This is a genomic window from Murimonas intestini (genome assembly GCF_024622195.1).
In the GTDB taxonomy this organism is placed as follows: domain Bacteria; phylum Bacillota; class Clostridia; order Lachnospirales; family Lachnospiraceae; genus Murimonas; species Murimonas intestini.
In genome coordinates this window covers 115,343-173,013 of record NZ_JANKBI010000009.1, presented here as the reverse complement: position 1 = coordinate 173,013, position 57,671 = coordinate 115,343, and the positions used below count along the sequence as shown (strand labels likewise).

The following is a 57,671-nucleotide window of genomic DNA, read 5'->3' as shown; positions in this document are numbered from 1 at the left end:
ATACCTGGGTACACTGGAGCCTGTTTGGACAGATAGTCATTCTGGTCATGATACAGATCGGAGGACTGGGATTTATGACAGTTTCAGTGCTTTTTGCACTGATGATGCACAGGAAGATAGGCCTCAAGGAGAGAAGCCTTATCTCCGAAAGTGTAAATGCGATACAGCTGGGTGGGATTGTGGGACTGGTAAGAAAGATCCTGATAGGGACGCTCATAGTGGAAGGCACAGGGGCAATCCTGCTGTCTGTCCGCTTCTGCGGCCAGCTTGGCCTGGCGAGAGGCATTTACTACGGGATCTTCCACTCTATCTCAGCATTTTGTAATGCGGGTTTTGATCTTATGGGGTATCAGGGGGAGTATTCCTCCATGGTCAATTACTCCGGGGACTGGCTGGTAAATATCACACTGATCTCTCTGATCGTAATCGGCGGGATTGGTTTTATCGTCTGGGATGATATTACGAAAAAGAAATGGCATTTCAAACAGTACAGGGTACATTCGAAGATAGTTCTTATAACAACTGCAGTGCTGCTGTTTGGAGGAGCGTTTTTATTCTATCTCTTTGAGAAAGATAATATACTGGCAGGCATGGGACCAGGGGAAACATTTTTAAGTTCCATGTTTGCATCCACGACAACCAGGACGGCGGGCTTTAACACAACGGACATAGCTGCCTACACAGATGCGGGCAAGCTCCTTTCAACGATTCTGATGTTTATAGGAGGAAGCCCGGGGTCTACAGCCGGAGGAATCAAGACAACAACCTTTGTGATATTTCTTTTGTACATGAGGTCAAACATGTTAAAGACAAAGGGTGTGAATATATTCCACAGAAGGATACATGAAGATTCAGTTAAAAAGGCAAGTGCGGTAGTCTGCACAAACCTGCTGCTGGCTCTGAGTGTCACGCTGCTGATATGCGGAACACAGGGGATGGGACTCTCAGATGTGCTGCTGGAATCGGTGTCAGCTATGAGTACAGTCGGGATGTCATCAGGCATCACAAGAGGATTTACAGCAGTGTCAAAAATAGGGATCATGATACTGATGTACTGCGGCAGGGTGGGAAGCCTGTCATTTGCCCTCTCCTTTACTGACAAAAGGAAGACTTCCCCTGTGGAGTACCCGGAGGAAAAAATACTTATTGGCTGAGCCAGAAGCTGAAAGGGGATTTATTTTTGGAGATAAAAGTTAACAATAAAAAGACGGTAATGTTTATTATCGCATTTGCTATCCTGCTCTACTGGAGCCTGAACCACTTTCCGGTCATCCTGGATGGAGTATCGATCACTGTGGGCGTCCTGTCCCCATTTTTGCTGGGGGCTGCGATTGCATTTATTTTAAACGTGCCCATGCGTTTTTTTGAACGCCAGCTGTCCAGATTCTTAAAGGACAAAAAGAAAGTAGTAAGGGCAGCCAGCATTCTGCTTTCTCTGCTCCTGGCAGGCGGGATCATCATCTTTGTCCTGCTGACCGTGATACCTGAACTGGTAGATACCATCGTGGCGCTGAATAACGGGATCCCGGCATTTCTGGAAAAAATGGATACCTGGATACGCGGGGTTACGAAATCTTATCCTGAAGTTACCCAGTATCTGAGCACTGTAGAGATAAACTGGAGCAATGTGACTGATCTTGCAGTAAACTTCCTGAAAAACGGAGTTACGGATATACTCTCCTCTACCTGGGGGATTGCAACCTCAGTAGTGGGAGTCCTGACAAATCTGTGTATTGGCATTATCTTTTCGATTTATATACTGGCGCAGAAAGAGAAGCTGGGATTCCAGTTCCGCAAACTCATATATGCATATATTCCTTCTGCAAAGGCAGACAGGTTCTTTGCTATAGGCCGGCTTTCCCACAGGACTTTTTCAGGCTTTATATCAGGGCAGTGCATGGAAGCGATTATATTTGGGCTGCTGTGTTACGGAGGGATGCTGCTGTGCCGTTTTCCGTATTCTATGAGCGTATCTGTGCTGATTGGTTTTACAACTCTGATTCCGGTACTGGGGGCATTTCTTGGTACGGCGCTTGGGGCCCTGCTCATTTTTGTTACAAGTCCGCTGCAGGCATTCTGGTTCGTGGTAATGATCATTGTTCTGCAGCAGATAGATGAAAATCTGATTTACCCCAGAGTTGTGGGGAATTCAGTGGGTCTGGCAAGTATTTGGGTCATTGTGGCGGTAACAGTGGGCGGCAGTCTGATGGGAGTGCTTGGAATGCTGATCTTTGTCCCTCTGGCCAGTGTGCTTTATGCACTGCTGAGAGACAGTGTCAATGGGCACTTGTCAAAAAAACAGCTGTCGGATTCCAGAATAGAAGGTCCGCCAGAGGAAACGGCGTCCAGACACCGGAATTTTGTGAAAAAGCCTAAGGCCGCACAGGGTAAGAAAAAGCAGTAAGGCCTGTAAACAGTGACTTGTAAAAAGCCGCCGATTGATGTATTATTTCAAACAGAGACTGATGCGCCGGATGAATGAGTTAAAGACGGTGCACGATAACAGAAAAGTATTTTGGAGGAAGAAACATGTCAGAAAAAGAATGTAACAACACAAGCTGCAGTAAAGAGAGCTGCGAGGGATGTCCGAGCAGACAGCCCAAAAGTTTCCTTGTAGAGCCTAATATCTATACGGAAATCAAGCATGTAATCGGAGTAGTCAGCGGCAAAGGCGGCGTGGGCAAGTCCATGGTCACTGCCTCAGTGGCCAATCTCCTGGCAGAGAGAGGGTACAGGGTCGGTATCCTAGACGCTGATATCACAGGCCCCTCTATCCCGAAAATGTACGGGATACATGGACCGGCCCAGGCGGATGAGGAAGGAATACTTCCTATGCTGGCAGAAAATGATATAAAGATCATGTCCATCAATCTGCTTATGCCGGACGAGGAGGCGCCGGTGATCTGGAGAGGCCCTGTTATTTCCAACATGGTAAAACAGTTCTGGACAGATGTTATCTGGGGCGAGCTGGATTATCTTCTTGTGGACATGCCTCCGGGAACAGGCGATGTGCCGCTCACTGTATTCCAGTCCCTGCCGGTAGAAGGTATCCTTATCGTATCCTCACCGCAGGATCTTGTCAAAATGATCGTTAAGAAAGCATATAACATGGCAAAGCAGATGAATGTGGAAGTGCTGGGTATTGTAGAGAACTACAGCTACCTGAAATGTCCGGACTGCGGAAAAGTAATGAATGTATTTGGTGAGAGCCATATTGATGAGATCGCTGAAGAACTGGGTACGGAAGTGCTTGGCAAGCTTCCTATAGAGCCGCAGCTGGCCGCCATGGCAGATGAGGGCCGCTTTGCCGAAGTTAAGAGCACATATCTCGATAATGCGCTGCAGAAGCTTTGTAAATTATAAGGAAAGATAATATTCAGAGGGATTGTGTAACTGTTCAGTACCTTTACAGTTACGCGGGATTACAGATGAGGAGGAATTTAAGAAATGGAGAGTAGAAGAATTATTCAGGTAGAGGAAAAAGTGCCGTTTAAGCTGCTTTTTCCCCTGTCAGTGCAGCACATGTTTGCAATGTTCGGAGCTACGGTTCTGGTACCCTTTCTTTTTGGAATAAATCCGGCTATCGTACTTTTTATGAACGGCCTGGGAACATTACTTTTTATCCTGATAACGAAGGGTAAAGCCCCAGCGTATCTGGGGTCAAGCTTTGCATTTTTGGCGCCTGCGGGGATAGTCATAAGTGAGATGGGATATCAGTATGCGCTCGGCGGTTTTGTTGCAGTGGGATTTTTAGGATGTATACTGGCTGGAGTTATCTATAAATTTGGTTCAGACTGGATTGATGTGGTACTTCCACCGGCTGCCATGGGACCTGTAGTTGCCCTGATCGGACTGGAATTATCGGGCTCAGCGGCCAGCAATGCGGGGATGCTGGATGAAAATATCAGCTCCCAGAATGTTATAGTATTTCTTGTAACGCTTGGAGTCGCTGTATTTGGCTCTGTTGTGTTCAGAAAGTTTTTGTCAGTCATCCCAATTCTGATCGCGGTGATTGCAGGGTATGTGGCAGCTATCTGCTGCGGGATCGTAGACTTTACGGAAGTGGCAGCTGCGCCTATCCTGGCCCTGCCGAATTTCCAGACGCCAAAGTTCAGCGCCCAGGCGATCCTGATCATCCTTCCTGTTATACTTGTAATCACATCAGAGCATATTGGCCATCAGGTAGTTACAAGCAAGATAGTTGGCAGAGATCTTCTGAAGGATCCGGGGCTGCACCGCACATTATTTGGCGATAATTTTTCTACTATGCTGTCAGGCCTTATCGGATCAGTGCCTACAACCACATATGGTGAAAATATAGGTGTCATGGCTGTCACAAGGGTATACAGTGTCAGGGTGATCGGCGGAGCAGCAGTGCTCTCCATTATCTGTTCTTTTGTGGGCAAATTGTCCGCCCTGATCCAGACAATACCGGGACCTGTCATCGGCGGAATATCATTTCTGCTCTATGGAATGATCGGTGCATCAGGTATAAGGATACTGGTAGACTCCCAGGTAGATTACGGAAAATCAAAAAATCTGATCATGACATCCGTCATATTTGTTACAGGACTCTCCGGAATCACTGTAAAATTTGGAAATATACAGCTGACAGGTATGGTGCTGGCATGTGTTGTCGGCATGCTGCTTGGACTGATATTTTATCTGCTGGAGAAATTCCATCTGACAAACGATCAGGAATAGCAGGGGGGCAGTGATAGACAGGCTCTAGAATATCAACAAAATTGGTGAGGAATCCTCCGCCTCTATAGGTGGAGTGATGAATCGCCAAAAACAAGCTGAGCGGCAGTGTCGGAAAAATATCCCACATTGACATGAAGTCAAGACTTAAAAATACCGGCACACAGACTGTTTTTCCATGTACCGGTCGCTGATATCCCTGTCATTTTTGCAGTTTTTCTTCTGTAAATAGATAATGTTCTGCAAGCTTCAAAATCTTAGCAGCTGTCTCGATCTGCTGTGCAGTTATCTCTTTGGAAGCGATATAAAAGGTATCATAATCGCTTGCATGGCGTATTTCCTCTGCCTTTACAATCTTCCGCCCAAGTTCACGGGGAAAAATCTCAGACTGAACATAATCTAGGCGATGACGCACCACATCTATTTTGGTTCCAACATCCAGAGAATCAGGCTGCTTCATATAAAATCACCCCTTCTTTCTGTACATTGGTATAGAACGGATATGCTGTTACCCATTGCTTAAAATGCTGAAGATTTTTCACAACAGGCATCATCCAAATATCATTGTTTACATTAAATTCATATCCCAGTTCTGACAGAGCATCTGAATAAGCATCCATTTCTTCAGGAGACAAGTCCACTAATAACATGATATCTACATCTGAATCAGATGTATAATCACCTCTTGCATAGGAACCATATAAAATGGCGCTCTTAAGGTGTGCGCCGTAAATCTTTTGTACTTCTGATAAATACTGATTAAGCAGTATATAAATTGTCTGTGGCATACAACCGTTCCTCCTTTCTCATGATAGCTTAAGTATAATCCAAATCGCAAGATTTCGCAACCAGTGTACGTAGTACCGGTAATTACAAAGTGTTACTGTTTACACGCCACCATCCCGCGATAAGTAACAATAAAATCAGAGTTTGATCTATTATTTCACAAAACTCCTTGTTAAATTCGAACATATGTGCTAGAATAATAACAAACAAATGTTTGGAGAGATGATATGAGTCTAAGAATTCAGGAAGAAATGGATCTAATGGAAAAGCTGGAGATTTTAACTGATGCGGCAAAATATGATGTGGCGTGTACATCCAGCGGCGTGGACAGGAATGGTGACGGGAAAGGCATGGGCAACAGTGTAGCCAAAGGGATCTGCCACAGCTTTGCATCAGACGGCAGGTGCATATCCCTGTTAAAGATCCTGTTTACAAACGAATGTGTTTTTGACTGTAAATACTGTCTGAACAGGTGCTCTAACGATGTACCGAGAGCCTCTTTCACGCCGGAGGAGGTATGCAGGCTGACTATGGAATTTTACAGGCGCAATTATATAGAAGGCCTTTTTCTCAGCTCCGGTATATTAAAGAATCCTGATTTTACAATGGAACTGCTTTATCAGACCTTGTATAAGCTGCGCTGTGAATACAATTTTCAGGGGTATATCCACGTGAAGGCTATTCCGGGGGCAGACCAGGAGCTGATTGACAGGACAGGATTTCTGGCAGACCGAATGAGCGTCAATCTGGAACTGCCTACATCAGAAGGTCTGAAAAAGCTGGCGCCGCATAAGAGCAGGAAGACGATACTTGCCCCAATGCGCCAGATCCAGAACAGGATGACAGAAAATAAAGAAGAGCTGGCAGTTTTTAGAAATGCTCCTAAATTTGTGCCAGCAGGGCAGAGCACCCAGATGATCATTGGCGCCACACCGGAAAGTGATTATGCCATCGTATCAGTTGCCGAATCACTCTATAAGAAATTCAGGCTGAAAAGAGTCTTTTATTCTGCCTTTGTGAAGGTAAATGAGGATGCCAGTCTTCCGGCCCTTCCCGGGGGACCTCCGCTGCTGAGGGAGCACAGGCTGTATCAGGCTGACTGGCTGCTGAGATTCTATGGGTTTGAGGCGGATGAGCTGCTCTCCGAGAAGAGGCCTAATTTCAATGTATTCCTGGACCCAAAATGTGACTGGGCGCTGGGCCATCTGGAGCAGTTCCCTGTGGAGATCAACCGCGCAGATTATTATACGCTTCTGCGTGTGCCGGGGATAGGCACCAAGTCCGCACAGCACATCGTTCAGGCAAGGAGATTCGCCTGCCTCAGGTTTGAAGACCTGAAGAAGCTGGGAGTTGTACTGAAGCGGGCCCTGTACTTTATTACATGCAGCGGCAGGATGATGTATCCCACAAAGCTGGACGAGGACTATATACTCAGGAACCTGCTGAGTGAAAAGGAAAGAAAGCCGCTGGGGATAGACGGATACAGGCAGCTCACACTTTTTGATGATTTTAATATGCAGGCAGCGGATATAATAAGATCAGAGTGCGGAAGGGTGGTTTGATGGGAAAGGTAGTCTTTCAATGTGAGGACAGTACAGATGGTATTTTTACAGGCATTTATGATGCCTGGGACAGCAGAGTGGGGCACAGGAATGTGAAGCTGGAGGCTGGAAGAGAGTATGATATGGAGTTATTTTCCGAGTACAGGCGGGTGGAGACGGACGGTGTCAAAGCAGGGAAGGTGGCGGCCACGATCAGGAGGAAGCTGAAGGCGGATGTGTATGAACAGATATATAATGCCACATTGTCACGTGAGAAGGATAAGGCAGAGCATATCTACAGAACTGTCGTCATGGGGCTGTATATGCCTGACGGAGAGAATATCATGCAGAATCTGAGCAATTATTCTGTGCGGCGTGTATTTGAGTGCTCCAGGAGGGCAGGACATGAGGCTCATCAGTTTACAGGCTTCCTGCGTTTCTCTGAATTAAAAAACAAGGTGCTTTTTGCGCAGATAGAACCGGAGAATAAGGTGCTCCCGCTGATTGGTGATCATTTTTCAGACAGGTTTCCGCTGGAAGATTTCCTGATTTATGACAAGACCCATCAGATGTTTCTTGCACATGCGGCAAACAGGCCGTGGATGCTCATCTCAGGTGAGGTGCCTGACAAGGAAATGATAAATGATATTTCTGAAAATGAGTTGAGATACAGAAAGCTCTGGAAGGTATTCCACAGGACGATCGGTATCGAGGAGCGGAAAAACGCCAGACTTCAGCAGCAGCTTCTGCCGCTCAGATACAGGAAAGATATGACTGAGTGGGATGATAAAGAAGCCTGAGAGCAGAATGCGGCGAAAATATTTTTGAAAAACCTACCAAATATTTTTTCTTACAGTGCAATCTTTGTCAAGTATTCAGAAGCGGCTCAGTAAGCGGAAACGAAAATTTTTATAAAGAATGTATTTATAAAAATACAAAAATGTACAGAACGCATAAGAAAACACCCCTAAATGAAAAATATGGCGAAAAATGCAATATTTGACAAATGTATTTAGAAGTGGCATAATCGGAACAACATAAAATTATGGCTGAAACTAATTTAGAACAGAAGGGGTGATTAACATGTCAGAAAGGAAGATTAAACTCACAGAGATCAATGATGTGAAAGAGTTTGTTCAGACTGCCGGTCAGTGCGATTTCGATATCGACGTATTTTATAACCGGGTGATAATTGACGCAAAATCTATCCTGGGCGTATTGAGTTTAGATTTAACAAAAGTACTGACCGTAAAATATGGCGGCGATGATATGAAGTTTGAGAATATCTTAGACAAATATTCTGCGTCATGACTAAGTACGTAAGGAAGATAAGGGTAACAGATACGGAGCTGATGTTACTGTTCACTCCGTGACCAGTAACGAGTTGATAACTGCTCACAAAATGAGGGTGCTGTATTTTACAGCATCCTTTTTTTGTGTTATGATAGTGGCAGAACTTATGTTTTGAGAAGATATTGGGGACTATAGAAAAGCGGAAAAGGGAGACAGGCCGGAATGGAAGAGATTAGAATATCTGTGCGCAGTCTTGTGGAATTTATACTGCGTTCCGGAGATATAGATAACCGCAGGGGGACGATGGCGGATAAAGAGGCCATGCAGCTTGGAAGCCGGCTCCACCGGAAGATCCAGGGGCAGATGGGTTCGAATTACAGGGCCGAGGTTAGCCTGAGCCTGAAGTATCCATGCAGGGATATTGTAATTGTTGTAGAGGGAAGAGCGGACGGGATCCAGGAAGATGCGGACGGAACGATGATCGATGAGATAAAGGGGATATTCCGTGATCTGGCCTATCTGGAAGGACCGGTGGATGTGCATCTGGCCCAGGCAAAGTGTTATGCATACATTTATGCAAAAGAGAAGGAACTGGAAGAGATAGCTGTCCAGATGACATACTGCAACATGGAAACAGAAGACATCAGGCGTTTTAAACAGAAGTATACTTATGCAGAGTTAGAGCAGTGGTTTGAAAAGCTGATGCAGGAATATGAAAAGTGGTGCATGTTTTCGGCTGGCTGGAAGAAGATCAGACAGGAATCCATCACTCAGGTAGAATTTCCGTTTGAGTACAGAGAGGGGCAGAAGGAGCTGGCAGCAGCTGTCTACAGGACGATAGCGCGGAAAAAGAAACTTTTTATAGAGGCTCCTACCGGAGTAGGAAAAACAATCTCAACAATATTTCCGGCGGTAAAGGCAGTGGGGGAAGGACTGGGAGAGAAGATCTTCTACCTGACAGCCAAGACGATAACCAGAACAGTGGCGCAGGAGGCATTCGCCATGCTCAGGGAGCAGGGACTTAAGTATAAGGTGGCGACCCTGACAGCAAAAGAAAAGATCTGCCCCATGGAAGAGACAGAGTGTAATCCTGATGCATGTCCATACGCAAAAGGTCATTATGACAGGGTAAATGACGCAGTCTTTGAGATATTGGGAACGACTGATGATTTTACAAGAGAATCTCTTCTTGCCCAGAGCGAAAAGTGGCAGGTATGTCCGTTCGAGATGGGGCTGGATGTGTCACTCTGGACAGATGCGGTGATCTGTGATTATAACTATGTTTTTGACCCAAGGGCACATCTGAAAAGATTTTTTGGGGACGGTGTGAAAGGCGACTATCTGTTTTTGATAGATGAGGCACATAATCTGGTAGAGCGGGGCAGAGAGATGTACAGCGCTGTCATATATAAAGAAGATATACTGGAGGTGCGCAGAGCTGTCAAGCCTTACAGCAGGAAGCTGGAGAAATACCTCACCAAATGCAATGATTATCTGCTGGATTTAAAGAGAGAGTGTACGGCTTACAGCCTGCTTGATAATGTGGGGAATTTTGCACTCAGCCTGATGAATGTGGCGGGAGAGATGGAAAAATTTCTGGAGGAAGACCGGGGGGATGTACACGAACTGGTGCTGAACCTCTATTTTGCTGTGAGGACTTTTCTGGATATCCACGAAAGGCTGGATGAGAACTATGTGATATATTCGGAGATGGAGAACTCGGGCAGATTCAAGCTGAAGCTGTTCTGCGTAAATCCTGCTGTAAACCTGGCAGAATTTCTGGATAAAGGGAGGGGTACAGTATTTTTCTCCGCAACGCTTCTTCCCATACAATACTATATCAGGCTGCTGAGCACCAGGACGGATGATTACACGATTTATGCAAAATCACCATTTGACCCGTCACGCAAGCTGCTTTTGATTGGAAATGATATCAGCAGCAAGTACACGAGGCGGGGAAAAAGAGAATATGATAAAGCGGCGGCATATATCAAAAGGACAGTGGAATTAAAGAAGGGAAATTATCTGGCCTTCTTTCCTTCCTATAAGATGCTGGAGGATGTGGCGGAGAGCTTTGAGGAGATCAGGGGAGATGTGAGGGCTATCTGCCAGAACAGCAGGATGGATGAGAGGGAGAGAGAAGAATTTCTGGGGGCATTTGAGGAGGACAATCCGGAAGGCCTTGTGGGCTTTTGTGTGATGGGCGGCATTTTTGGCGAAGGGATAGATCTGAAAAAGGACCGGCTTATAGGAGCGATGGTAGTGGGGACAGGCCTCCCTCAGATATGCAATGAGAGAGAGATTCTGAAGAACTATTATGACTCAAGGGAGATGGACGGGTTTGACTATGCTTACAGGTATCCCGGAATGAACAAGGTGCTCCAGTCCGCGGGCAGGGTGATAAGGACCCAGGAGGATGAAGGGGTAATACTGCTGCTGGACGACAGATTCCTCCAGTGGGAATATCTGCAGATGTTTCCTGTAGAATGGTCTGATTATGATGTATGTACTTTAAGAAGCCTGGAGGATAAGCTGCAAAATTTCTGGAGTGCGAGAGAACAAGATTCTTGACCGGGGGGTTGAGAGTAGCTATACTGTATGTAATATGCAGCATGTCGCTGCGTATATACCACAGATGGGAGGAAGATATCATGGTATGCAAACAATGTGGTAAGGAACTGGCACCGGATGATGTATTTTGCGGCAGCTGCGGCTGGAGGGTCGAGTCAGAAGATTTAGGGACAGCCGGTGACGGGGAAAAGAGGTTCTGTATTAACTGCGGAAGGATATTAAGGGCGGACGCCCAGTTCTGCCCCAACTGCGGCAGGCCTGTTGACGGCGGGAACGAGGGCGAGCAGGAGATGGCATGCGGATATGACTGGGGGAATGCGTCAGGCGGCGGTGTGCCGAAGAAAAAGGCCAGGCAGGCTGGAATCCTTAAGGTGAAAAAACTGGGCCGGCACGGGAAGGACAGGGATGAGTCTCCTGAGGAGGATGTGCGGACGGAGCCGGGGATAGTGCCTGTGCCTGATGAGGGAATACTTCATGTGGATGACGAAAGTACTGTCAGGCCGCAAAAGATCTGGCAGGGAAAGAAGAAAAAAGCAATGATCGGTGCAGCAGCAGTTTTGCTGGCAGCGGGAGGCATTGCAGGCTGGATGCTGCTGAGCGATGGACCGTCAGCAGGAAGATACGGCCAGGTACTTTATACAAAGGGCGGCGAGGCATGGGCAATTGACGCCTCCCAAAAAGAGCCGGAAAAAGAATTTTATGATCTGGAAATGTCAAGCATTTCCTATGATGTGGGAGGCATCTCAGGATATCTTGTGAAAAACAGGATCAGATATTCAGAAGATCATTCATATATCTATTATCCTGATAAAAAATCTGACACGGTCGATTATTCATTTGAACTGTGCAGGCGCAGTCTTGATACAGGTGATGTGGAATATATTGCAGATGAAGTGACTGTGTATGAGCTGCTCCCGGACGGCAGGATCGTTTATACGGGGGGAGAAGACAAGGCCCTGTACCTGAAGGACGGAGAAGAAAAAGAAAAGCTTGCCGCCGGTGTATATGATTTCAAGGTAAACAAGAGCGGTACGATGGTGACATGGATACAGAATGTACATAATACGGATGCGGCAGTAGAGGGTGATCTGTATGTGAGGGCGCTGACGGAGAAAGAGGCTGAAAATGAAAAGATAGCTTCTGAGGCAACCCTGGCAGGATATTCTGAAGATATGAGAAGTTTTATCTACCTGAGGGATAAGGTTCTGTATCTTCAGAGGGGAGGACAGGAAAGAATCAAAGTTGATTCGGATGTACAAAGTGCCCGGCCCGGAGATGAAAATCTTGAGACATTTTATTATATGAAGGAGCCGTCTGATGACAACATGGACTGGACAGCCTTCGTTGATGATGACATGAAGGCGTCAGATGAGATTTTGAGCTATCCGGCCCAGGAAGATTTCCAGATACAGAAGACGGAGAAGTCAAGCGGAAGCAATAAGAAGGTTTACGTGCCTGATGAAGAGGCATATCAGAAGGCAGTGGAAGCTTATGAAGAGAAGACAGCCAGGGATAAGCTGAGAGAACAGCTGAACAGTTTAGATATAAGTATAGAGAAGAGGCAGCTCTGTTTTTATGGGGACGGAGAAGCGGGTGTTATTGAAGAGAATTTTAATGGCAGTCTTGATTATCCGGGCTGGAATAAGGGTATCATATATGAGAGCATAAAGCCGCCGTCAGAGAAGAAACTGAAGCTTTCAGATTTTCAGGATTTTGCGGAGGCTGAATCAGCTATAGAAACAGCTGTATTTGAAAATACTGCTGTCTGTGCGACAGCAGGCAGGGATGTAACTGCCATTGCGCCCGGATTTGGCATCTACCAGTCCAGCTTTGAGGAGGAGACAGGGATAGCCGGAGTATTGCTGCACAATGAGGAGAATATCATACCTAAGCTGGTCAGGATAGACATCCAGGAGGATGGGACATTAAATATTGCGGAAGTAGATCAGAATGTGACTTATCTTTCATGTATACTGAACGGGAGCATGTACTACATAAAGGATGAAAATAATTCCAAAGGAGATCTCTGGTGCGACGGGAAAAAGATAGATACAGATGTCTACAAATATTCCCCCAGACCTCTCTCTGAGGCACTGTCGGTGGTATATGCATCTGATTACAATGAAGAAAAGCAGCGCGGAGTAATGAAAAGCTATGACGGAACAGAGATAAAGACCATAGCTGAGGACGTACATATGTATCTGGAGCTGCCCGGCACAGGGTTAGCTGTATTGTCTGACTACAGCTCCAAAGATCTGGCAGGGGACCTTAAGCTCTATACGGAAGACGGAAACTTCAGCCTGCTGGATGAGAATGTAGAGAGTATCCTGCAGGGAGTATTATTTTAGAAGACATGTGAGCGCAGACGCGGGAGTGAGAAAGTGAGGGTTCAGTATGTTTTGCAAAAAATGCGGCACAAAGATAGAGGAGGGCGGTAAATTCTGTCCTAATTGCGGGGAACCGGTCCAGACACCTGTCAGGGGACCGGGATATGCCCAGAACGGCGGTCAGATGAATATACCAGAAGACCGCCCTGGAGGTCAGGCAAATACACCAGAAGGCCGCCCCGGAGGCCGGGTGAATGCACCAGGAAACCGTCCCGGAGGCCAGGCGTACAGAGGGCCTCAGGGAGACCGACCTTATAACGGACCGTCGGGAGGTCCATACGGAAATGTGCCTCCGGTCTACGGCGGAGGCCGTCCCGGAGGAAATGCAGGCGGAAGCCCAGGCGGGAGGCAGCAGGGAGGCCCCTCAGGGAAAGGGCCGGGAAAGAATACGGGGCTTGTGATAGTCTTAAGTATCCTTATCGTGCTTCTGATCGTCAGTATCGCGGCCGGAATCTTTTTAATAGTTAAGAATCAAAATGAATCTGCCCCGGCAGAAAAGCAGATAAGCGGACAGCTGGAGAGTGACGGAAAACAGTCAGAAAAAGAAACAGAGAGCAGGGGACAGACAGAGTCGGTGAAGCAGCAGGAGACGAAAAAGCAGGCGCAGACAGAGAAGCCCGCGCAGGCACAGACCCAGGCTGTAAAGCCGCCGCAGTCTGAAACACAGCAGACAGACCAGCAGAAACAGCCAGAGACACAGAAGCAGACGGAGGCACAGAAACAGACAGAGACAGCGGCCCAGACGGAAACGGAGAAAACTGTCCGCAGCTATACGCTTGTAAAGGGTGATTATACATGGTCAGAGGCGCTTAAATACTGCCAGGAGCATGGAGGATATCTGGCATCAGTAACGTCGGAGGAAGAGCAGAAAATGGCAGAGGCTGAGATCGCCAAAGATCCCACGGTCAAGGTAGTATGGCTGGGCGCAGAGAATCTGAGCACCGGCGGAACCTTTAAATGGTCAAACGGGGATGAATTTACGTACTCCAAATGGGCGCCGGGTGAGCCGAATAATGACCAGGGCCTGGAGCATTATCTTGTCATGTACTATGTGGATGACGAGTGGGTGTGGAATGATGCGCCTGATGATGTAAGCCAGTATTATGCCGGTAAGATAGGTTTTCTTATGGAAACAGAGCAGCCGGGGAATTGACTTTATCATTGAAGTGTGATAAGATTCGTTAAACAGTAAAAGGCATTGATAAGAGATAGTAGGATCCTGGAACATCCAGAGAGAAGCCGGCAGGTGCGAGGCTTTATGGGAAGGGAACTGAACCGGTCTTTGAGCCTCAGGCCGAACAGAGATAAGTAGGAGCTGACGGATTTCCACCGTTACAGGGAAAAGGTATCAGGCGCGTGCGCCCCGTACCCGCGAGAGCAGAGATAAGTCTCTGAATTTAGGTGGTAACACGGATATTGAGATATTCGCCCTAAACTGGTTTCATACCGGTTTAGGGCATTTTTTTTTACTGTTCACTCCGTGAATAGTAACCATTTTTTACCTGAAAAGAAAGGAGAATGTAAAAATGAAGATTGAGAAACTGGTAGGTGAACGTTTTAAGGAGAGGCCTTCAGACTGCAGTATTGACAGCCATGCACTCATGGTGAGAGGTGGATATATGAAGTATGTGGCGAATGGGATCTATTCTCAGTATACGCCTCTGAGAAGAGTATGCAGAAAAATTGAGGGCATTATCAGGGAGGAGATGGAAGCCATCGACGGACAGGAGGTACAGTTTCCTGTAGCTCTTCCGGCCTCTCTGTGGGAGGAGTCAGGCAGATATGACAGTGTGGGCAGTGAACTGCTGCGGTTTGAGGACAGAAACGAAAGCCGGATGGTTCTGGGGATGACCCATGAGGAGGCGGCTGTGCAGCTTGTCCGGGAGTATGGAAAAAGCTATGCAAAATATCCTTTTATGATATATCAGATCCAGACTAAGTTCAGAGATGAGGCCAGGCCAAGGGCGGGACTTATCCGTGTCAGAGAATTTACTATGAAGGATGCATATTCTTTCCACACCTCCCAGGAGGATATGGAGGAATATTATGAGAAATGCTTCAGGGCTTATGAAAGGATATTTGAAAGGGCAGGGATCCCTGAAACTATAGCAGTTGCCTCTGATTCAGGAATGATGGGAGGGAGCCTTTCACATGAATTCATGCTGCTCACTCCGGCAGGGGAGGATTCCATTGCAGTGTGTGAAGAATGCGGGTATAAGTCAAATGTGGAGAGCGCCGCAAGCATTATAAGGAACGAGAGCGAGCCATTTAAGGAACTTAGTCTTGTCTATACTCCTGACATCCATACGATAGAGGAGGTATGCGAATTTCTTAAGAGCAGCAGGGAGAAGTCATGCAAGGCAGTAGTCTATCAGAAATGCTCAGATGGCAGGCTCGTAGTCCTGTTCATAAGAGGGGACCTGGAAGTCAATGAGACAAAGGTGAGGAACTGGTTAGGGGATGAGATACGGCCAGCGGATATCACGGAGGACAGCGGTCTTCATCCGGGATATATCGGACCTTATCATTTAGACGGAGATTTTACAGTGCTGTATGATGACTCATTGAGGGGCGGCTGCAATCTGTCCTGCGGAGGGAATACAGAGGAGCATCATTACACAGGACTGTGTATGGAGCGGGACTGTCCTGATGCGGTGTACCATGATTTTGCAAAAATAAAAGAGAATGGTATCTGTCCGGAATGCAAAAAACACTCAATAAAAATATCCAGAGGGATAGAGGTTGGAAATATATTTCAGCTGGGTAAAAAATATACAGAAAGCATGGAAATGAAGTATCTGGATAAAGAAGGGAAAGAGCATTATCCTGTGATGGGCTGTTATGGCATCGGCATAGGGCGTCTGGCGGCATCTGTCTGCGAGGCACACCATGATGAATACGGACCTGTCTGGCCTGCGGCAATAGCGCCCTGGCAGGTCCATCTGTGCTGCGTAAGGCCTGACAACAGAGAGGTAAAGGAATATGCAGACAGGCTCTATGAAGAGATGACAAATGCCGGCATTGAGGTGATATATGATGACAGGAGCATCAGCGCAGGTGTGATGTTCTCAGAGGCTGACCTGCTGGGAGTGCCTGTGAGGGTCATAGTCAGCCCGCGGAATATGAAGGAAGGCTGCTGCGAAATTGTGACAAGAGATAAGAGGATACAGAAAAAAGCTGCACTCGATGAGGTGATGGCGGTAACTGAAGCTTTAGTGGCAGGGAACCATGCTTTCTAAAAATCTTGCAAGATACAGCATAGGGTGGTAAAATGATTACGAAGGGCGCCGGATTATGTCGAATCCGGCTCTCCGCAGTGGCGTGAATAACACAGAGTATGGAGGAAGCTATGAGTAGCGTAAGAAGAGTATATGTTGAGAAGAAGCCTGATTTTGCAGTACAGGCGAAGGATTTAAGGCATGAGATCAGAAGTTATCTGGGTGTGGAGGGGATGAGCGCAGTACATGTCCTGATCCGCTATGACGTGGAGAATATTTCTGATGAGGTCTTTAAAAGAGCCTGCAGGACAGTATTTTCAGAACCGCCTGTAGATACCCTGTATGAAGAAGAGTATCCGTTCCCTGAAGGTTCTAAGGTGTTTTCAGTGGAATTTCTGCCCGGACAGTTTGGTCAGAGGGCAGATTCAGCAGTACAATGTGTGAAATTTCTAAATGAAGATGAAGAACCTGTCATCCGCTCCGCAACTACTTATGTTATTGAAGGAAATATAAGCGATGAAGAATATCAGGCAATTAAGGCATACTGTATCAACCCGGTAGACTCTAGGGAAACAGGCCTTGAGAAACCGGACACGCTCATCACCAGGTTTGAAGAGCCTGCAGATGTGAAAATCTTTGACGGCTTTACCGGTATGGAAGAGGGAGCATTAGAAGAGCTTTACAGATCACTGAACCTGGCCATGACATTTAAAGACTTCCTCCATATCCAGAATTATTTTAAGAATGAAGAGAACAGAGATCCGTCCATGACAGAGATCCGCGTGCTGGATACATACTGGTCTGACCATTGCCGTCATACCACCTTTTCCACGGAACTGACAGATGTCAAATTTGATGACGGTTATTACAGAGCCCCCATTGAAGGCACATATCAGAAGTACCTGGCTGACAGGGAAGAGATATTCAGGGGCAGAAAAGATAAATTTGTCTGCCTGATGGATCTGGCGCTGATGGCGATGCGCAAATTGAAAAAAGAAGGAAAACTGGAAGACCAGGAAGAATCTGATGAAATCAATGCGTGCAGTATTGTAGTTCCGGTGGAGATTGACGGGGAGACGCAAGAGTGGCTTGTGAACTTTAAAAATGAGACGCACAACCATCCGACTGAGATCGAGCCTTTCGGAGGTGCGGCTACCTGCCTTGGCGGCGCTATCCGTGACCCGCTTTCAGGGCGTACTTATGTATATCAGGCTATGCGTGTGACAGGAGCAGCAGATCCCACAGCGTCTGTTCAGGATACTATGAAAGGCAAGCTGCCCCAGAAGAAGCTGGTCCGCGAAGCGGCACACGGCTACAGTTCATACGGAAACCAGATCGGACTTGCTACGGGATATGTGAAAGAGATTTATCATCCCAATTATGCAGCAAAGAGAATGGAGATAGGCGCTGTGATGGGCGCTGCCCCCAGAAAAGATGTAAAGAGGCTCACATCTGACCCGGGAGATATCATTATTCTTCTGGGCGGACGTACAGGAAGGGATGGCTGCGGCGGCGCCACAGGCTCTTCTAAGGTGCATACAGAGGAATCTATAGAGACCTGCGGTGCTGAGGTACAGAAGGGAAATGCGCCTACAGAGAGGAAGATACAGCGTATGTTCCGCCGTCCGGAGGTTAGCCGCCTCATTAAGAAATGCAACGACTTCGGTGCAGGCGGTGTGTCTGTGGCAATCGGCGAGCTGGCAGACGGACTCCATATCTACCTGGATAAGGTACCGAAAAAATATGCAGGCCTGGATGGGACAGAGATCGCTATTTCTGAGTCACAGGAGCGTATGGCAGTAGTAGTAGATCCCAAGGATGTGGAAGAGTTCCTGAAATATTCTGTTGAGGAGAACCTGGAGGCAGTTGAGGTGGCAGTAGTGACAGAGGCTCCGCGTCTGGTGCTTATCTGGAGAGACGAGGAGATCGTCAATATCTCCAGAGCCTTCCTGGATACAAACGGCGCACATCAGGAGACAGCTGTAGAGGTTGAGATGCCGCCTGAGACAGACAAGTATTTTGTCAGGGAAGAAGTGTCAGATGTAAAGGGAAAATGGCTGGATACGCTTAAGAGCCTGAATGCCTGCTCACAGAAGGGACTTGTGGAAATGTTTGACAGCTCCATCGGTGCAGGCAGCGTTCTTATGCCATATGGCGGAAAATACCAGCTTACAGAGACACAGGCCATGGTTGCCAAGCTTCCTGTATTAAAAGGCAAGACAGACACAGTGACAATGATGAGCTATGGATTTGATCCCTACCTGTCCAGCTGGAGTCCGTATCACGGCGCCGTGTATGCAGTTCTGGAGTCAGTAGCGAAGATCGTGGCAGCGGGCGGAGATTTCAGCAGCATCCGTTTTACCTTCCAGGAATACTTCAGGAGGATGACAGAGGACCCGAAGCGCTGGAGCCAGCCTTTTGCAGCCCTCTTAGGAGCTTATTCTGCGCAGCTGGGATTTGGTCTGCCTTCTATCGGAGGAAAGGACAGTATGTCCGGTACCTTCAACGAAATAGATGTGCCGCCGACTCTCGTTTCATTTGCAGTTAACGTGGCCAGTGAGAAGACTATGATCACACCTGAGCTCAAGAGTGCAGGAAATAAGCTTGTCGTACTGAAGATTGAGAGAGATGAATATGATCTGCCTGTCTACACTCAGGTCATGGAACAGTATGGAAAGTTCCACGAGGATGTGAAAGCGGGAAGGATACTCTCTGCATATACATTAGATGCAAATGGTCTGGCAGCTGCGCTCTCCAAGATGGCGTTCGGCAATAAACTCGGAGTAAAGGTAGAACACAATGTGGATGCCAGAGACTTGTTTACAGAAGGCTTCGGCTATATTGTGGCTGAGGTTCCGTCAGATAAAGTTGGTGAGCTTTCTATCACATATACAGTTGTAGGCGAAGTTCAGGAAAAAGCCGCCTTTGATTATTGTGACGTATCAATCACCATGGAAGAGGCCCTGGAAGCATGGATGGGAACTCTGGAGAAGGTGTTTAAGACACGTTCAAATGCTGAGGCTGAGAGCGATATTCCGGACAGGCTTTACAATACAAAGGAAGTATATGTATGCAAGAACAAAGTAGCAGTGCCGAAGGTGTTTATACCTGTGTTCCCGGGTACAAACTGCGAATACGACAGTACAAAAGCCTTTGAGAGGGCAGGCGCTGAAGTGGACGTAAAAGTGTTCAGGAACCTGACGGCGGACGATATCAGGGATTCAGTGGAGATATTTGAGAAATCCATCAACCAGGCCCAGATCATTATGTTCCCGGGAGGATTTTCAGCTGGTGACGAACCGGATGGTTCCGCTAAGTTCTTCGCAACAGCCTTCCAGAATGCCAAGATCAGGGAAGCTGTGATGCGTCTGTTAAATGAAAGAGACGGACTTGCACTTGGTATCTGCAATGGATTCCAGGCTTTAATCAAGCTGGGACTGGTGCCGTATGGAGAGATCACAGGTCAGACAGAAGATTCTCCTACTTTGACCTTTAATACGGTGGGACGCCATATATCCAAGATGGTTTATACAAGGGTTGCATCAAATAAATCACCGTGGCTGGCAGGCGCTGCACTGGGAGGAATCTATACGACTCCGGCTTCACATGGGGAAGGACGTTTTGTAGCCAGCAGAGAATGGATAGACAAGCTGTTTGCCAATGGACAGGTGGCTACCCAGTATTGTGACGCTGACGGCAGACTTACAGGAGATGAAGAGTGGAATGTAAATGGTTCCTATGCGGCTATCGAGGGAATTACCAGCCCTGACGGAAGAGTGCTTGGAAAGATGGCCCACGTAGAGCGCCGTGATGAATCTGTGGCAATCAATATCTACGGAGATCAAGATCTGAAGATATTTGAATCAGGTGTTGCTTACTTTAAATAAAAATCAGATAGGCTTTTACAGTCCCCATACAGATGGTTCATCTGTATGGGGACTTTTTTGTTTCAATGTAACCCAAGTTATAGATCCGCCAGGGGAACGAAGCGCACTTTGCTGAAGCATTCTTGAATTTATAACGCAACAAAATGTAGCATATTTTAATGCATTCATGAAAAAAAGAAACTAAAAAGTTGCATAATCAGAGAGATGATACAAAATGATGCATTTATAAATGATATGTTGCAAACAATCTTTCCTTGTTGTATAGTATTGTGTATGCGGCTCTGATTATATTAACGGTGGTGGGCTGACTAAGGGCCGACAAATATATAAGGAGAGAGAGTTATGAAAACGAAAGAAGAAACCGGCCTGTTTATACTTAAAGGCAAGGAAAAGAAAAATGTGCTTGCGGACGAATGTGACAAAAAGAAGCTGCTGGATATTGTGCAGCAGATCAAAATCTGTCTTCCATTCAAGGTGTATGCCTATTGCGTACTTGACAGCGAGGCCAGATTTATTTTTAAAATGCCTGCAGATGCAGAGGAAGAAGTATTATGTGATATAGCCGATGATTTTACAGCGTATTACAGGCTGAACAGGGAGATAAAGGGAGCTGTGATACGGGATGCCCGCAGAGCCAGGGTGTTTGATTCCAAAGATAAGCTGAAGAAAAGCTGGCTGGAGCTCCACAATCTGCCTGTTAAAAAAGAGTTCGTTAAGAGGGCGTCCGATTACTGGTGGAGCAGTTATCAGGATTATTCAGGCAGATATCTGAGCGGGATCGTGAGTCAGGAGCCGATGCTGCATCTGCTGGATGAAAATATTGATAAAGCCAGAAAAAAGTTTTCCAGCTACTATAAAAAACGTTAATTTGATAAAAATGTAATGCAAAAAAGCGAAATTTAATTTTTATTTAAGAAAATAAATGGTATAATAACTGCATGGGTAGTTTTGTGAAAGGCTCAGCGCGGGGACGCGCATCTAAATGAGGAGGATAAAATGAGAAAAACGGTATTATTGCTGGCGGCTGTTCTTACTGCCGCAGTTCTGGGAGGCTGTAATGGCAGTGAAGGAAAAGAGCAGAAGGCTGATACGGAACAGAAGACTGAGGCGGTTATGCATGAGACATCCGGGGCTGCTGAAGTGATAGGTGATGTTCCTCTTGCAGAAGCAGAGAAGACGGAAGCAGGGCAGACAGAAGCAAACATACCTTCACAGAATGACACACAGGCAGTTCAGGAGACAGAGATGCTCACTGAGAAAATGACGCTCACTGAGGCAGGTGTGCCTGAGGCGGACTGGAATGGAACGTATGTAAAAGAAGGGGAGTCGCTGACAATGGAAGCTGTGGACGCCACATCCTTTGAATTCCAGTTTGGAACATCGGGGATAAATGGAGTCGCCAGGATCAGCGAGAATCCCAACAGCGCCACATACGAAGGTGATGACCATTACATGGTCCAGTTTGTATTGTCTGACGGGCAGGTAGACGTGACTGTTCTGACACAGGACAGCCAGTCGGAGAGTTCTCCCATAAATGGTTTATATGAATTGAAAAAGTAGTGATCACAATGCAAAGGAGGAAGGTATATGAGGCTGGCAGATATCGTTCAGGGTGTTCAACATTTGGGGATACCGGTTGTTAATTTAAACGAAGCGGTAAACTGGTATGAGGAAAAGCTCGGTTTCCGCAGGGTACAGCAGAAAATAGTCCTGAATCCCAATTATATGGAGATGGCTATTCTGGTTCTGGGCGATATTATGCTGCAGATATACCAGCCTTCAGGCAGAGAAAGAATTGAAGTGGCAAAAAGGCGCGACGGCATACTTGACCATTTTGCCATAGAGGCCCCGGATATTGAAGAATGTGCCAGGGAGGCTTTGGAGAAAGGAATGCAGGTACATTCCTCAACGCCTGATGGTATTATTCATTATACGACACTTGGGGAAAAGGGCGTAAAAGGGATTAATTTTGCAGGTCCAAACCAGGAGGTAGTAGAATTCTGCCACGACAACAGCATTGGATATGGAGCAAGGAAAGGCCTTCAGGGGTGGGCGCATCTTGCGCTTAAAGTGAGAGATCTGGAACGCTCCAGGGAATTTTACGGTAAGCTGGGATTTAAAGAGTGCGGCGGGGGTTATCTGATGACGGATGACGGCCGCCTGGAGATCGCATTCATGAAGAACAACGGATTTATGCTTGAAATCATTCAAATGGCAGGGCAGGGCCTGTTGGAACTGGATAAAAGGACATCGGGACATATTGACCACATTGCCCTCGATGTGTCGGATATCTCAGATGCGCTGTTTCTTGCAAAAAAAGAAGGCTTCAGGATGATACATTATGTAGTCCAGACACTTCCGATACTGGAACGCGGGATCCGCTTTTTTAAAGTCATGGGACCAGATGGAGAAATAATTGAATTTGCTGAAAAAAACTACTTGACATTTTGAGGAATTTAATAGTATAATAGCAAAGCAGTCCGATACAAGGGCTGCTTGACATGGGATCTTAGCTCAGCTGGGAGAGCATCTGCCTTACAAGCAGAGGGTCATAGGTTCGAGCCCTATAGGTCCCATGATAATTAAATATGGCGGAATAGCTCAGTTGGCTAGAGCACACGGTTCATACCCGTGGTGTCGAGAGTTCAAATCTCCCTTCCGCTATTACTAAGCAGAGATGATAAAGTCTCTGCTTTTTTATTTTTCAGGAAACTTCATTTCCAGCAAAACAAAAACCTCCGGGGGATGCGCGGCTATTAATATTTCATAAACAAAAGTGAAACGTAACGTCAATAAAGGGATGATATTCTTACACCATCAAGTAAAGCAGAGACAAATGAAAGGGAGATAAGCAGTATGGCTAAATCAAAGTTAGTAAAAGCAAATGAAAAGATTGCCGAAGGTGTAGTTGACGGATACAAAAAAATTGAGAAAGGTGTAGTTGGCGGTTACAAAAAGATTGAAGAGGGAGCAGTAGGAGGTTTCAATAAGATAGCTGATAAGTTTGTAGACAACTTTCTGACAAAGGAGGGCGAATCCGTAGAGGACGCGAGAGCCAGACTTGCAAAGGAACAGAAGGAAAGAGAAGAAGCGGATAGGTTGGCTTTCGAAGAACGGCAGGCAAGAAGAAAGGCAGGTGTTGAATAATGAAAAAGAGTACATTTACTGCAATGAGTTTAGGAACGATTGGCGGCATATTATTTGCCCTGGGAATGTGCATGGCGCTGATTCCGGAATGGAATGCATTCAGGCCCGGGGTTATTATGGGGGCAGCAGGTGCGGTTGTGCTGCTGATCATGGCAGGCGTTTGGAGAAAAATGGAAAACAAAGCTCCCATTAGGCTTTCAGGGAAAACAGTAGGAGCAGTTTTGATTGGAGTTATCGGAGCCCTGCTTCTGGGAGTGGGTATGTGCCTTACAATGGTGTGGAGCAATTTGGTACTGGGCATTGTGATAGGGATCATTGGAATTATTGCTCTCCTCTGCCTGATTCCTTTTGTAAAAGGATTAAAGTAAGCGGCGGCAGGAAGGATTAACCTGTGCAGGAAAAATGGAATTACCGGCGTCACAGTGTGTTATGATCTTTGTCATAGGAATACAGGGTATCCGCTCCTAAGGGAAAACAATATAGTTGTGCAGTTTCGGTAAAAAAATATTGGACAGGATATTTGATAGTGAAAAACTGATGGAATAAATTGAGATACCAAATTAATGCTTTAGTGAGAAAGAGCGAAATATAAGTATAAATGTATAAAAAAGTTGAACTGTATGCACAATTTCTTAAGTTTTCTTAAGGAACATAAGAATATTTTTTGTATTAATTAATGAAAAGGGCATGATTTTCCGGGACAAGTATGATAGGATAACCTCTGTAATGATTATCGGGATAATCTGGTTATCCCAAAATGAGGAGGAAATTAGTATGAAGAAAAAAGTTATTAGTTTAATGGCAGTTATGGCTTTAGCAGGAGCTTTAGCAGTAGGATGTGGAGAAAAAGCAAAAGAAACAGAAGCAAAGACAGAAGCAACAACAGAAGCAAAGACAGAAGCTAAAACAGAAGCAGCTGAAACAGAGGCAGCACAGACAGAAGCTAAAACAGAAGCAGCAGCAACTGAGGCAGCACAGACAGAAGCAGCTGAAACAGAAGCAGCAGCAACAGAAGCGGCTGAAACAGAAGCAGCAGAATAATGTAAAATTAAAAGAGCTTCCGGTATTCCGGGAGCTTTTTTTTAATTCCATACACCTCCGTGCATCCCATAATTCAGATCCTTGCGGATGCATGGAGGTGTATAGAATACTTTGCTCTCCGGGAAAAACCTCCGGAGAGGGATGCAATAATAACAAATATGACTAAATAACCAGGATAAAAATTGTAGAATAAGACGAAATGATGATCCGGCATCAAAGAAAGCATAAAAGTCCTATCTAAAAACCTGATTAGGAGCTATTATTAATTAACAGGATATACGGCAGATTAAGGAGGGGATAAGTTCATGGAAGACAGAGAGTTGATTAAAGAGGCATACAGAGCTCAGCAGTATTCATATTCACCATACTCAGGTTTTCAGGTAGGCGCGGCTCTGCTTGGCAGGAGCGGCCGGGTATATACAGGGTGCAATATAGAAAATGCTGCATATTCACCCACAAACTGTGCTGAAAGAACGGCATTTTTTAAGGCGGTTTCTGAAGGAGAGACGGAATTTAAGAAAATCGTTATTGTGGGAAACAAAAGAGGGGCATCTGAAGAGGAAAGGGATTATTGTGCGCCATGTGGTGTGTGCAGGCAGGTGATGGCGGAATTTTGTGATCCCGGAGAATTCCTTGTAATTCTGGCAAAGGGAGAGGATGATTACAGGGTCTTCCGCCTGGAGGAATTGCTGCCTCTGGGATTTTCAAAGGATAATCTGCAGAGTAAGGCAGATCGTAGTTATTCAGTAGGTTACGGCAGATCATAGAAAAGGAGTGTCAGATATGAAATATGCAGAAGAAGGTTTACAGTATCATATTGGAGTAAGGACAGGGGAAGTCGGCAAATATGTGATCATGCCGGGGGATCCCAAGAGATGTGAAAAGATTGCAAATCATTTTGACAATGCCATATTAGTTGCTGACAACAGAGAATTTATTACTTATACAGGATACCTGGATGGCGTGAAGGTGAGCGTTACTTCCACGGGAATCGGCGGGCCTTCAGCGGCAATCGCCATGGAAGAGCTGGTGAAGGCCGGAGCTGACACCTTTATACGTGTTGGAACCTGCGGCGGCATGGATCTGGATGTGCAGAGCGGTGACGTGGTTATAGCCACAGGAGCCATCAGGATGGAGGGAACCAGTAAGGAATATGCGCCCATTGAATTCCCGGCGGTAGCTGATCTGAGTGTCGCCAATGCCCTTGCAGCGTCAGCCGGAAAGTTAGGCTACCGCTGTCATACAGGCGTAGTAGAGTGCAAAGACTCTTTCTATGGACAGCACGAACCGGAAAAGATGCCGGTCAGCTATGAGCTGCTCAACAAGTGGAATGCCTGGCTGCGCCTGGGATGCAAGGCTTCTGAAATGGAGTCTGCAGCGCTGTTTGTCGTCGGCAGCTATCTGAAGGTGCGCGTTGGTTCTGTATTCCTTGTGGTGGCAAATCAGGAAAGAGAGAAGCAGGGGCTTGCCAACGAGGTGGTTCATGATACAGAGAAGGCCATTACCACAGCCGTAGAGGCTCTGCGCATGCTGATTAAAGAGGATGCGTAACACGGAGATTCTTTTCTTGACATTTCCTTTAATTCTATGTTATAGTTATTGCCAATATAAGGGAGTAGTCAGCGCTTTATAGCGTGATGAGGCCAACATACTGGAATCGGGATTCCTGGCTTTGTATTAAATGACGAGACTTATCTGTTAAAATACAGATAAGCCTCGTTTTTTGTGCATAGCAATAGTATGATCACATTCTAAGGAGGAAAGAAAAATGAGTTTATGGGAGTTGTTTATTATCGCGGTAGGATTATCAATGGATGCATTTGCAGTATCCATCTGTAAGGGGCTGTCTGTACAGAAAGTCTGTCCCAGGCATTGTCTGACGGCAGGAATATATTTCGGAGGCTTCCAGGCAATTATGCCGCTGCTGGGCTATCTTCTGGGTACACAGTTCCAGGCGCTGATCACAAGTGTAGACCACTGGATCGCGTTCATACTTCTGGGGCTGATCGGAGTCAATATGATCAGGGAGTCACGCAGTGAGGAAGAAAAACTGGACGGCTGCTTCAGCTGCAAGGCGATGCTGCCTTTGGCTGTAGCCACAAGCATTGATGCTCTGGCAGTGGGAGTAACTTTTGCTTTTCTGCAGGTTGATATTGTGTCGGCCGTGATTTTTATAGGCGTAGTGACCTTTATATTCTCCGCAGTGGGTATCAAGGTTGGAAATGTATTTGGGGAAAAATATAAGTCCAGGGCTGAGCTGTTTGGAGGGCTTGTGCTGGTGGCAATGGGCATAAAGATATTGATTCAGCACTTGATGGGATAATTTTAGATTGCACGTTTTTCTTTTCAGAAATGGGGAAACATGTTAGAATAAAGGCATTCAAGAAAATTAACAGGGAATCTGCCGCCTCTGGGGGCAGAGAAATGAAGGAGTGTATATATGCGGGTTGGTATGGGATATGATGTGCACAAATTGGTGGAGGGCCGCAGGCTCATTTTAGGAGGGGTGGATATCCCCTATGAGAAGGGGCTTCTGGGACATTCTGATGCAGATGTGATACTGCATGCTGTCATGGATGCTCTTCTGGGAGCGGCGGCGCTGGGAGATATCGGAAAACATTTCCCGGATACAGATGAGAAATACAGAGGTATTTCCAGCATCGCGCTTTTGGAGCATGTGAGAGGGCTGCTGGAGGAAAACAACTATCTGATCGAAAATATAGACGGTACGATCATCGCCCAGCGGCCAAAGCTGAGGCCGTATATTGAACAGATGGAAGAAAATATAGCCAGTGCGCTTAAAATAGAAAAAAACAGGGTCAATATAAAGGCCACTACAGAGGAAGGGCTTGGTTTTACAGGCACTGGTGAGGGTATCTCGGCCCAGGCCATATGCTGCCTGCTTCCGATCATGGACCTGGTGGCTGACGACAGGGCGTCTTTTGGAGGGTGCCCCGGCTGCGGCGGCTGCCGCGGAAAAATAGAGAAGTAAATAAAAGAAAATAAAAGAAGATAATTATATGGCAAATGTGCGTCAGGAGAACATGTATGCTGAGACTGAAGAAGCTGGAAAAAGATGAGAACCGGAGGACGAGGCCGCTTTATGAGGAAATATTTACTGAGGACAGCAAGGACTTTGTAGATTATTATTATCACTGTAAGGCATCTGAAAATGAAATATATGTGATAGAAGAGTATGACAGCGCCCGGGAGGATCAGGATGAGGGGGAGATCGTGTCAATGCTTCACCTGAATCCATACAGGCTCTCAGTCTGCGGTTCAGAGATGGACTACCATTATATAGTGGCAGTGGCAACAAAAGAGAGATGCCGCCATCAGGGAATGATGAAGAAGCTTATCCTGACATCCCTGGGAGAAATGTATGAGAGAAAAGAACCCTTTACATTTCTGATGCCAGCTGCAGAAGCCATATATACTCCATTTGGATTCAGATATATGAATTGCAGGAAAACTGCGGTTGTGAAAAGAGACAGGATCACAGAGCACTCTTCCGTGGACGGCAGTCAGGATCTGACAGCGGCAGAAGAGAGCGGGAGGTTTTGGTGCACCGTGGCCGGACCAGGGGATCTCGAGGCTTTGTCATCGTTTTCAGGACAGTATCTGGAAAATAATTATGATATATATGCTGTGCGGAGCACACAGTATTGTGAGCGGCTGTTAAAGGAGCAGGTGAGTGAGAACGGCAGGATAGTTCTTATGAAGGATGGCAGCGGCCTGGCAGGTTATTTTCTCGCTCCTGATAAGGCTGTTCACCCGGAGGACGGGCTTGTGGAAATAAGGGAGCCTGCTGCCAGGAAAGAACTGCTGGGCCTGCTTTTGGAGGCTGCTGCCGGATGGCTGGATTCCTGTGAAAAGATAAGGCTTCTGGATTTCGGGGATGATCTGGAATGTGTACTGGCAGAAGAATACAGCGCTGATATAGAAGATGTGCCGCTCATGATGGGCAGGATCGTCCATCTGGAGACTCTGATGGAATCCCTTAGGACAAAGAAGCAGGTTTCCTTCTATGTGATTGTGGAGGATGAGCTTTTGGTCCAGAACTCCGGGGCATATTACTGTACCCTGGGAAGCACAGGGAGCAGCTGCAGGAGAGTCACCCACAGGGAGGCCAGGGAGAAGGGGGCACCCGTCGTCTCAGCGGCCAGGCTTGGAGAAGAGATATTTAAATCTAAAAAAATTTTTCTGGATGAGACAGTGTGACGTGATCCCTATTGACAAACAGAAAAATATTGCATAGACTAGTTCCATATCTGTTACTGGCCGCGGAGTGTGTTACTGGTCGGAGTGAACAGTAATGTATTTCTTGCCGGGCGGCAGGAGGAAGAGAGGAAAAAAGAGATGAAAATATATAATACATTGACAAAACAGAAGGAAGAATTTATTCCATTGGAGCCCGGACATGTCAGCATGTATGTCTGCGGACCTACAGTTTATAATTTTATCCATATAGGAAATGCACGGCCCATGATCGTATTTGATACAGTAAGACGATATATGGAGCATAAAGGATATGATGTAAATTATGTATCCAACTTTACAGATGTGGATGATAAGATTATTGCCAAAGCCATTGAAGAAGGTGTGACGTCTGAGGAAGTGGCACAGCGTTATATTGCGGAGTGCAAGAAGGATATGGCAGACATGAATGTGAAGCCGGCTACCACGCATCCTCTGGCTACCCAGGAGATCGGCGGTATGATAGAGATGATCTCTGATCTGATAGAGAAGGGGTATGCATACAACGTAAACGGCACAGTGTATTTCAGGACAAGAAAGTTTGAAGAATATGGAAAGCTCTCTCACAAGAACCTGGAGGATCTGAGGTCGGGGAACCGCTCTCTGCTCGTATCAGGAGAAGACCAGAAGGAGGATCCGCTGGATTTTGTTCTCTGGAAACCAAAAAAAGAGGGAGAACCGGCATGGGATTCACCATGGAGCGCAGGGCGGCCGGGTTGGCATATTGAGTGCTCAGTAATGTCAAAGAAATACCTGGGAGAAGAGATAGATATACATGCAGGCGGCGAGGATCTCGTATTCCCCCATCATGAAAATGAGATCGCACAGAGCGAGGCATGCAATGGCAGACATTTTGCGCGCTACTGGATGCACAATGCATTCTTGAATATTGATAATAAAAAGATGTCAAAATCTCTGGGCAATTTCTTTACTGTCCGTGAGATCGGTGAGAAATATGACCTCCAGGTATTGCGTTTCTTTATGCTCAGCGCCCACTACAGAAGCCCGCTTAATTTCAGCGCGGAACTTATGGAGTCATCCAAGAATGCACTTGAGCGTATCGTGACAGCAGTGGAGAATCTGAAGTTTTTAAAGGAGGCTGCCAAAACTGAGGAATTAAAGCCGGAGGAAGCAGCAGGACTTACAGAGCTGGATGCCTTTGAGAAAAAATTCGATGAGGCAATGGATGACGATTTTAATACAGCAGATGCTATCTCAGCTATTTTTGAGCTGGTGAGGTTTGCAAATACCACGGTGGGTGGGGAGAATTCAAAAGCTTATATCCAGGCTGTGCTGGATAGGGTTACAGCCCTGAGCGATATCCTGGGACTCATTGTGGAGAAGAAAGAGGAGATGCTGGATCAGGATATTGAAAAGCTGATTGAGGACCGCCAGACTGCCAGAAAAGCAAAGGATTTTGCGAAGGCGGATGAGATCAGGAACCTGCTGCTGGAGAAGGGGATCATCCTGGAGGATACAAGAGAAGGTGTGAAATGGAAAAGGGCATAGAATCCCTGGCGGCCTATCTGAAGGAAGAATTTCAGATGGGGGAGGTGGATATCAGGACATATTCACCTTTGACGCTGGCCTACATAGGAGATGCTGTCTATGATCTGATCATACGGACTTTAGTTGTGGAGCGGGGAAACTGCCCGCCCCACAAGCTGCATAAAAGGACAAGCCAGATCGTGAAGGCGCCTGCCCAGGCGGAAATGATTGAGAGGATACTGCCGCTGCTTGGCGGGGAGGAAGAACAGATATATAAAAGAGGCCGCAATGCAAAATCGTTTTCTACGGCCAAAAACGCGTCTGTGCTGGAATACAGAAAGGCTACGGGCCTGGAAGCCCTGATGGGCTTTCTGTACCTCAGGGGTGATATGGGGCGTATCGTAGAGCTGGTAAAGGCCGGGCTGGATAAAGGAGAAGAAGGATGAGATACGAAGAACTGACTATAGAGGGGCGCAATGCTGTCATGGAAGCTTACCGTTCAGGAAAGACCATAGACAAGCTTTTTGTGCTGGACGGATGCCAGGACGGCCCGGTGCGCTCTATTATAAGAGAAGCTAAGAAACAGGATACCCTGCTCAGCTATGTGGCAAAGGAAAGACTTGACCAGATGTCTGAGACAGGAAAGCATCAGGGCGTCATAGCCTATGCCGCTGCATATGAATATGCTGAGGTAGAGGATATGCTGAAGCTGGCTGAGGAAAAAGGAGAACCGCCGTTTCTGTTTTTGCTGGATAATATTGAAGATCCCCATAATCTGGGGGCCATCATCAGGACTGCGAATCTGGCAGGTGCCCACGGAGTCATTATACCGAAGCGCCGGGCAGTGGGACTGACGGCCACTGTGGCAAGGACGTCGGCAGGGGCATTGAATTATACGCCTGTGGCAAAGGTGACAAATCTCTCGGCAGTTATTGAAGAACTGAAGGAGAAAGGGCTCTGGTTCGTCTGCGCAGATATGGGCGGCGAGGTGATGTACAGCCTGAATCTGAAAGGCCCCATAGGGCTTGTGATCGGCAGTGAAGGAGAAGGGGTCAGCCGGCTGGTTAAGGAGAGATGTGATTTTGTGGCATCCATTCCAATGAAGGGAGATATTGATTCATTGAATGCTTCTGTAGCAGCAGGCGTGCTGGCATATGAGATCGTGCGCCAGAGGATGTCGTAGATGGGCAGATATGATGATTGTGCCGATGAGGAACTGCTTGTGCAGGCCAAAGAAGGTAATGCGGAGATTATCGATCATATCATGGAGAAATACAAGCACCTGGTCAGGAAAAAGGCCAGGGCTTTGTATCTCATGGGCGGAGATAATGACGACCTGATCCAGGAGGGAATGATAGGCCTTTTTAAAGCCATCCGGGATTTTGACCAGGCAAAGGAGGCTTCCTTCAGGAGTTTTGCGGATATGTGCATCTCACGGCAGCTTTACAGCGCCATACAGGCATCTAACAGACAGAAGCACGTTCCTCTTAATACATATATATCCCTGTACTCGGGGACAGTCAGCCAGGATGAGCGTGAGATACCCCTTCAGGAGGTTCTGGCCTCTTCGGGCCTGGATAATCCGGAGGAACTTGTGATCGGTCAGGAGAATGCCCGGATGATGGAGGAAGAGCTGAAGAAAAGCCTCAGCCTCTACGAGAGGGAGGTGCTGAGCCTCTATCTGGAGGGAAAGGACTATGCAGAGATAGGAAGTATAATGGGAAAGACACAAAAATCCATTGATAATGCCCTGCAGAGGATCAGGAAGAAGGTGTTGACGGGAATTGAACCGTGACCTTCTCATTACCCAAAAAGTTCACATGCGTTACATGATTGTATTATTACCTTTGCTATGGTATTATTTATTTATGGAGCAATCGTGTACAACAAGGTGGTCAGCCTCCCATACTTTACAAAAGAGGGGAGGTGGTGCGGATGAATACATATGAAGTTCTCAGCCTTTTGTTTTTGGGCGGTACTTTTCTCATTGCACTGCTTGCCTATATAGATAGGAATAACAAGCAAAAATAAATAAGCCTACCTTTGTACTTGGCAGTCGAGGTAGGCTTATGTCCACTTAGAGGCTAACCACTTTGTGGGCGGTTGCTCCTGTTTCTATCTTTATTATAGCATAAATTCTTTGAATGTAAAGGAAGATATTTAAGGCCTCTCGAAGATGTCTTCCTCGAAAGGCCCTAATTCCCAATGATATCAAAGCTGTTGACGGGAATCGAACCCGTGACCTCCTCACTACCAATGAGGTGCGCTACCGACTGTGCCACAACAGCTTATAGCAAATGAACTGCTACGATTAGAAATTTTATCATATCAGTGTTTGAATGTCAATGGATTTTCAAAAAATTCTTCAAGGACCAAAGGAGGCAGAATATGACTTCCGTACTGCTGCGGGCTTTTTCTTTTACTCTTGTCATTGTTATCGGTATTGTCATGCGGTCTTCAGGGCTTGTAAGCAGCAATGCCGGGGATGCTGTCAAGAAATTTTTAATATATATCACCCTGCCGGCTGCGATCATTACAAACTTTTCCGCTATCACTGACATAGGTGCGGAGATGGTGCTGATAGCACTGCTTGGCATAATTGCCAATGTGATCATGATCGCTGCAGGCGCTCTTATTACAAGACACAGGACACGAGGTGAGCAGGCGCTCAATATGCTCTGTCTTCCGGCCTTTAATATCGGCGCGTTCTGCCTCCCCTTTGTGCAGAGCTTTCTTCCGGCGCTTGGCAGTGTCACCGCCTGCATGTTTGATGTGGGAAACAGCATCATGTGTACAGGGGGAACATATGCATTTGTTGCCGAATATACCTCAGAAAACAGGAGGGGGCTGAATCTGAAGTCATTCGCGAAACGTCTTATATCCAGCCCTCCGCTTGTTACATATGTCGTTATGTTTACACTGTCAGTTATGGGCCTGCAGCTGCCGGATGCCGTCCTGACCCTGGTAAACCCTATGGCCAGCGCCAATACATTCATAGCCATGCTGATGCTGGGGCTGCTGTTCCACCTGGAGCTGAAGAAAGAATACATAAAGGAGATCATACGCCTGCTGGGGCTTCGCCATATTTTTGCCGCCGTATGTGCGCTTATCTTTTACTTTTTTCTGCCTTTTGATCTGGTGATCCGGCAGACACTGGCCCTTTTATGTTTTGCGCCTATGAGCGCTGTCTCCCCGGCCTACATAGGCATGTGCGGAGGAGATGAGGGGCTGGCCAGCTGTGCAAACAGCATATCTATACTTTTCAGTCTGGTGATTATTACAATATTGCTTGGAATTATGGGATTGAATTAAAAATAACAAATTAACCGTGTATAAGGAGGAAAATAAAATGCATGCAGATATAACAAGAGAACAGGCCATGGACCTGCTGAAGAAGTATAATCAGGATGAATTCCACATGGTACACGCCCTGACAGTTGAAGGTGTGATGCGCTGGTACGCCAGGGAGCTGGGATATGGTGAGGACGAGGAATTCTGGGGACTGGTGGGACTTCTCCACGATGTGGATTTTGAAAAATATCCGGATGAGCACTGTATAAAGGCCCCGGAGCTGTTAAAAGAAATCGGTTCAAGTGATGAACTGATCCATGCTGTTTGCAGCCATGGCTATGGAATCACTGTAGACGTGAAACCGGAGCATGAGATGGAAAAGATCCTTTTTGCAGCGGATGAACTGACAGGGCTGATCGGAGCTGCGGCCAAGATGCGCCCATCCAAAAGTGTCATGGATATGGAAGTTTCCAGCCTCAAGAAAAAATTCAAGGATAAACGTTTTGCAGCAGGCTGTTCCAGGGATATTATACGGCAGGGGGCTGACCAGCTTGGATGGGAGCTTGATAAACTTTTTGAAATGACGATCCGGGCCATGCGTTCTTGTGAAGATGAGATAAATAAGATTTAACGGTTATTTGCAGCAAGATATAAAAGATATAAAATTCGCCTTGACTCTCACGCAACGTCAGGGATTACCATGTCCTCTAAGGAGGTGAAAGATGAAGACAGTAAAGGAAGTGTCGGAAATCACCGGAGTTAGTATAAGGACACTGCGGTACTATGACGAAATAGGACTGCTGAAACCGACACAGCTGACAGATGCAGGCTACCGCCTGTATGACAATGAGGCTATAGGGAGGCTGCAGCAGATCATGTTCTACAGAGAACTGGAAATTCCATTGGTGGACATTAAAGATATAATGGAAAACCCGGCTTATGACAGAACATGTGCCCTGGCAGCCCAGAGATCCCTTCTGGAAAGAAAGAGAAACCACCTGGACGGGATCATCGAGCTGATCACAGACGTGATGGAAGGAGCGAATACTATGAGTTTTGAAGCATTTAAAGAGGAAGAGATCGACATGATACTGGACCATATCCAGGAGAATATGCCCCGGGAGGAATTTGAGAGATTAGTAGAGAGATACGGGGACGGCAGCATTGAAAAATGGAGGGAGACATTTTCCGGGAATCTGAAGGATGAGAAGACGGGTGCGGAACTGATGAGACTGTATGGCAGTAAAGAGAAGGCGCTGGAATCAGCCACAGCACAGCCGTCAGATATGAGCAGGTACCAGAGGGAAAATGATGAAATTTGCAGAGAGCTTTACATGATAAAGGACTCAGGCGGTTCAGAGAAGGAGAAACAGCTGATAAGCAGGCTGGCGGAATGTTATAAGAAAATGTTCCGGCTGGATAACGCTAGGGCGCTGCTGACGGAAATGGCGGATGGTTACCTGAAGGATGAAAAACTCAGAGCGGCAAATGACAGTGTCTATGGAGAGGGCAGCTCTGAGTATATGGCGGGAGCTATACTGCGGTATTATGGGATATAAGATTAAAAAAATTTAACGTAAACAGTAAGGGAAATCCATATGCGAATGAGAAATAATTTACAAGATACCTTTTACAGCCAGATAAGAAGGCTTGTGATCCCAATTGTAATCCAGAACCTGCTGAGCGCCGCCGTCAATTCCGCCGATGTAGTCATGCTCAATTATGTGGGCCAGTCTTCCATATCGGCTGTATCTCTGGCATCCCAGTATGCCAGCGTCCTTTTTATGGTGTACTACGGCTTGGGGACAGGAGCCACTATGCTGTGCGCACAGTATTTCGGAAAGGGTGATATGAAAGCCATAAAGGCTGTGGAAGGCATCGCATTGCGGTTTTCTCTTGCTATATCCTCTGCGTTTGCCCTTGCAGCGCTTGCCATACCGGATCTGATGATGACTCTGTTTACGAGTGACCCGGAACTGATCAGGCTGGGATCTTCTTATCTTCGGATACTGAGCGTCAGCTACCTGTGCTGGGGGATCATAGAAATATATCTGGCTATTCTCCGCAGTATTGGAAGGGTGGTAATAAGCACTTCCCTGAATGCCCTTGCATTTACCTTAAATATTTTTTTGAATGCAGTATTTATTTTCGGGCTTTTCGGCGCTCCAAAGCTTGGAGTCACAGGTGTCGCTGTAGCTACCTCCACGTCCCGGGTGATTGAGCTGATTGCCTGTTTTATAGTCTCTGCTCTGAGCAGAGATATAAAATTGAAATTTTCTTATATGTTTATAAAAAACAAGCTGCTCTTCTCAGATTTTGTGAAACTGTCCCTGCCTGCCCTTGGCAATGATGTGGCGTGGGGAGTTGCTTTCTCCATGTATTCCGTGATCATCGGGCATATGGGCAGCGATGCGGTGGCGGCTAACTCTTTTGTTATAGTGGTAAGGAATTTTGGGACGATCCTGTGCTTTGGGATCGCCAGCGCCGGAGGTATACTGCTGGGCAGGGAGATTGGTGAGAACCGTCTGGAGGATGCCAAAAATGATGCCAGAAAGCTTATGAAGCTGACAGTGGCCAGCGGTGCATTAGGCGGGCTTATCATACTGGGCGCAACACCTTTTGTACTGCGGTATGCTTCACTCTCCGAGACGGCCATGCATTATCTGAAATACATGCTTCTCATCAATACTTACTATGTTATGGGGGCGGCAGTGAATACAACGCTGATAGCAGGAGTTTTCAGATCGGGAGGTGACAGCCGTTTTGGATTTATCTGCGATACCATCGACATGTGGCTGTATGCGGTTCCGCTGGGATTCTTTGCAGCTTTTGTGTTAAAGCTTCCGGTCATGTGGGTATATTTCCTGCTGTGTACGGATGAATTTGTCAAATGGCCGTGGGTGCTGAAGCACTATAAGAGCAACAAGTGGCTGCATAATATAACCAGGGATAATCTGTTTTAAAGCTAAATTTATTAAAAATATAGTTGACAAAAGCAGGGGTATCTCATATACTACTATAAATCTCTTTGCACTGCATTACATTCCTTATGGAATGTGCGATCAACAGTACAAACTGAGCAGGCGATGCCCGGGAGGGCGTGGGGCCGGGCCGCCAGATGGCGGCAGCAGATGGACGATAGACACATCTGTGGGACAGTGGTTGTTCTGCAGGTGTGTATTTTTATACCCTAAATTGAACAACTGGCTCTTGAGAATGGAGTGCCATAAGAGAAATCTAACAAGTCAAATGACGAAATGGAGGATTCTTTTATGACAAACGAAACTGGGAGTATGGCGGGACTGACCGCCGATGAAGCCGTCAGACTTCAGGAACAATATGGCAAAAATGTCCTGACGCAGGAAAAGAAAGAGGGTTTTCTGAAAAAGACAGTTCACATTATTTGTGAACCTATGTTTCTGCTGCTTTTGGTAGCTGCGGCTATCTACTTTGTGCTGGGTGAACCCCGAGACGGAATCATCATGCTGGTGTTCGTGGTGGGGATCATCAGCATTGATGTGATCCAGGAATGGAAAACTGACAAAACGCTGAGTGCCTTAAAAGACCTGTCAGCGCCTCACATTACTGTTATCCGGGATGGAACAGAACAAGTTATTGCCAGCGCTGATCTTGTTCCGGGGGATCTGATGATGATCTGCGAAGGCGTGAAGATTCCCGCTGACGGTGCTGTGGTCAGGTGTGCTGATTTATGTGTGGATGAATCTTCTCTTACCGGGGAGGCAGACGGTGTCTGGAAGGTGACGGCAGAGAAGGCAGAACCTGAGGGTGACTACTGGCGCAGGGACTATTGTTATGCAGGTACGCTGGTAATCCAGGGCACTGGCGTTGTACGGGTAGAGAAAACCGGCCAGAATACAGAATACGGCAAGATAGGTAAAAACGTGGCTGCCGCACCTGCGGAGGATACGCCGCTCCAAAAGCAGACAGGGAAACTTGTAAAGACATGTGCTGTTATTGCAGGTGTGCTGTTTATTCTGGTAGGGATTTTTACATGGCTGAATATACCGGATCACAGCCTTCGGGAGCGGTTGATTGAAAGCATCCTGTCCGGCGTAACACTGGCTATGGCCATGATACCGGAGGAATTTCCTGTCATCCTCACGGTATTCCTTTCCATGGGAGCATGGCGTCTGGCAAAAAAACATTCATTAGTTCGTAAACTTCCAAGTGTGGAGACTCTTGGCGCTGTCAGCGTGCTTTGCGTGGATAAAACAGGAACTATCACCATGAACCAGATGTCCGTGCAGGAGTTGTGGATAGCCAGCGGTGATGAGCTGTCAATGATAGAAACGATGGGACTTGGCTGTGAGACAGATACATATGATCCCATGGAAAAAGCCATGCTTTCCTGCTGTGAAGCCCATGGCATCACCAGGGGGCATCTCTTTGAAGAAAGTGGATTTCTGACAGAGTATGCATTTACCAACGAACTAAAAATGATGGGTCATGTGTGGAGACATGATGATGAGATCCTGATTGCTGCCAAAGGCAGTCCTGAACGCATATTTACGGTCTGCGGTATGACAGAAGAGCAGCGCACAGAGGCGGAACGCAAAAACCTGGAGCTTTCAGCTCAGGGGCTGAGGGTGATCGCCATTGCAGCAGCCAGGCCTGCAAGTGAGGGAGACATTCCGGCATCTCTTACAGAATGCCGTCTGACCCTGCTGGGGCTTGTGGGTCTTGCCGATCCGCCGAGGGAGGGTGTGAAAGAAGATATTGCGGTCTGCAGCCGGGCGGGAATCCGTGTAGTCATGATAACAGGAGACAATGGGATCACCGCATCTGCGGTAGCAAAAAAGGTTGGCCTGTCCCACAGTGATGAAATCATCACAGGTGATATGCTGAATGATATGAGTGATGAAGAACTGCGGGAGGCGGTCAGGAAAGTTTCCATTTTCTCCCGCGTGATACCGGAACATAAAATGCGGATTGTGAAGGCTTTCCAAATGAACGGGGAAGTTGTGGCCATGACAGGTGACGGGGTAAATGATGCTCCGGCTCTAAAATATGCCGATATCGGAATTGCCATGGGCAAGCGGGGGAGCGAGGTTTCCCGCGAAGCCGCCGACCTGATTTTGATGGATGATAATTTCACTACCATAGTGGAGACTGTTAAAGATGGACGGCGCATTTATGATAATATACGCAAAGCTGTAGGGTATGTCTTTACGATCCATATTCCCATAGCGTTTGCATCCCTGCTGGCTCCCTTCCTGGGTATCTCTCCCGCAGCTCTGCTGCTCCTGCCGCTCCATGTGGTGCTCCTGGAGGTCCTCATTGATCCTACCTGTTCTATTGTTCTGGAGCGGCAGCCGGCTGAGAATGATATTATGGAGCGCCGTCCCCGCAATGCGGATGAAAAGCTGCTGACAGCCGGCCTTTTGGGGAAAAGTGTCTTGCAGGGACTTACTGTGTTTGCTGCTTCTTTCGGAGCGTATTTTACAGTGCTGGCAGGCAATGCAGACAATGCGCCCACAGCGCGCTCCATCGGACTCGCTGTCATTATGCTGGCAAACTTGTTTCTTGTGCAGGTCAACAGCTCCGATCATGAGTTTGCTTTTCAGTCAGCGCAAAAATTAATGAAAGACCGTGTGATGTGGGCAGTGAACCTGGGAACGCTGGCATTGCTGTATCTTATCTTGTATACACCAGTATCAGGAGTGTTAAAACTGGCTGCGCTGCCTGTTCCCTTCCTGTTAGCCGCTCTTGGGCTGGGAGCTGGTTCTGTGCTGTGGTATGATCTGGTAAAACTGGCAAAGAAGTTAAAACGTAAGAAAAATACAGTATAGTTCACCCACGTAAAAGAAAAGTAAACCATTAAAAACCCTTGTATTTACCGTATTATTAAACCGATGGGGCACCATATCATGATTAAGCTTAACCAAATTTCCCTTTATATCCTGGAGCCGACTGACGACAAAGGCGGGAAGTTCGCTGGTTCGATTGCTGGAATATGTCTTTGGACTCGTTTTTTTGAGATATCATTAATCCATGCCTGAACAGTAGACTGGGTAAGCGTAGCCATTACAGTGTTGACATTTATGTATATTTTGCTATAATATATTTAACAAGACAGCCGACAGGTAGGTGCACACTACCCATCCCGGCGAGGTTAGTTAGCTAAAAGAAATAGCCGTTCCTAAACTTTGACGAGAGCAGGACGGCTATTTCTTATTTTTTAAATTCAGAATTGCTGTGATTAAAAGACCAACGGTCAGTATAATCATAAATTCCTCATATGTACTCATAAGGCATCTCCTCCTTCCGCAAGACTCGGAACGGATAGAGAGCTGCCGCCTGTTCGGCTGCCCGGGTAAGTATATTATTGTCTGCCCCTGGGGCGGGGCAGGTTCTTTTATTTACAAATTAATATTTAGGGGTTCTGGCGTATCCAATAAATGACAGGATTACTTCAATGATTACAAACATGAAATACATTGGAAATAATACCATCGCTACAGAATATAGGATTGCTCCTGCCAAGGCAAAGCCCCTTTTCTTCATAATCAGTCCTAAAGCATTGAATATGGCAGCTATAAATGTGGCGATAAGGTGTGGCATGACAAGTGCAGTTGCAATACCTGCGCCGATCTGTTCATAAGCGTCAGATCCTGAACTGGCAGCTCCCGACCAATAGAACACGCTATATATCAGGTAAAGTACACCCACAATCAAAGAAATCAGTAAACATATACTTAGTTTCTTTTTAATCAAAGACGGCGGAGCCTCATAAGGAACACCAAATTCCCGCGAATACTCTATAGGCGCTGCGCAGTTTGGACATTTGTCAGCTTTGTCTGAAAACTCTTTTCCACATTCTTTACATGTTATCATTGCCATAACTATTTCCTCCCTCATTTGTTTATAATCAAAGGCAATTTGCCTATTGATTCATCATCTTTCCGATCCTCAGATTTGGCCCAAAATATACTACATAATCATATATAGTAGTAAAAAAAATTTCGGGTTTCTTAGAAAATTAATATCATTTAAAGATGGCTGTAAAATAAAAGGATTCCCCTTATTACAAGGGAAATCCTATAATGGAGACGGTGGGACTTGAACCCATGGCCTCTTGAATGCCATTCAAGCGCTCTCCCAACTGAGCTACGCCCCCGGAAAATATGTTTTTATTATATCTTATCTTACTAAGTTTTTCAACTATATTTTTATTTAATTTGCCCCGCATGAGCGGGGCGCGTTACTGCTCACTCTGTGACCAGTAACACGCTTCGCGGTGCACAGAAACGTAGGGCGGTTACTTGTTAAAAATTATTTATAACGGTTCAGTACCTTCACAGTTACCTGCAAAATAGTTACAATTATTTTTCGGCTGTAAGGGAATCTATTTTCCTGAGTTCTTCAGCAGTAAAGGGAGAGTGTTTTATAACCTTCAGATTATCAAGGATCTGCTCAGGCTTTGAGGCTCCTATGAGGACGCTTGTGACGGCGCCGTCTCTGAGCACCCATCCGAGGGCCATCTGTGCGAGAGACTCTCCTCTTGATCTGGCTATGGAATCCAGCTGACGGATACAGTCCAGGCGTTCCTGGGTGAGCTGGTCTTTATGCAGAAAACGTCCATCTGTAGCTATGCGGCTGTCAGATGGGATCCCCTTTAAATACCTGTCAGTCAGCATTCCCTGGGCCAGGGGTGAGAAAGAGATGATTCCTTTTTTCTGCTCCACGGCAGCAGCCTTCAAACCATTGTTTTCAATGGTACGGTTAAAGATATTGTAGGAATTCTGATTAATGATGAACGGGCAGCCCATTTCTTTAAGGATTTTGCCCGCTTTTACCATGGTTGGCCCGTCATAGTTGGAGAGGCCGGCATAGAGAGCCTTTCCGCTTCTGACTGCCTGGTCCAGTGCATCCATGGTTTCCTCAAGAGGAGTTTCAGGGTCCATCCTGTGATGATAGAAGATATCTACATACTCCAAACCCATCCTCTGCAGGCTCTGGTCCAGGCTGGCAAGAAGATATTTCCTGCTGCCCCAGTCTCCGTATGGGCCGGGCCACATGGTATAGCCTGCCTTTGTGCTGATTATCATCTCGTCCCTGTATCCGGCCAAGTCTTCTTTTAAGATTCTTCCAAAATTTCTCTCGGCGCTGCCGGGTTCCGGTCCATAGTTATTTGCCAGGTCGAAATGAGTGATGCCATTGTCAAAGGCTGTAAAGCACAGCGCTTTCATATTACTGAAAGCTGCCGTATCACCAAAATTATGCCATAATCCCAGGGATACCACTGGCAGCTTCAGGCCGCTGCAGCCACAGCGGTTATAAGCTGTCTCATTGTATCTTGTATCACTTGCTTTGTACATGTAAATATTCTCCTTCTCTCTGTCATGGCATATACTGCAGCAGTCCGGCTGTCTTGGGATAGTGGCATGTGAACAGTACCCCCTGCGTTACTGTTCACTCCGTGACCAGTAACACGCTCCGCGATGCACAGAAACGGCAAAAACCGCCGTTTCGCGCTGCAACCCTCGGGATTTTCGTGCAAATATGCACGAAAACACCTCGCGGGATGGTGACGTGTGAACACTACCCCCCATGCTGCAATATATGTTTAGTTTTCAGCTCCTGTATTTACATATACTAACACTTCAAGTATACTTGAAGTCAACCGGGAATTTTACAATTCAGATAAGTATGGAGGATGGTATGAAAACATATACGATCAGGGAAGTATCACAATTATTTAATCTTCCGGCTTCTACTCTCCGGTATTATGAGGAGATGGGCATACTGACAAATATCGGGAGGTCAGATACCGGGCAGCGCATCTATACAGAAGCGCACATTAACCGTCTCAGGAGTATCTGCTGCTTCAAGGGGACCGGTATGTCTATCCCCAAGCTCCAGGCATTCTTTGCTTATGAAGAGAATGAAGAAGATCATATAGATGATATCCTGTCTCTTCTGTCAGGGCAGAAGGAGCAGGTGGAAAAACAGATCGTACAGCTTCAGGCTGACCTGGAACATGTAAAGAGAAAATTAAGCTATTATGGAGATATTAAGAGGTCAATAGAGTGCGGCATGCCGCGCCCATCCTGGGATGACTATAGAAAACCAGCCGGTAGTTTGGCAGCGCGAAACGGCGAATTTTGCAGTTCCGGTTAAGAGATGTCAGGCATAACAGCCCGGCCGCCAGCTGTATAGCTGATGGCCGGGCGGCAGTATGCAGAAACTGCGTCAGCAGAGTACGATGATCTTACGCGGTGTGGTCTGAGGCGGGAGGCTTCTTGTAGTCACGCCATAGAAGACGATAAGATAATGTCCGCCGGGCCTGCAGTTAAAGCGCTGGCCGTTTGCAGTGACAATCTGGGTTGCTGAGGATGGATTCAGCTTAAGAGAATGGTTTGCGGCATTTAGATTTCTGTCAAAGAAGTCTGCCATCACATTTTCATTAGCTCCTGTTCTTGCTATGAGAGCCGCCTGGTAGCGCGGAGGGTATATGAGCGGAACCGGAAGTGTTTCATCATAAAAAGCCGTGACGCGCATCCCTGGGCGCAGCTGCATATTATCCACCACATAGGTATCAGCATTGAGTATGAAGTTTACAACATTTTCAGATGTCCGGAGGGTAATAAGCTGATTGCAGCACTGGTTCTGGAAGGGTGCTATTTCCTGTATAATGCCTGTCACAGGCACAAAAATTGGGTTTGCCATTGAAATATTCCTTTTTTGTTTAAAATATGCAGATGAAACTGACTGGTTCCTTATCACTCTCTTTTTTCACCCACCTGAATCGTATGGAAGCCTTCACCGTGTACCTCATTTGATTCAAGGACAATGATAAAAGAGTCAGGATCGGCAGCCTTGACAGCCTTCTGTACGGCGTACATCTGTTTATTATTACATGCGCACATGACCACCTCTTTGTCATCCTGCCTGTATCCTCCGGCAGCTTTCAGAAGCGTGGAGCCTCTCTGGCAGCATTCTTCAATCGTGTTTGCTATCCTGGCCCCATCAGAAGTGACGATAAGGGCCAGTTTACCTGCATTTATTCCGTACATGACCTTGTCTGTAACAATTGCAAACAGATAGTTTACAATCATACCGTAGATAATGCCGTCTACATCCCGGAATATGAGCCCGCTGGCAAGTACGATCCCTACATCAGATAAAAAGGCGATTTTCCCTATGGACATGTGGGGTCTTACTGCCTTGACGGCCATGATAATGAAATCCGAGCCTCCTGTTGAGGAATTCTGCATATATATGAGTGCATACCCAAGTCCGGCTATCACACCTGTGCATATGGCGGAAAGGAGCCTGGGTCCTTCATATACAGGCAGCAGAGGGGCGCCAAAGTCGATGAGCAGAGAAGAGATGATCATCGAGCGGAGAGATCGCAGGAAAAAGGTGCGGCCAAGCAGCTTATAGCAGAGGATGGCCAGAGGGATGTTCATGACTATTGTGGTAAGCCCTACAGGCAGGCCGAACAGCCTGTAGAAGATGATAGAGATACCTGAGAATCCCGTCATGGGAAACTGTGCATTCATGGCGAAATTATAGATGCCGATGGCGATCAGGATGTTGCCAAGCAGCTCTATTGCAAAGGCCTTGATGCTTTCTTTGTGTTTGGAATTTAGTTTCATTTTCAGTTCCTCCATTCATATTGATCCGTGCAGGAGCGGGGAAGTACTGGGAACCCCGCTGTATTTTGCACATAAAAAAGAACGGATGCAAATTATAGTGATATAATTCGCATCCGCTCTTTTAGTAATATAAGTCTACCACAACATGAAAAAAATTGCAATAATTCTCGAAATCGAAACTGCTGCATAAACTAGAGGTGAGTTACTGTTCACTCCGTGACCAGTAACAGAGATGAGTAACTATTCAGCAGTGGTAATTGTGAAGATGTGAAGCAGCTGCAGATTTGAAAACTGCAGCCTGCCGGAAGGAATAAAATTATGGAAATTAAAAAAAGGATTCTTATGAACTCCAGTTGTTATAAAACCGGAAGAACAATATCACCCCAGGGAATCATGACCCACTCAACAGCCACGCCGGGTGGGACGGCGGAAGACTTTATCAGCTACTGGAATGGGGATGTGTCAGAATGTACGACTTATATTATTGATGATACGGGCATATACCAGCTGCTGCCGGAGAAACACAGAAGCTGGCATGCGGGTTCCCCGGCGAATGATATGTATATCAGCTATGAAATATGTGAGCCGGGTACATTCCAGTATAATGGACAGTGGGCCACTATGGGAAATTATGATCCCACCCTGCCTGAAAATATCAGGTATTTTAACACGGTATATGCTTATGCAGTGGAACTGAGCGCTTATTTTTGTAAAAAGTATGGGTGGGAACCTGATTCCAGCCATGTACTGTGCCATCAGGAGGGGTATCAGAAAGGAGTTGCCACAGATCACATCGATGTACTGCAGTGGTTCCCGAAACACGGGAAGAGTATGGATGATTTCAGGGCGGATGTCCGGGCATGTATGAATTCATCGGATGGCAGCTCCAAGCCGGATATTCAGATCAAATACTATGTCCAGGCCGGGTCATACAAGGATGAGAAGCTGGCCAAAAGTTTTTCAGCTGTTCTGGCACAAAAGGGTTTTCCGGCATTTGTAAAGAAGATTTCGGGCATGTACAAGGTCCAGGCCGGGGCATTTGAGAATATAGAAAATGCAAGGAAGACAGTGGAAAAATTGCAGGAGGCCGGGTTCGAAGCGTTTATCGTTGAAGGCTGAATAAGGCCGTAACAGTTCAGCTTTTAACTGTTCCGCGAAACTGTGTTATAGTCAGACGGCTGAATTGTAACATCAGGACCTGGCGTTCTGCTGAAATTAGTTGCACAATATTCCAGGAGCATTTATAATATAAGAGCAGGCCTGTATCTTTAATGCACAGACCATGAGCACATGATACAGGTGTGCAGAAATTACTGAACAGTTGCCATTCCTTTAGAAACATAGTGGTAAGAAAAGAAAAAGAGGTAGAAAAGATGAAAGATGAATTTATTACATTCACAATAGGAAAACAGAAGAATATTGCGTTGATCGCCCATGACGGGAAGAAAAATGAGCTTATCCAGTGGTGTGCAGACAATAAGTCAACTCTGGAAAAGCATTTTCTGTGCGGTACAGGAACGACAGCCAGGATGATCACAGAAAAGACAGGACTTCCTGTAAAAGGCTACAACAGCGGCCCTCTGGGCGGTGACCAGCAGATCGGGGCAAAAGTAGTAGAAGGAAAAGTGGATTTTATCGTGTTCTTTTCGGATCCTCTGGAGGCACAGCCTCATGACCCGGATGTAAAAGCGCTGCTGCGTATTGCACAGGTCTATGACATCCCCATTGCCAATAATAAGGCAACAGCAGATTTTATGATAACATCTGCCTTTATGGATAAGGAATATGAGCATCAGGTAATTAATTTTAAAAGAAATATCCAGGAGCGTGCAAAGTCACTTTAATGACTTACGCGGGGATTTAAAACCGGAGTGGAGAGCTCCGGTTTTAAATCACACTTTTGTTCTGATACAGCGGGGCTACTGCATCATTCCCTGAAGAACCTGATTTACAAGCTTGCCGTCTGCCCTGCCCTTTACCCTGGGCATCAGTTCTTTCATTATGCGGCCTTTGTCTTTAGCGGATGGTGCGTCTATCCCAAGTGACGTGAGAACTTCTGTGATCACGTTCCTGATCTCGTCCTCATTTAACATATGCGGGGCGAATTCCTCATAAACAGCAATTCTCTTTGTACATTCATCGATGATGTCTGTGCGGTCAGCTGGTGTCAGATCCAGAGTTTCCTTTGTCTGCTTGATCTCTTTAAGTACAACTTCATTCTCTTCTTCTTCTGTCAGATCCTCACGCTTATCGATAGCTTTATTTTTTAGGGCGGACAAAAGCATGGAAAGAGAATCTTTTCTTTCCTTTTCACCAGCCTTCATTGCTGCTACCATTGCACTTCTGACTTCATCTATTCTGCTCATTTTATATTCCTCCTGATTCATAATATGTTGGTTGTTTACAGTATCAAAACAGTACATCATGTAAGGCTTTTCAAAAATATTCAGGCTGTAAAGAATCTTGTCACAGCGTCTGTGAGTGAAATTTGGTCTGCGGTGCCCATCAGTTCCCTGGCTGAGTGCATGGCAAGAAGTGGAACACCGATATCAACAGTCTTTACAGGTACCTGGGCAGAGAGCGGAGAGCCGATGGTACCGCCGCCTGCCTGTCCGGTGCGTTTTACACAGCGCTGATATGGAATGCCAAATGTCTGGCAGAGGTTCATCAGACCGCCTACGGCTTCGCAGTCCCATGTATACTTCTGGTTACTGTCCATCTTGATCACAAATCCGCTGCCCAGCTTCGGGTATGTGGTAATATCATAGGAGGCCGGGTAATTGGGATGGAAACCATGGCCTACATCTACAGAAAGGATCATACTGCCCTGGATATCAGAGAGGAATGAGATCCTGTCCCGCCCAAGGGAAGCCCAGATCTTTTCCAGGATAATACTCAGCATCTGGCTGTCAGCACCCTGCTTTGTGCGGCTGCCAATCTCTTCATTGTCGAACAGGGCGGCCAGACTGATCCTGTCTGAGGGTGAGCTGTCCATCAGCCCATAGATTAAAGCGCACGCTGAGGTAGCGTTGTCAAGGCGCGGGCTGGATAGGAATTCCCCGTTAAGCCCTACAAGCTGCGGTTCTTCCGGGTTGTAGATATACAGTTCGAAATCAAGGATATCTTCGTATTTTACCCCTGTACTGCCGGCAATATAACGCAAGAGATAATCATCCTGGTTCAGAGTCTCATTCACCATGGCACAGAGAGGCATGAGGTGTGTCTGCTTGTCAAGGCCTCCGGCATTTTCTTCTGACCTGGACATGTGTATAGCCAGGTTTGGTATGGTAAGGACAGGTTTTTTTAAGTCAACATATACCACATCCGGGTTTAAGAGGTCCTTACTCTTGAGGGCAAGACGTCCCGCTATGGACAGAGGCCTGTCAAAAAACGTGCTGAGAATAGGCCCTCCGTAGATCTCTGCATTTATCTGGAGATATCCTTTTTTATTAAATGTACCGTTGGGTTTTACACGGAGGCAGGGCCAGTCCGTATGAGCGCCTCCTATATGGACACCCTTGGATAAGTCGGCATCCCGGCCGATCTTAAAGGCAAAGAGTTCACCTGAGAAAGTCCGGCAATAGTAGCCCTTTCCTTTCTCAAGTGTCCAGGATTCCTTAGAGGAAAGGGGGATAAATCCGGCTTGGTCCAGAAGGTCAATGGAATGTCCGACCATGTGGAATGGAGAAACACTGTTTTTGAGGTATTCTGTTAAGTTTTCAATAGTATTCAAGTCATATCCTTCTTTCTTAATTAAGCTGTATGCATTCCGTTAAATGAATGTCCATACACTCATAGTTTAATCGAAGGAGGAAGGTTCGTCAATCCCAAAGGTCTATTTGTTGCTATTTCCGTAACAGTTCAGCCTTTCACTGTTCCGCGAGGTGTTTTCGTGCATAATGCACGAAAATCCCGGGAGCTGCTGCGCTACCTGGCCTTGTCTTTATTTTCTTCGGGAGCCATTCTGGGGGCCTCAAAGCGGTAAAGATCCTCATAAGACTCAAGCTCTGCATCGGACTGGGGAGCAGAAGGGATCAGGCCTGTACATTCCCAGGCAGAGCAGGAATTGCCGAGATAGTCATAGGAGTCAAAGGCAGCTTCATTTTTTGTTGCAGCTTCTGACAGGGAAGGTGTATCATCTTTCACTCTTTCGTAATTCCTGAGTTCATTATCTTCTTTGCTGTTGTATCTGTTATCCATGGTATAGCCCTCCTTAATATTTAAAGGTTCATTGAAGTCACATTTATTATTAGGGAAAAGCTGATAAAAAATACATCCGGCAGAAAATGTATGATAAAATAAAACTGCACAGATTATAAGAGAATGATTCAGCAAAATAATGCTGTTAGAGAATATTAAAGGAGAATTCAATTGAATTATAAATTATTGATCGAGTATGACGGGACAAAGTATAATGGCTGGCAGAAACAGGGAAATACAACAAATACAATACAGGGAAAAATAGAAGATGTGCTCGCCAGGATGCAGGGACATGAAGTGGAGGTGCATGGGGCAGGACGCACCGATGCAGGCGTTCATGCAAAAGAGCAGGTTGCAAATGTTCACCTGGATGGAGGCAGGACAGCTGAAGAGATCAGGGTGTATCTGAATAAATATCTTCCTGAAGATATTGGCATCCTGGATGTGTCGGAGGTACCGGGCCGGTTTCACAGCAGGCTTAATGCTGTGGAGAAGATCTACTCCTACCATCTTGCATTTGGAGAACAGAAGCATGTATTTGAGAGAAAGTTTATAACATTCCTGGAAGAGAAGCCTGATGTGGAAAAAATGAAGCAGGCGGCTTTATATCTGGAAGGGGAACATGATTTTAGAAGCTTCTGCGCAAATAAAAGGATGAAAAAAACAACAGTGAGAAAGCTGTATGCAGTTACATTCAGAGAATACGGGGATGAGCTTTTTATTGAGTACAGAGGCGAAGGTTTTCTTTATAATATGGTCAGGATCATGACAGGAACACTCATCGAGGTAGGACAGGGAAAGCGCAGTCCAAAGGAAATAGAGTCCATTCTGAGGGGGCGCGACAGAAGCCTGGCAGGGCCAACGGCACCTGCCAGAGGACTGACGCTGCTGAAAGTTATCTACCCTCAATAACCGTAGTTCTCACCGATGAGGATAACCTTGATCCTGCCCTCGGTGCGGTTGAAACGTGTGATCAGGGTCTGGGCACAGATACAGTCAGGGGAGAGGCAGCCGGCACATGTTCCTGTAAGGCTGCAGGGTGTCTTCATGTCAAGGCGCATTGCATTTGGGGGAGCCGCCTGGTCGTGGGCCCTCCTGATAGCTGCATCAGTGTCATGGACAACTTTGTTCATGCCGATCATCATGATGACATGGTCCGGGCCGTAGGAGAGTGCGGCAACTCTGTTGCCTGTGCCGTCAATGTTGACAAGCTGGCCGTCCAGAGTGACGGCATTGGCGCTCATAAAGTAATAATCTACAGAAAAGGCTTTTCTGTAATATTCTTTTTTCTCTTCAGCTGTGCGGGCAAGCGAGCGGTCCACCAGGGTGAGGGAAGAAGACTTCAGGGCATCCATCATCCCGCATTCTTCCAGAGTCTGGGAGCCGCCCCAGGATACAGAAGAACCTTCCGGTATAAAGCTCATTGCCTTTTCAACGGCTGATTTTCCGTCAGGGCAGTAATAACCCTCCATGCCTCTTTTCTCCAGCGCTTTTATGATAGCGGCTGCCTGTTTTTCGTAAAAGGATTCCATTGGTGTCATAATAAGACCTCCTTGCATTTTTCCTGATTATAGCATATTTCCCATTGAAAATCATCAGAACAGCCAGTATAATAATAGTCAGTATAAAAACGGTTAGTGGTCACGGAGTGAACAGTAACTGAAAACGGCAGAATATTGCCGTCAAGGTAAAGGAGTACCCATATGAAAAAGATTCTGGAAATGATAACAGAACAAATAGAGAAAGCGTTTGCTGAGGCAGGCTATGATGCTGCTTATGGAAAAGTAACACTGTCCAACCGCCCGGATCTGTGTGAATACCAGTGCAACGGCGCCATGGCTGCCGCCAAGGCGTATAAAAAAGCGCCTGTTATGATAGCAAATGATGTGGTAGCTAAACTGGCAGGCGGGGAGATGTTTTCAGAGGCAGCTGCAGTGAACCCGGGTTTTATTAACCTGAAATTAAATGATGAATTTCTGGCAGACTATCTGCGGAAGATGCAGGAAGACGGGAATTTATCTGTAGAGAAGACAGCAGAGCCTAAAAAAATGATCATAGACTACGGCGGCGCCAATGTGGCAAAGCCGCTTCATGTAGGGCATCTGCGCTCTGCAATTATAGGAGAGAGCATTAAGAGGATGGGACGTTTTCTGGGCCATGATATGACAGGAGATGTGCATCTGGGTGACTGGGGGCTTCAGATGGGGCTTGTCATAACAGAACTTAAGAAGCGCCAGCCGGATCTCATCTATTTCGATGAAACCTTTGAAGGTGAATATCCGGAACAGCCGCCATTTACCATTAGTGAGCTGGAAGACATCTACCCTGCCGCCAGCGCTTACTCGAAGGAAGATCCGGAGTATAAGAAAGAAGCTATGGAGGCAACGTTCCAGCTGCAGCAGGGCAGACGGGGATATCAGGCTGTTCTGAAGCATATTCTGAATGTATCTGTAACAGATTTAAAGAAAAATTATGAGAATCTGGACGTGCATTTTGACCTGTGGAAAGGTGAGTCAGACGCCCAGCCTTACATCCCGGATATGGTCCAGTATATGAAGGACGAAGGATATGCCCATCTGGATGACGGGGCACTTGTTGTGGATGTGAAGGAGGAAGGGGATACAAAGGAAATTCCGCCATGCATGATATTAAAATCTGACGGCGCGTCTTTGTATAATACAACTGACCTGGCAACGATCGTTGAGAGGATGAAGTTATATGACCCTGATGAGATCATTTACGTGGTGGATAAGCGTCAGGAGCTATATTTTACACAGGTATTCCGCTGTGCGCGCAAGACTAAGCTGGTGAAGGAAGATACTAAGCTTGAATTCCTGGGCTTTGGCACAATGAACGGAAAAGACGGCAAGCCGTTCAAGACAAGGGAAGGCGGGGTTATGCGTCTGGAATCCCTGATTGCGGGCATTAATGAGGAAATGTATAAAAAGATCACAGATAATCACGATATTGATCCGGAGGAAGCAAAGGAGACTGCCAAGATCGTGGGACTCTCAGCACTCAAATACGGCGACCTGTCAAATCAGGCGTCAAAGGATTATATTTTTGATATAGACAGATTCACATCCTTTGAGGGGAATACAGGACCGTATATCCTGTATACGATCGTGCGTATTAAATCCATTCTCAATAAGTATAAAGAAAATGGAGGTAATGCGTCAGGATGTGTAATAGGTACTGCAGCAGGTTCCGGCGAAAAGGATCTGATGCTTATTCTTTCACGGTTCAACAGCGCCGTGGAAAATGCGTTTGAAGAGCTGGCTCCCCACAAGATCTGCGCATACATCTATGATCTGGCCAACGCGTTTAATAAATTCTATCACGAGACTAAGATCCTTGCAGAGGAGGATGAAAGCCGTAAGGCAGGATTTATCAAACTGCTTCAGCTGTGCAGGGACGTACTTGAGCAGTGTATAAGTCTGCTGGGATTCTCTGCACCAGAGAGAATGTAACAGGGCACAGGAGCGCCAGGGCGTTCCTGAACATAACATACAGCCACAGCAGGTGCGCTGTGGCTTACAGGACCAGGATGCAGGCTGCAGTATTGGGGCGTGTGTCCTGGTCCTTTTTATCCTATAGAATAAACTCCTCCGGGAGGATGCGCAAAGCGCACTTTTGGTCTCTTGCCAAAGTACGGGGCAGTTATTTCCGCGGAGGCTTTGGCTTTCATGTTGTGTAAATTGAAATAAGATTAATTTTGTACATTTTGACTAACATGTCCAGGCATGTGATGCATGATGTAATTAGCGGTAAAACAGGGGAAATTTCGAATAGAGAATGTTGGCTTCTTTGAAATGTATCATATACAATAAGAAACAAACATAATTAATTTATGATATTTTACTAATGGACAGAAATGTATATTTGAGATATAGTGATCTTAACAAAATGAGTGAGGAATCCTCTGTTGAGTAGTTACCAAATTCGTAACTATTCAGCAGGCCTGTGCATTTATTGCACAGACCGTAAGAAAATGATTCAAGTGTGCAAAAAATCTCATCGCCGAAGGCGATTTTAAATGGATTTTTGCATGTAACTGTGAAGGTACTGAACAGTTACCAAATTCTAATAAATCAATAGGAGTTTCTTTTAAGAAGCTAATAAAATTCTGATTAAAATCTATTATTATCTATTACAAATCATTATAATTCCAGACAAAAATTCTGATTTAGGTTTATAAAATAAGCGGGGAATCCTCTGTCTTGGCAGGCGGAGGAATGAATTTGCCCAGAACAAGTTTAAAGCATGAAATGATGGGCTCATATCCCTGCGGCACAGGCTTACAGCATACAGACGGGAGGTGGTCAGATTGGAAGAGGTGACCTGCTGGATAAAAAGTATAAGATCCTGAAACCACTTGGAAAGGGAGGTGAAGGAAGTGTATGGCTTGCAGTTAATATCCGCACATATAAGGCATGGGCGGTAAAGGAGATTGCCGGGAGGCAGAGAGAGGAGGCGGGGCTGTGGCGCAGGTTTGACAATGAGCACCTGGTTCAGATCGTTGACATTATAAATGAGAATCAGAAAACGTATCTCATCATGGAATATATAAAAGGAAAGACACTTGAACAGATACTGAAGAAGAGCGGAAAGCTGTCTTTGCAGAGAACAGAAGACTACGGAGTACAGATATGCGATGCCCTGATATACCTGCATACCAGGCAGCCGGCTCTTATCCACGGAGATGTCAAGCCGGCAAACATAATATGCAGGGATAATGGTACACTTGTACTTTTAGATTATGGTTCTCTGTCCAGATCCGGAGCTCCTAATATTGCCTGCTTCGGAACAAGGGGATATGCTGCGCCGGAGCAGTTTGCAAGGGATGCAGTGCTGGATGCCAGAACAGATATCTATAGTCTGGGAGTGACATTGTACCAGCTTTTCTGCGGAAAACCGGGCATAGAAGACAACATGGGCAGGATGAAACTGATGAACAGAAGAATGTGGGGAATTCTTCAGAAATGTATGGAGACGAATCCGGAGCATCGGTATTCATCTGTCAGAGAAGTACGGAAGGCTTTAGAAGGGGCCGGCCGGCAAAACCGTGCCTGCTGCGTCATAATTGCGGCGCTGGCAGCAGGATGTCTGGCAGCCGGAAATGAAATACCCAAGTGGGGGGAGGAGGCGGAAATAAGAGAGAAGACATATGATGAACTGCTGGCGGAGGGCGGAGAGGAAAACTGCATGAAAGCAATATCAAGAGATGCCGGGAGGTCTGAAGCGTATTTCAGGCTGCTGGATATATATCTGGAAGATGATAAATTTTCAGCCGGAGAAGAAGAAAAAATGTGGGAGGCCCTGGGAATATCAGAGAAGGGAATAGACAATATGGCAGACAGCCGGGAATTTGCGTATCAGCTTGGACTGGCTTATTGGTATTTTTACGAGGAAAATGGCGGGAAAAAGTATGCACTGCCATGGTTTAAAAAAGCAGCTGAGGCGTCTGAGGGAGAAATGGACCATGCCCATCAGCTGAGAGCACAGGTATTTTTAAGGATAGGAGGTTATTATGAAAAACTGGGACAAAAAGATGTATCAGGAGATAAAAGAGAAATTTATAAGAAGTACTGGGCAGATCTGATGGAATTAAAGGACAGCAGTATCTCAGAAATAGACAATAATGTTACGCAGCTTCGCCTGATGAATGAGATCGTGACACAAATATATATACACTGTGCAGATTTCAGAGAGATTGGTGTGACAAAGACCCAGATGGAGGAAGTGCTTGAGGACATAGAGAACGAAATGGGGGAGATGGATATATCCGGCAGTCAGAGCAGTGTGGAGCCGCAGCTGTCCGGAAGAATAAAAGAAACTATCATTCTTGCGGAAGAAGCAATCTTCCGCACATTTTTGCAGGAGGTGGAGAGGGGCAGATGAAAAGGGCATGGGCGATAGCAGCCGCCGTATGTATAGGGCTGCCTGTGATTGGCATGCAGACACTAAGTTCCAGGGGAATACAATATCATACCGGGATAGATGAAAGAGCGGAGGATAAGCAGGAAAGCGGCTTAAATGGCAGGCAGGAAGAAAAAACAGAAATAGAGTCAGGGAGTGAAAGCTGGTTAGAAAGCAAACTGGAATCAGAGAGCGAATCAGAGTCAGAGAGCGAATCAGAGCCAGAAAGCGAATCAGAGTCAGAAAGTGGATCAGAGCCAGAAAGTGGATCAGAGCCAGAAAGCGGGTCCGGGCCGGAGAGTGAACCAGACAGTGAGGCTGCATCGGAGAGTGAAACGGGAACGGAAACTGGAACTGAGTCAGAAAGCGAAGCCTGGACTGAAACTGGTACTGAACCAGAAAGCGAGTCCGAACCGGAGTCCGGTACAGAAAAGGAAAGTGAATCAGAGTCTGGAGGTGAAACAGAGACAGAGCCTGGTACAGAGCCGGAAAGCGGGACAGAAAACGAATCAGAGAGTGAATCAGAAGGAGAGTCAGAAAGTGAATCCGAACCGGAAAGCGGGTTCGAACCGGAGCCCGGTACAGAGCAGGAAAGTGAATCTGAGAACGGGAGTGAAACAGAGCCAGAGAGCGGGACGGAGAATGAATCAGAGAGTGAACCGGGAGAGGAGTCAGAAAGTGAGCCTGAACCGGGGAGAGAATCCGAGACTCAGACAGGAGAGGAAGAACAGACTGAAACAGAGGAGGAAACGGAAGAAAATATATATAGTACGGAAACAGAGACGGCAATAAAGAAAAAGGTGAAAATTATAGAAATAAGACCAGATTATGCAGATGGAAGGAAAATCTATGACGGAAGCAGGAAGGTAGAGCTGGCAGCTGTCACGGAAGAAGCTCTGGAGCATGGCATGGTCATTGAGGTAAAGGGGGAGGCACAAAGCGCCGATGCCGGAACCTGGAATGTGGAATACAGCTGCAGCCTGTCCGGGGAGAAGGCAGACGGATATGAGCTTGAAATATCTTCTGAGATTTCACCTCCTCAGATACAGATCGTACCGAGAACACTGTATGTGGAAATAGGGGATGCACAGAAGCAGTATTACACAGAGGCGGACTACCGAAATCTGGTGTTCCAGAATCAGCAGGCTCCTGTCAGGGTCAGCGGGTTTTATGAGAATGGGAAGCCATCAGACAGATTTCCGGCAGGGTTTAAAATGCCGGTCCCGGATATTGACAGTACAGTGATACGGAAAGAGAGTCCCATGTATGAGGATGGAAAACCTGTTGTATATCAAAATGCAATCATAATAAGAGAAGATAATCAGGGGGATCCCACGGCAAACTACTGTTATGACCTTACAGATGGATCCGGATATTACAGGAGAGGCAGTATTGTACTTACGCCGGGCAGTATCCAGGATACACAGTTTGCTATACTCTCTGATAACAGCTTCAGAGATGAAAACGGTACACTTTGGGTGAAAGCCGGGACAAGCCTGACTGCAGTTCCAAAAGCGGAGAGCGGTTATAACACAGCAGTGGAAAGCGGGCCGCTTTCTGATGACGGCATATGGCAGTTTACACTGGCAAACTATAATGTAAGGGGGAAGGCGGCAGAATCCCTGGAAGCCTCGGCATCATACAGAGTGGATGGAGAGGCGCCTGAAGGTGAGATATCCGTAAGCGGGACTGACAAGAGCGGTTTTTCTAATAACAGTGCAGCTGCAGCCCTTGCATATGCGAAAGATAAGGGAAGCGGCATCAGAACTGTCCAGGCCCGGCTGGTAAAAATGAAAACAGGCGTACAGAGTGAAGAGACAGCAGAAGAAGGGAGCGGTGAATGGACGGACTGGGGAGTTGGCCAAAGCTGGAGTATTCAGGGGGATGGAACGTACAGCCTGTCTGTCAGATTGACAGACAGAGTCGGAAATACAAGTATTATTAAAAGCCCGGCATTTACGATAGATACAGCGGCTCCCAGGATTGAGATCAGCGGACTCATGGATGGAGTATCATATAACGGAGGGGCAGCAGCCAGAGTGACGGTCAGGGATCTGAACATTCTTGAAGAAGACATTGATATTACCCTGAGCCGGATGGGAAAAATAATGTCCGAAAAGTCATTGCCTGTACTCATGAAAAGAGGGAATGGCAGCATAGAATTTATTCTGGGGAATCTGCCTCTGGAACAATACCCTGATGGAAATTATGAATTGGCTGTGACGGCCACTGACAGAGCTGGAAATAGATCAGATAAAAGCATTCATTTTACTCTGAACAGAAATGGGTCGGTCTATTCTCTGGCGAAAGAATCAGGAGACAGGATCGCCAGATTTTATAACAGAGAGAGTTTTCCAATAGTATTAACTGAGACAAATTTGGACTCTGTCCAGAAGACTACGATTACCAGGAGTCTGGAGGGAGAACTGAAGGTTCTGGAAAATGGCAGTGACTACACTGTTAAAACGGCCGAAAAAAATGCCGGGGTGAGAAAGTATGAGTACACGATCAATGAAAATTGTTTTGAACAGGAGGGAATATATGAAGTAGTGGTAGCTTCCGCAGACAGAGCCGGCAATAAAACAGACAGCCAGCTGCAGAAGATGGAGCTTGTATTTGCAATAGATAAGACTCCTCCTTTGATCTTTGTGGGAAGTATGGGAACTACGGGCAAGGTCAGGGTGGAGGTCAGGGATGCAATAAGTCTCGCCGGTGTAGAAATCATAAAAAACGGAAGGCTGTGGAAGTCCTACACAGGAGAGGAATGGGAAGTAAATGGAACAGAGGAGCTTTCAGAGAATCTCAGCTTATTAAATGAAGAGAAGACCATACTGAAGGTACAGGCGTGGGATAAGGCAGATAACATGGCTTCCGTTTCAAATACTTTTGAAGGATACAGGATCATTTCAAAACGTAGAGATACAGGGATATATGCAGGAGGAAACAATGAAAGATCCATAAATGGCAGTTTGATGAAGAAGGAGGACAAGGCGCCAGCACCAAAAGAAGGGAATACAGGGAAAGCAGATGGTGGGGAGGCAGTATCCGGACAGGCAGAAGATGCTGAGGTAAGCTATCAGAATAATATAGAGCAGGTTGGAAACGAGGGAAAAGAAGATAAGAGGAGCGTTCCGGGAATATTATGGATTTTAATCGTCCTTTTCGGGGCTGCGGGAAGCGGAGCTTTATGTGTACATTTCGTGAAAAGAATGGACTTTTTTAATCGTCTGTGATATGATTTTAACGAAATGAGCGAGAAATCTCCGCCTCTGCAGGTGGAGGGAAGAATCGCCAAAAACAAGTTTAGCGGCAGTGGCGGGCA

50 protein-coding genes, 4 tRNA genes, 1 riboswitch and 1 other annotated feature (1 of these 56 cut by a window edge) are annotated in these 57,671 nt (G+C 46.5%); of the genes, 42 read left to right on the top strand and 12 right to left on the bottom strand.

The window, feature by feature from the left end:
• The 4 genes from NSB28_RS14285 to uraA form a co-directional block, all read left to right on the top strand.
• Nucleotides 1-1,154 carry the 3' portion of a TrkH family potassium uptake protein gene (locus tag NSB28_RS14285; RefSeq protein WP_416388933.1) on the top strand. The gene continues 223 nt to the left of window position 1, outside the view, so only the last 1,154 of its 1,377 coding nucleotides appear in the window; the start codon falls outside the window, past its left edge; its stop codon occupies nt 1,152-1,154.
• 26 nt (nt 1,155-1,180) lie between these two features.
• Nucleotides 1,181-2,404: an AI-2E family transporter gene (locus tag NSB28_RS14280; protein ID WP_109747332.1), complete on the top strand. Its 1,224-nt coding sequence runs from the start codon at nt 1,181-1,183 to the stop codon at nt 2,402-2,404.
• A 125-nt stretch (nt 2,405-2,529) separates the two neighbouring features.
• The gene (locus NSB28_RS14275) at nt 2,530-3,363 is read left to right on the top strand and encodes an Mrp/NBP35 family ATP-binding protein (protein WP_109747333.1); all 834 of its coding nucleotides are present in this window, start codon (nt 2,530-2,532) and stop codon (nt 3,361-3,363) included.
• A gap of 84 nt (nt 3,364-3,447) precedes the next feature.
• Complete coding sequence (uraA, locus tag NSB28_RS14270) at nt 3,448-4,704, top strand: uracil permease (protein WP_109747334.1); 1,257 nt, start codon at nt 3,448-3,450, stop codon at nt 4,702-4,704.
• Nucleotides 4,705-4,903: 199 nt separating this feature from the next.
• On the opposite strand, the gene NSB28_RS14265 is transcribed toward uraA, so the two are convergent.
• Nucleotides 4,904-5,161, bottom strand: coding sequence for a hypothetical protein (locus tag NSB28_RS14265; RefSeq protein WP_109747335.1), 258 nt, complete (start codon nt 5,159-5,161; stop codon nt 4,904-4,906).
• Complete coding sequence (locus tag NSB28_RS14260) at nt 5,148-5,489, bottom strand: nucleotidyltransferase domain-containing protein (RefSeq protein ID WP_109747336.1); 342 nt, start codon at nt 5,487-5,489, stop codon at nt 5,148-5,150. Before NSB28_RS14260 ends, NSB28_RS14265 begins: the two co-directional genes overlap by 14 nt.
• A 225-nt stretch (nt 5,490-5,714) precedes the next feature.
• Between NSB28_RS14260 and NSB28_RS14255 the strand changes: the two genes are divergently transcribed.
• The 26 genes from NSB28_RS14255 (at nt 5,715) to NSB28_RS14130 (ending at nt 32,348) form a co-directional block, all read left to right on the top strand.
• Nucleotides 5,715-7,049, top strand: a complete 1,335-nt coding sequence (locus NSB28_RS14255) for a putative DNA modification/repair radical SAM protein (protein WP_109747337.1) — start codon at nt 5,715-5,717, stop codon at nt 7,047-7,049.
• Nucleotides 7,049-7,828, top strand: a complete 780-nt coding sequence (locus NSB28_RS14250; RefSeq protein ID WP_109747338.1) for a TIGR03915 family putative DNA repair protein — start codon at nt 7,049-7,051, stop codon at nt 7,826-7,828. The genes NSB28_RS14255 and NSB28_RS14250 overlap by 1 nt, the downstream gene beginning before the upstream one ends.
• 283 nt (nt 7,829-8,111) lie before the next feature.
• On the top strand, nt 8,112-8,339 hold the full coding sequence (locus tag NSB28_RS14245) for an HPr family phosphocarrier protein (RefSeq protein WP_109747339.1): 228 nt from the start codon (nt 8,112-8,114) through the stop codon (nt 8,337-8,339).
• Between the two features lie 204 nt (nt 8,340-8,543).
• The gene (locus NSB28_RS14240; protein ID WP_109747340.1) at nt 8,544-10,892 is read left to right on the top strand and encodes an ATP-dependent DNA helicase; all 2,349 of its coding nucleotides are present in this window, start codon (nt 8,544-8,546) and stop codon (nt 10,890-10,892) included.
• A gap of 80 nt (nt 10,893-10,972) precedes the next feature.
• The gene (locus NSB28_RS14235) at nt 10,973-13,240 is read left to right on the top strand and encodes a zinc-ribbon domain-containing protein (RefSeq protein ID WP_257497823.1); all 2,268 of its coding nucleotides are present in this window, start codon (nt 10,973-10,975) and stop codon (nt 13,238-13,240) included.
• A 46-nt stretch (nt 13,241-13,286) separates the two neighbouring features.
• Nucleotides 13,287-14,432, top strand: coding sequence for a lectin-like protein (locus tag NSB28_RS14230; RefSeq protein WP_109747342.1), 1,146 nt, complete (start codon nt 13,287-13,289; stop codon nt 14,430-14,432).
• Nucleotides 14,433-14,468: 36 nt separating this feature from the next.
• Nucleotides 14,469-14,715 (top strand) — a binding site (T-box leader).
• 90 nt (nt 14,716-14,805) lie between these two features.
• Nucleotides 14,806-16,518: a proline--tRNA ligase gene (locus NSB28_RS14225; protein ID WP_109747343.1), complete on the top strand. Its 1,713-nt coding sequence runs from the start codon at nt 14,806-14,808 to the stop codon at nt 16,516-16,518.
• Nucleotides 16,519-16,628: 110 nt separating this feature from the next.
• The gene (locus tag NSB28_RS14220) at nt 16,629-20,384 is read left to right on the top strand and encodes a phosphoribosylformylglycinamidine synthase (RefSeq protein WP_109747344.1); all 3,756 of its coding nucleotides are present in this window, start codon (nt 16,629-16,631) and stop codon (nt 20,382-20,384) included.
• A gap of 342 nt (nt 20,385-20,726) precedes the next feature.
• Nucleotides 20,727-21,251, top strand: coding sequence for a hypothetical protein (locus tag NSB28_RS14215; RefSeq protein ID WP_109747345.1), 525 nt, complete (start codon nt 20,727-20,729; stop codon nt 21,249-21,251).
• Nucleotides 21,252-21,380: 129 nt separating this feature from the next.
• Nucleotides 21,381-21,944 (top strand): hypothetical protein, encoded by a 564-nt coding sequence (locus NSB28_RS14210; protein ID WP_109747346.1) that lies wholly within the window; start codon nt 21,381-21,383, stop codon nt 21,942-21,944.
• A 27-nt stretch (nt 21,945-21,971) separates the two neighbouring features.
• Nucleotides 21,972-22,835 carry a VOC family protein gene (locus tag NSB28_RS14205; RefSeq protein WP_109747347.1) on the top strand — a complete coding sequence of 288 codons (864 nt, stop codon included), beginning with the start codon at nt 21,972-21,974 and terminating at the stop codon, nt 22,833-22,835.
• A gap of 52 nt (nt 22,836-22,887) precedes the next feature.
• Nucleotides 22,888-22,960 (top strand) — tRNA-Val (locus NSB28_RS14200).
• Between the two features lie 14 nt (nt 22,961-22,974).
• Nucleotides 22,975-23,048 (top strand) — tRNA-Met (locus tag NSB28_RS14195).
• A gap of 192 nt (nt 23,049-23,240) precedes the next feature.
• Nucleotides 23,241-23,531: a hypothetical protein gene (locus NSB28_RS14190; protein WP_109747348.1), complete on the top strand. Its 291-nt coding sequence runs from the start codon at nt 23,241-23,243 to the stop codon at nt 23,529-23,531.
• Nucleotides 23,531-23,899 (top strand): hypothetical protein, encoded by a 369-nt coding sequence (locus tag NSB28_RS14185; protein ID WP_109747349.1) that lies wholly within the window; start codon nt 23,531-23,533, stop codon nt 23,897-23,899. The genes NSB28_RS14190 and NSB28_RS14185 overlap by 1 nt, the downstream gene beginning before the upstream one ends.
• A 406-nt stretch (nt 23,900-24,305) precedes the next feature.
• Nucleotides 24,306-24,572, top strand: coding sequence for a hypothetical protein (locus NSB28_RS14180; RefSeq protein ID WP_257497824.1), 267 nt, complete (start codon nt 24,306-24,308; stop codon nt 24,570-24,572).
• Between the two features lie 305 nt (nt 24,573-24,877).
• The gene (locus tag NSB28_RS14175; RefSeq protein WP_109747350.1) at nt 24,878-25,339 is read left to right on the top strand and encodes a cytidine deaminase; all 462 of its coding nucleotides are present in this window, start codon (nt 24,878-24,880) and stop codon (nt 25,337-25,339) included.
• A gap of 16 nt (nt 25,340-25,355) precedes the next feature.
• Entirely contained in the window at nt 25,356-26,123 is a 768-nt protein-coding gene (gene udp / locus NSB28_RS14170) for a uridine phosphorylase (RefSeq protein WP_109747351.1), read from the top strand.
• Between the two features lie 217 nt (nt 26,124-26,340).
• Nucleotides 26,341-26,895: a manganese efflux pump MntP gene (locus tag NSB28_RS14165; RefSeq protein WP_109747352.1), complete on the top strand. Its 555-nt coding sequence runs from the start codon at nt 26,341-26,343 to the stop codon at nt 26,893-26,895.
• 117 nt (nt 26,896-27,012) lie between these two features.
• Nucleotides 27,013-27,564, top strand: coding sequence for a 2-C-methyl-D-erythritol 2,4-cyclodiphosphate synthase (ispF, locus tag NSB28_RS14160; protein WP_109747353.1), 552 nt, complete (start codon nt 27,013-27,015; stop codon nt 27,562-27,564).
• Between the two features lie 56 nt (nt 27,565-27,620).
• Nucleotides 27,621-28,793: a GNAT family N-acetyltransferase gene (locus NSB28_RS14155; protein WP_257497825.1), complete on the top strand. Its 1,173-nt coding sequence runs from the start codon at nt 27,621-27,623 to the stop codon at nt 28,791-28,793.
• Nucleotides 28,794-28,931: 138 nt separating this feature from the next.
• Nucleotides 28,932-30,338 carry a cysteine--tRNA ligase gene (gene cysS, locus NSB28_RS14150; RefSeq protein ID WP_109747468.1) on the top strand — a complete coding sequence of 469 codons (1,407 nt, stop codon included), beginning with the start codon at nt 28,932-28,934 and terminating at the stop codon, nt 30,336-30,338.
• The gene (locus NSB28_RS14145; protein WP_109747355.1) at nt 30,323-30,763 is read left to right on the top strand and encodes a Mini-ribonuclease 3; all 441 of its coding nucleotides are present in this window, start codon (nt 30,323-30,325) and stop codon (nt 30,761-30,763) included. The genes cysS and NSB28_RS14145 overlap by 16 nt, the downstream gene beginning before the upstream one ends.
• A complete protein-coding gene (gene rlmB / locus NSB28_RS14140) occupies nt 30,760-31,500 on the top strand; it encodes a 23S rRNA (guanosine(2251)-2'-O)-methyltransferase RlmB (protein ID WP_109747356.1) in 741 nt (246 codons plus the stop codon). The genes NSB28_RS14145 and rlmB overlap by 4 nt, the downstream gene beginning before the upstream one ends.
• Nucleotides 31,501-32,112: an RNA polymerase factor sigma-70 gene (locus tag NSB28_RS14135; protein ID WP_109747357.1), complete on the top strand. Its 612-nt coding sequence runs from the start codon at nt 31,501-31,503 to the stop codon at nt 32,110-32,112. It abuts the gene before it with no gap.
• 140 nt (nt 32,113-32,252) lie between these two features.
• Nucleotides 32,253-32,348, top strand: a complete 96-nt coding sequence (locus tag NSB28_RS14130; protein WP_243134939.1) for a putative holin-like toxin — start codon at nt 32,253-32,255, stop codon at nt 32,346-32,348.
• Between the two features lie 184 nt (nt 32,349-32,532).
• Here NSB28_RS14130 and NSB28_RS14125 read toward each other — a convergent pair.
• A tRNA-Thr gene (locus NSB28_RS14125) sits at nt 32,533-32,605 on the bottom strand.
• A 100-nt stretch (nt 32,606-32,705) separates the two neighbouring features.
• Here NSB28_RS14125 and NSB28_RS14120 point away from each other — a divergent pair.
• The 5 genes from NSB28_RS14120 (at nt 32,706) to NSB28_RS14100 (ending at nt 39,418) form a co-directional block, all read left to right on the top strand.
• On the top strand, nt 32,706-33,629 hold the full coding sequence (locus tag NSB28_RS14120) for an AEC family transporter (protein ID WP_109747358.1): 924 nt from the start codon (nt 32,706-32,708) through the stop codon (nt 33,627-33,629).
• Nucleotides 33,630-33,666: 37 nt separating this feature from the next.
• On the top strand, nt 33,667-34,239 hold the full coding sequence (locus tag NSB28_RS14115; protein ID WP_109747359.1) for an HD domain-containing protein: 573 nt from the start codon (nt 33,667-33,669) through the stop codon (nt 34,237-34,239).
• Nucleotides 34,240-34,330: 91 nt separating this feature from the next.
• Nucleotides 34,331-35,167 carry a MerR family transcriptional regulator gene (locus NSB28_RS14110; protein WP_109747360.1) on the top strand — a complete coding sequence of 279 codons (837 nt, stop codon included), beginning with the start codon at nt 34,331-34,333 and terminating at the stop codon, nt 35,165-35,167.
• A 45-nt stretch (nt 35,168-35,212) separates the two neighbouring features.
• The gene (locus NSB28_RS14105) at nt 35,213-36,571 is read left to right on the top strand and encodes an MATE family efflux transporter (protein WP_109747361.1); all 1,359 of its coding nucleotides are present in this window, start codon (nt 35,213-35,215) and stop codon (nt 36,569-36,571) included.
• Between the two features lie 102 nt (nt 36,572-36,673).
• Nucleotides 36,674-36,769: riboswitch (NiCo riboswitch) on the top strand.
• A gap of 111 nt (nt 36,770-36,880) precedes the next feature.
• Nucleotides 36,881-39,418, top strand: a complete 2,538-nt coding sequence (locus NSB28_RS14100) for a cation-translocating P-type ATPase (RefSeq protein WP_109747362.1) — start codon at nt 36,881-36,883, stop codon at nt 39,416-39,418.
• A 577-nt stretch (nt 39,419-39,995) separates the two neighbouring features.
• Here the strand turns inward: NSB28_RS14100 and NSB28_RS14095 are convergent.
• From NSB28_RS14095 to NSB28_RS14085, 3 genes are all read right to left on the bottom strand, one after another.
• Nucleotides 39,996-40,469, bottom strand: a complete 474-nt coding sequence (locus tag NSB28_RS14095; RefSeq protein WP_257497826.1) for a hypothetical protein — start codon at nt 40,467-40,469, stop codon at nt 39,996-39,998.
• 204 nt (nt 40,470-40,673) lie between these two features.
• Nucleotides 40,674-40,746, bottom strand: a tRNA-Ala gene (locus NSB28_RS14090).
• A 205-nt stretch (nt 40,747-40,951) separates the two neighbouring features.
• Entirely contained in the window at nt 40,952-41,947 is a 996-nt protein-coding gene (locus NSB28_RS14085; protein WP_109747363.1) for an aldo/keto reductase, read from the bottom strand.
• Nucleotides 41,948-42,290: 343 nt separating this feature from the next.
• Here NSB28_RS14085 and NSB28_RS14080 point away from each other — a divergent pair, with 343 nt between their 5' ends.
• On the top strand, nt 42,291-42,749 hold the full coding sequence (locus NSB28_RS14080; protein ID WP_109747364.1) for a MerR family transcriptional regulator: 459 nt from the start codon (nt 42,291-42,293) through the stop codon (nt 42,747-42,749).
• A 72-nt stretch (nt 42,750-42,821) separates the two neighbouring features.
• On the opposite strand, the gene NSB28_RS14075 is transcribed toward NSB28_RS14080, so the two are convergent.
• Both NSB28_RS14075 and NSB28_RS14070 read right to left on the bottom strand, forming a co-directional pair.
• Entirely contained in the window at nt 42,822-43,298 is a 477-nt protein-coding gene (locus NSB28_RS14075; RefSeq protein WP_109747365.1) for a hypothetical protein, read from the bottom strand.
• 53 nt (nt 43,299-43,351) lie between these two features.
• The gene (locus tag NSB28_RS14070) at nt 43,352-44,230 is read right to left on the bottom strand and encodes a YitT family protein (RefSeq protein ID WP_109747366.1); all 879 of its coding nucleotides are present in this window, start codon (nt 44,228-44,230) and stop codon (nt 43,352-43,354) included.
• 318 nt (nt 44,231-44,548) lie between these two features.
• Here NSB28_RS14070 and NSB28_RS14065 point away from each other — a divergent pair, with 318 nt between their 5' ends.
• Both NSB28_RS14065 and NSB28_RS14060 read left to right on the top strand, forming a co-directional pair.
• On the top strand, nt 44,549-45,349 hold the full coding sequence (locus tag NSB28_RS14065) for an SPOR domain-containing protein (protein ID WP_109747367.1): 801 nt from the start codon (nt 44,549-44,551) through the stop codon (nt 45,347-45,349).
• Between the two features lie 254 nt (nt 45,350-45,603).
• Complete coding sequence (locus NSB28_RS14060; protein ID WP_109747368.1) at nt 45,604-46,074, top strand: methylglyoxal synthase; 471 nt, start codon at nt 45,604-45,606, stop codon at nt 46,072-46,074.
• A gap of 75 nt (nt 46,075-46,149) precedes the next feature.
• Here the strand turns inward: NSB28_RS14060 and NSB28_RS14055 are convergent, their stop codons facing one another.
• From NSB28_RS14055 to NSB28_RS14045, 3 genes are all read right to left on the bottom strand, one after another.
• Nucleotides 46,150-46,596 carry a GatB/YqeY domain-containing protein gene (locus NSB28_RS14055; RefSeq protein WP_109747369.1) on the bottom strand — a complete coding sequence of 149 codons (447 nt, stop codon included), beginning with the start codon at nt 46,594-46,596 and terminating at the stop codon, nt 46,150-46,152.
• 80 nt (nt 46,597-46,676) lie between these two features.
• Nucleotides 46,677-47,963: a M18 family aminopeptidase gene (locus NSB28_RS14050; RefSeq protein WP_109747370.1), complete on the bottom strand. Its 1,287-nt coding sequence runs from the start codon at nt 47,961-47,963 to the stop codon at nt 46,677-46,679.
• Between the two features lie 194 nt (nt 47,964-48,157).
• Nucleotides 48,158-48,430: a hypothetical protein gene (locus tag NSB28_RS14045; RefSeq protein WP_243134937.1), complete on the bottom strand. Its 273-nt coding sequence runs from the start codon at nt 48,428-48,430 to the stop codon at nt 48,158-48,160.
• A gap of 171 nt (nt 48,431-48,601) precedes the next feature.
• Here NSB28_RS14045 and truA point away from each other — a divergent pair, with 171 nt between their 5' ends.
• Nucleotides 48,602-49,342 carry a tRNA pseudouridine(38-40) synthase TruA gene (truA, locus tag NSB28_RS14040; RefSeq protein WP_109747371.1) on the top strand — a complete coding sequence of 247 codons (741 nt, stop codon included), beginning with the start codon at nt 48,602-48,604 and terminating at the stop codon, nt 49,340-49,342.
• Here the strand turns inward: truA and NSB28_RS14035 are convergent.
• On the bottom strand, nt 49,336-49,971 hold the full coding sequence (locus NSB28_RS14035; protein ID WP_109747372.1) for a lactate utilization protein: 636 nt from the start codon (nt 49,969-49,971) through the stop codon (nt 49,336-49,338). The two genes, truA and NSB28_RS14035, sit on opposite strands and share 7 nt — an antisense overlap.
• A gap of 162 nt (nt 49,972-50,133) precedes the next feature.
• Between NSB28_RS14035 and argS the strand changes: the two genes are divergently transcribed.
• From argS to NSB28_RS14020, 3 genes are all read left to right on the top strand, one after another.
• Complete coding sequence (gene argS, locus NSB28_RS14030; RefSeq protein ID WP_109747373.1) at nt 50,134-51,900, top strand: arginine--tRNA ligase; 1,767 nt, start codon at nt 50,134-50,136, stop codon at nt 51,898-51,900.
• Nucleotides 51,901-52,711: 811 nt separating this feature from the next.
• Nucleotides 52,712-54,331, top strand: coding sequence for a protein kinase domain-containing protein (locus NSB28_RS14025; RefSeq protein ID WP_109747374.1), 1,620 nt, complete (start codon nt 52,712-52,714; stop codon nt 54,329-54,331).
• Nucleotides 54,328-57,582, top strand: coding sequence for an Ig-like domain repeat protein (locus tag NSB28_RS14020; protein ID WP_109747375.1), 3,255 nt, complete (start codon nt 54,328-54,330; stop codon nt 57,580-57,582). Before NSB28_RS14025 ends, NSB28_RS14020 begins: the two co-directional genes overlap by 4 nt.
• Nucleotides 57,583-57,671 lie beyond the last annotated feature (89 nt).

Excerpts from the sequence above, each read along its gene's own strand:
- cysS (WP_109747468.1), top strand. The coding sequence starts at position 28,932 with ATGAAAATATATAATACATTGACAAAACAGAAGGAAGAATTTATTCCA.
- NSB28_RS14075 (WP_109747365.1), bottom strand. The coding sequence starts at position 43,298 with ATGGCAAACCCAATTTTTGTGCCTGTGACAGGCATTATACAGGAAATA.
- NSB28_RS14235 (WP_257497823.1), top strand. The coding sequence starts at position 10,973 with ATGGTATGCAAACAATGTGGTAAGGAACTGGCACCGGATGATGTATTT.
- NSB28_RS14060 (WP_109747368.1), top strand. The coding sequence starts at position 45,604 with ATGAAAGATGAATTTATTACATTCACAATAGGAAAACAGAAGAATATT.
- NSB28_RS14185 (WP_109747349.1), top strand. The coding sequence starts at position 23,531 with ATGAAAAAGAGTACATTTACTGCAATGAGTTTAGGAACGATTGGCGGC.
- NSB28_RS14110 (WP_109747360.1), top strand. The coding sequence starts at position 34,331 with ATGAAGACAGTAAAGGAAGTGTCGGAAATCACCGGAGTTAGTATAAGG.
- NSB28_RS14265 (WP_109747335.1), bottom strand. The coding sequence starts at position 5,161 with ATGAAGCAGCCTGATTCTCTGGATGTTGGAACCAAAATAGATGTGGTG.
- NSB28_RS14275 (WP_109747333.1), top strand. The coding sequence starts at position 2,530 with ATGTCAGAAAAAGAATGTAACAACACAAGCTGCAGTAAAGAGAGCTGC.
- NSB28_RS14065 (WP_109747367.1), top strand. The coding sequence starts at position 44,549 with ATGGAAATTAAAAAAAGGATTCTTATGAACTCCAGTTGTTATAAAACC.
- NSB28_RS14070 (WP_109747366.1), bottom strand. The coding sequence starts at position 44,230 with ATGAAACTAAATTCCAAACACAAAGAAAGCATCAAGGCCTTTGCAATA.
- NSB28_RS14095 (WP_257497826.1), bottom strand. The coding sequence starts at position 40,469 with ATGGCAATGATAACATGTAAAGAATGTGGAAAAGAGTTTTCAGACAAA.
- NSB28_RS14255 (WP_109747337.1), top strand. The coding sequence starts at position 5,715 with ATGAGTCTAAGAATTCAGGAAGAAATGGATCTAATGGAAAAGCTGGAG.
- NSB28_RS14230 (WP_109747342.1), top strand. The coding sequence starts at position 13,287 with ATGTTTTGCAAAAAATGCGGCACAAAGATAGAGGAGGGCGGTAAATTC.
- NSB28_RS14105 (WP_109747361.1), top strand. The coding sequence starts at position 35,213 with ATGAGAAATAATTTACAAGATACCTTTTACAGCCAGATAAGAAGGCTT.
- NSB28_RS14035 (WP_109747372.1), bottom strand. The coding sequence starts at position 49,971 with ATGACACCAATGGAATCCTTTTACGAAAAACAGGCAGCCGCTATCATA.
- NSB28_RS14190 (WP_109747348.1), top strand. The coding sequence starts at position 23,241 with ATGGCTAAATCAAAGTTAGTAAAAGCAAATGAAAAGATTGCCGAAGGT.
- NSB28_RS14100 (WP_109747362.1), top strand. The coding sequence starts at position 36,881 with ATGACAAACGAAACTGGGAGTATGGCGGGACTGACCGCCGATGAAGCC.
- NSB28_RS14085 (WP_109747363.1), bottom strand. The coding sequence starts at position 41,947 with ATGTACAAAGCAAGTGATACAAGATACAATGAGACAGCTTATAACCGC.
- NSB28_RS14175 (WP_109747350.1), top strand. The coding sequence starts at position 24,878 with ATGGAAGACAGAGAGTTGATTAAAGAGGCATACAGAGCTCAGCAGTAT.
- udp (WP_109747351.1), top strand. The coding sequence starts at position 25,356 with ATGAAATATGCAGAAGAAGGTTTACAGTATCATATTGGAGTAAGGACA.
- NSB28_RS14155 (WP_257497825.1), top strand. The coding sequence starts at position 27,621 with ATGCTGAGACTGAAGAAGCTGGAAAAAGATGAGAACCGGAGGACGAGG.
- NSB28_RS14225 (WP_109747343.1), top strand. The coding sequence starts at position 14,806 with ATGAAGATTGAGAAACTGGTAGGTGAACGTTTTAAGGAGAGGCCTTCA.
- NSB28_RS14215 (WP_109747345.1), top strand. The coding sequence starts at position 20,727 with ATGAAAACGAAAGAAGAAACCGGCCTGTTTATACTTAAAGGCAAGGAA.
- NSB28_RS14045 (WP_243134937.1), bottom strand. The coding sequence starts at position 48,430 with ATGGATAACAGATACAACAGCAAAGAAGATAATGAACTCAGGAATTAC.
- NSB28_RS14180 (WP_257497824.1), top strand. The coding sequence starts at position 24,306 with ATGAAGAAAAAAGTTATTAGTTTAATGGCAGTTATGGCTTTAGCAGGA.
- NSB28_RS14145 (WP_109747355.1), top strand. The coding sequence starts at position 30,323 with ATGGAAAAGGGCATAGAATCCCTGGCGGCCTATCTGAAGGAAGAATTT.
- NSB28_RS14165 (WP_109747352.1), top strand. The coding sequence starts at position 26,341 with ATGAGTTTATGGGAGTTGTTTATTATCGCGGTAGGATTATCAATGGAT.
- NSB28_RS14205 (WP_109747347.1), top strand. The coding sequence starts at position 21,972 with ATGAGGCTGGCAGATATCGTTCAGGGTGTTCAACATTTGGGGATACCG.
- NSB28_RS14115 (WP_109747359.1), top strand. The coding sequence starts at position 33,667 with ATGCATGCAGATATAACAAGAGAACAGGCCATGGACCTGCTGAAGAAG.
- NSB28_RS14250 (WP_109747338.1), top strand. The coding sequence starts at position 7,049 with ATGGGAAAGGTAGTCTTTCAATGTGAGGACAGTACAGATGGTATTTTT.
- argS (WP_109747373.1), top strand. The coding sequence starts at position 50,134 with ATGAAAAAGATTCTGGAAATGATAACAGAACAAATAGAGAAAGCGTTT.
- NSB28_RS14260 (WP_109747336.1), bottom strand. The coding sequence starts at position 5,489 with ATGCCACAGACAATTTATATACTGCTTAATCAGTATTTATCAGAAGTA.
- uraA (WP_109747334.1), top strand. The coding sequence starts at position 3,448 with ATGGAGAGTAGAAGAATTATTCAGGTAGAGGAAAAAGTGCCGTTTAAG.
- NSB28_RS14080 (WP_109747364.1), top strand. The coding sequence starts at position 42,291 with ATGAAAACATATACGATCAGGGAAGTATCACAATTATTTAATCTTCCG.
- NSB28_RS14055 (WP_109747369.1), bottom strand. The coding sequence starts at position 46,596 with ATGAGCAGAATAGATGAAGTCAGAAGTGCAATGGTAGCAGCAATGAAG.
- NSB28_RS14210 (WP_109747346.1), top strand. The coding sequence starts at position 21,381 with ATGAGAAAAACGGTATTATTGCTGGCGGCTGTTCTTACTGCCGCAGTT.
- ispF (WP_109747353.1), top strand. The coding sequence starts at position 27,013 with ATGCGGGTTGGTATGGGATATGATGTGCACAAATTGGTGGAGGGCCGC.
- NSB28_RS14135 (WP_109747357.1), top strand. The coding sequence starts at position 31,501 with ATGGGCAGATATGATGATTGTGCCGATGAGGAACTGCTTGTGCAGGCC.
- rlmB (WP_109747356.1), top strand. The coding sequence starts at position 30,760 with ATGAGATACGAAGAACTGACTATAGAGGGGCGCAATGCTGTCATGGAA.
- NSB28_RS14020 (WP_109747375.1), top strand. The coding sequence starts at position 54,328 with ATGAAAAGGGCATGGGCGATAGCAGCCGCCGTATGTATAGGGCTGCCT.
- NSB28_RS14220 (WP_109747344.1), top strand. The coding sequence starts at position 16,629 with ATGAGTAGCGTAAGAAGAGTATATGTTGAGAAGAAGCCTGATTTTGCA.
- NSB28_RS14120 (WP_109747358.1), top strand. The coding sequence starts at position 32,706 with ATGACTTCCGTACTGCTGCGGGCTTTTTCTTTTACTCTTGTCATTGTT.
- NSB28_RS14240 (WP_109747340.1), top strand. The coding sequence starts at position 8,544 with ATGGAAGAGATTAGAATATCTGTGCGCAGTCTTGTGGAATTTATACTG.
- NSB28_RS14245 (WP_109747339.1), top strand. The coding sequence starts at position 8,112 with ATGTCAGAAAGGAAGATTAAACTCACAGAGATCAATGATGTGAAAGAG.
- NSB28_RS14130 (WP_243134939.1), top strand. The coding sequence starts at position 32,253 with ATGAATACATATGAAGTTCTCAGCCTTTTGTTTTTGGGCGGTACTTTT.